Genomic DNA, 56813 nt, shown 5'->3' on the forward strand with positions numbered 1-56813 from the left:
GGGTCCTTCGCGCCGCACAGCTCGCGGGCGCTGTGCATGGAGAGGATGGCCACGCCGATGTCGACCGTCCGGATGCCGTGCCGGGCCGCGGTGATCGGGCCGATCGTGGTGCCGCACGGCATGGAGTTGTTGGAGACGAACGACTGGAAGGGCACGCCCGCCTTCTCGCAGGCGGCGGCGAACACCGCGCGGCCCGAACCGTCCGTGGCGTAGCGGTTGTTGACGTTGACCTTGAGGATCGGGCCGCCGTCGACGCGCGGGTGGTGCGTCGGGTCGTGCCGTTCCGCGTAGTTGGGGTGGACGGCGTGGCCGGTGTCCGACGACAGGCACACCGTGCCGGCGAAGGCGCGCGCCCGGTCCTCGTACGACCCGCCGCGCGCGAAGACGGAACGCTCCAGCACGCCGCCGAGCAGCGGGCCGTCGGCGCCGGTGTCCGACTGGGAGCCGTTCTCCTCGTGGTCGAAGGCGGCCAGCACCGGGATGTACGGCAGCTCGGCGGCGCCGGGCCCGGTCGCCACCGCGGCGAGCGCCGCCGCGCCCGCATGCACCGACAGCAGGTTGTCCATGCGCGGGCCGGCCACCAGCTCCTGGTCGCGGCCCAGGTACGCCGGTGCCTCCACGGAGTGGGTCATCAGGTCCCAGCCGGTCACCTCGCCCGCGGACAGCCCCGCGACCTCCTCCAGGAAGGAGATCAGATCGCCATCGCGGACGTCGTCGCCGAGGCCCCAGACGGGCTGCATGTGGCGCTGCTTGTCGAGCTTCAGGCCCTCGGCGGAGACCGAGCGGTCCAGGTGGATCGCCAGCTGGGGGACGCGCAGCAGCGGGCGGTCGACGTTGACCAGGCGGGTCGTGCCGTCCCGCAGGGTGAGCCGGCCGGCCAGGCCCAGGTCGCGGTCGAGCCAGGAGTTCATCAGCGGGCCGCCGTAGATCTCGACCGCGACCTGGCGCCAGCCGTGCGCGCCGGTGTCGGGCAGCGGCTTGACGCGCAGGTTGGGGGAGTCGGTGTGCGCGCCGACGATCCGGAACGGCGTGTGCGGCGCGGCGTTCTCGGGGACGTACCAGGCCACGATCGCGCCGCCGCGCAGCACGTACTTGCCGCCGTTCGTCCCGTCCCAGGCGTCCGTCTCCGCGACCTGCCGGAAGCCTGCCTTCTCCAGCCGCTCGGCGGTGTTCGCCACTGCGTGGTAGGGCGACGGGCTGGCCGCCAGGAAGGACATCAGGTCGTCGGTGTGGCCGCGGTCGAAGCGGGAGGGTTCGCTCATGCAGCCACGATAAGGGGCCGTGGCGGGAGGTCCCCAGGGTTGCCGGGGATGTCCCGTGGTGGGGAGGTGTGGGGTACGTGCGAGGACGTCGGCACACATGGCGGCGGCCCGCCCCTCCGGTGAGGAAGGGCGGGCCGCCGCCGCGTGGAACGGTCGGATCAGAACGCGGCCTCGTCCAGCTCCATCAGCTCCAGATCCACGGTCTCGGACACCTTGCGGGCCAGCGTGACGCCCGGCAGGACGTTGGCCGCGAAGAACTTCGCCGCCGCGATCTTGCCCTCGTAGAAGGCCTTGTCCTTGGCGGAGGCCGACTCCAGCTTCTCGGCGGCGATCGCGGCGCCCTTGAGGAGCAGGTAGCCGACGATGACGTCGCCGGAGGCCATGAGCAGGCGGGTGGTGTTCAGACCCACCTTGTAGATGTTCTTGACGTCCTGCTCGGTGGCCGCGAGGTCGGTCAGCATCAGGCCGACGATCGCCTCCAGCTCGACGGCGGCCTTGGCCAGGTGCTCACGGGCGCCGGCCAGCGCCTCGCCGCCCGTGCCGAGGGCGAGGAACTTCTTGATGTCCTCGGCGAGCGAGTTCAGCGCGGCGCCCTGGTTGCGGACGATCTTCCGGAAGAAGAAGTCCTGGCCCTGGATGGCCGTGGTGCCCTCGTAGAGGGTGTCGATCTTGGAGTCCCGGATGTACTGCTCGATCGGGTACTCCTGCAGGAAGCCGGAGCCGCCGAAGGTCTGCAGCGACTGGGCGAGCTGCTCGTAGCCCTTCTCGGAGCCGTAGCCCTTCACGATCGGCAGGAGCAGGTCGTTCAGCGCGTGCTCGGCGGAGGCGTCCTCGCCGGCGGCCTCCTTGACCTGGATCGCGTCCTGGATCGAGGCGGTGTAGAGGACGAGGGCGCGCATGCCCTCGGCGTACGCCTTCTGCGTGATCAGCGAGCGGCGGACGTCCGGGTGGTGCGTGATGGTGACCTTGGGCGCGGTCTTGTCCATGAAGTTCGCCAGGTCCGGACCCTGGACGCGCTCCTTGGCGTACTCGAGGGCGTTCAGGTAGCCCGTCGACAGGGTCGAGATCGCCTTCGTGCCGACCATCATGCGGGCGAACTCGATGATGCGGAACATCTGGCGGATGCCGTCGTGCTTGTCGCCGATCAGCCAGCCCTTGGCCGGGTGACGGTCGCCGAAGGTCATCTCGCAGGTGTTGGAGGCCTTCAGGCCCATCTTGTGCTCGACGTTGGTGGCGTAGACGCCGTTGCGCTCGCCCAGCTCGCCGGTCTCGAAGTCGAAGAGGTACTTCGGGACGAGGAAGAGGGACAGGCCCTTGGTGCCGGGACCGGCGCCCTCGGGACGGGCCAGCACGTAGTGGAGGATGTTCTCCGACATGTCGTGCTCACCGGACGTGATGAACCGCTTCACGCCCTCGATGTGCCAGGAGCCGTCCTCCTGCTGCACGGCCTTGGTGCGCCCGGCGCCGACGTCCGAACCCGCGTCGGGCTCGGTGAGGACCATCGTCGAGCCCCACTGCTTCTCGACGGCGATCTGGGCGATCTTCTTCTGGACCTCGTTGCCCTCGTCGTAGAGGATCCCGGCGAAGGCCGGGCCGGAGGAGTACATCCACACGGCCGGGTTCGCGCCGAGGATCAGCTCCGCGTACGCCCAGATCAGCGAGGGCGGGGCGGTGGTGCCGCCGATGGGCTCGGGCAGGCCGAGGCGCCAGTACTCGGAGTCCATGAAGGCCTGGTAGCTCTTCTTGAAGGACGCCGGGACCGGCGCGGTGTTCGTCTCCGGGTCGAAGACCGGCGGGTTGCGGTCGGCGTCCGTGAAGGACTCGGCCAGCTCGTTCTCGGCGAGCCGCGTCAGCTCCTCGAGGACGCTTTTCGCGGTGTCCGTGTCCATCTCCTCGAACGGGCCGGTGCCGTACAGCTTGTCGCGCCCGAGTACCTCGAAGAGGTTGAACTCGATGTCGCGGAGATTCGACTTGTAGTGCCCCATGGCGACGGCTCCGTAGAGAGATCGGCGAGGCACTGACTCCTCGCGCCTATTTCACGTACCAACAAGTAGCTACGATGATGCTACCCGCCAGTAATAAGACGCAACCCCGATCCGGCGATCTGTGACAGGTCACACCGCAACCGTGAGTGTCGCCGTGTAGCCCTGCTCGACGCTGCCCGTCATCGTGGCCAGCTGCCGCGCGTATCCGTCGCTGAAGATGCCGTCCGTCTCCGGGGAGAGGCTGCTCAGGTTGCGCACGCTGTCCTCGTAGCCGTCGGTGGCGTACACCGTCTCGCAGACGTCCTTCGGGAACGCGAGCTGCGAGGTGTTCGTGATCGAGGTGGCGGCCGTGGCGTCGGCGAGGCTGCCGTAGACCTCGAAGTGGATGTGCGGCCAGCGGCCGGCGTAGCAGCCGGGGAAGACGCTCGTGAAGGTGACCCGGCCCTGGTCGTCGGTCTCCTGGACGCCGCGCAGGTAGTTCTCGTCGGTGACGCCCTCGGAGTAGAGGGAGTAGTTGCCCTCCCGGTCGCAGTGCCAGAGGTAGACGGCGGCGCCCTTCTTCGGCGTGACGCACCCGGAGGCGGCGTCGACGACCGTCAGCGTGACCGTCAGGGGCACGCCCTCGGCGGTGCCGCCCGCGGAGTCGCCGAAGCTCTTGGTGATGTCGCCGCGGACGACACCGCTCTCCTTCAGGATGTTCACCCCGTTCGAGCCGTCGCCTGGGAAGGGGCCGGCGGTCTCCTCGGGGATGGGGGCGCACTCGGCGGTTGAGGTGCCTCCGGTCGAGGCGGCAGGGGAGGGACTCTCCGAGGGGCTCTCCTGCTCCGAGGTGCAGCCCACCAGCGGAATGAGGCCCGCCCCTGCCATCAGCCGGATCATGCGGCGGCGGGCGAGGACGGGAAGGTCGTGGGAGAGGCCCTTGTCGTGCTCATGGACCTCATCGGCGTGGTGTCGGTGCATGACTGTCCCCTCACTGGTGCGGTGCCGTGCCGGTGCGCAACCGACGCTAGGGCCGGCGGCTGTCGGGAACCCCGGGCCTCGGCTGTCGAGTTGCTGTCGGTTCGCCGGGATGCCCGTACCGGTCCGCCGTCCCGGCCGCGCTCGGTACGCTTGCGCTCATGTACGGCTACGACCAGAGCGCCGGAGCGCAGCAGCAGTACGCCCCGCCGCAGCAGCAGATGCCCGGCGCCGGGGGCTACGGGCAGCAGCCGCCGCTGTACCCGGAGCCGTCCCCGCCCTCCCTCGCCGACGCGGTCCGCTCCTTCACCACCGGGCAGCTCACCGCCGAGGACTTCCAGCAGATCTTCGCCACGTCCAAGGTCTACTGCCCCCGCGGCGACACCCCCGGCTTCCTCGCCCTGCACAACACCCAGCAGCCGGTGATCCCGATGTTCACCTCGCTGAAGGAACTGCGCCGCTACGCGGGCAAGGAGTCCAAGTACTTCGTCATCACCGGCGCGGAGGTCATCGACCTCCTCCCCACCGGCTACGGCTTCGTCCTCGACATGGAGGGCGAACACCGGATCGTCTTCGACGCGAAGGCGGTGGAGGAGATGGTGGACTTCGCGATGCGGCGGATGTACGGGGGCTGAGCGGGGCAAACAGGGGGCCTGACCGGTTCCGGCCGCTTGCAGAATCGTTGCTCTCGTCCCCCAACGGGTGAACATCCTTGCTGTCGACGCACACCCTCTTGCCTCCTCCCTAGCTTCCGGGGCGGAGGTGATGCTCGATGTACGAGCAGAACGAGACGCCGTCGGACGGGTCGACGGCACGCAAGCGGGACGCGATCGACATCAACGACTTCGTGTTCGCGGCCACGGGGGCGCGGGTGCGGAGGCTGACCATGCCGGACGGGACGCACTGGTTCCCAGTGGTGGACGTGTGCAAGAACCTGGGGTACGCCAACTCGCGAAAGGCATTGTCCGACCATGTCCCAGAAGAGAACCGAGACATTCTCGAGACAGTAACTGGAGGTTACGCTCTCAGCATTCCCGCAGGTCGGGAGTGGCGACGAGACTTGACTCTCGTCAATCTCCAAGGTCTGATCCGCTTGGTCAACGGCTGCACCAAGCCAGAGTGTGAGCCCTTCAAAGTCTGGGTCTCCGAGGTCATCGCCACCATCCAGCGCGACGGCTCCTACGCCCTCGACCGGGCCGCCGTGCAACCCGCCCCCACCGGCGGCACCGCCTACGTCATGCCCCAGCAGGTCGCCGACGCGATCGTGCGGCTGGAAGAGCGGAACATCCGGGCGGACGAGATGCTGGCGGAGTTCCAGAAGGAGCGGACCGATCTGCTGCGGCAGATGAGCCGCAACCAGACGCTGATCGTCGAGGCGCTTCAGGACATCGCCCAAGCCCTCACGCGCCACCGCCCGGAACCGGAGCTGACGCCCCAGCAGCTCCTGGCCGACTGGAAAGCGAAGAACCTCGTCTTCACCGAGGACATCCACGCGGTGGCGGCGTACCTGGCGCCCGCGCTCGTTCAGGGCGAGGCCAGCTACCGGATGGAAGAGATCGCCACTCGCACCGGGCTCTCCTTCGCCCGCGTCCACGACTGCCTGCGCACGCTGATCAAGCGCGGCTGTATCCGGCAGACGGGCTGCGCCGCAGACGGAGCGCCCATCTACGTGCTGCCGTAGCCCCGTAAGGGCACAACGGGCCCGAAGTCGCACCCCAAACTTGCGGCTTCGGGCCCTGTCGTACCGTAGCGGCTTTTTCAGACCTGCGGGCCCTCCGCCGTCATCCCGTGTACTGCCGGGATCGTCCCCAGCCGCCCCTTCTGGAAGTCCTCGAACGCCTGCATGAGCTCGTCCTTGGTGTTCATGACGAAGGGGCCGTAGTGGGCCATGGGCTCGCGGATGGGGCGGCCGCCCAGCAGCACGACCTCCATGTCCGGCGTGTGGGAGTCCTGCTTCTCGTCCGCGCGGACGGTCAGCGAGGAGCCGGTGCCGAAGACCGCCGTCTGGCCCAGGTGGATGGGGCGGCGTTCGGCGCCGACCGAGCCGCGGCCCGCCAGGACGTACGCGAGGCCGTTGAAGTCCTCGCGCCAGGGGAGGGTGATCTCCGCGCCGGGCGCCAGCGTCGCGTGGATCATCGTGATCGGGGTGTGGGTGATGCCGGGGCCCTCGTGGCCGTCCAGCTCGCCCGCGATGACGCGGAGCAGTGCGCCGCCGTCCGGGGACGTCAGCAGCTGGACGTTGCCGGCGCGGATGTCCTGGTAGCGCGGGGCCATCATCTTGTCCTTGGCGGGGAGGTTCACCCACAGCTGGAGGCCGTGGAAGAGGCCGCCGGACATGACCAGCTGCTCCGGCGGCGCCTCGATGTGGAGCAGGCCGGAACCCGCCGTCATCCACTGAGTGTCGCCGTTGGTGATGGTTCCGCCGCCGCCGTGGCTGTCCTGGTGGTCGAAGACGCCGTCGATGATGTAGGTGACGGTCTCGAAGCCGCGGTGGGGGTGCCAGGGGGTGCCCTTGGGCTCGCCCGGCGCGTACTCCACCTCGCCCATCTGATCCATCATGATGAAAGGGTCGAGGTGGCGGTAGTTGATCCCCGCGAACGCCCGGCGCACGGGGAAGCCCTCGCCCTCGAAACCGCTCGGCGCGGTCGTGACGGCGAGCACGGGACGTGCCACGGCGTCGGCGGGGGCGGTCACGCGGGGCAGCGTCAACGGGTTCTCGACGGTCACGGCGGGCATGGCGATACCTCCTGGGGCGGCGTGTGTCCCACTTTAGTTGAGCGTTGAACTTTCTGCCACCCTCAACCGACGAAGCCCGGAAGGCATTCCCTCCGGGCTCCGGTATCGGCCATGACCGGCCACGGGCACTCGTCAGCCGGCGTCCGCCGTCACCTGCCGTCCGTCGCCGCCCCACAGCTCGGGGAAGAACCGCTCAGCCGCCCGCGCCCGCAGATACGCCGCCCCCGCACTGCCCGCCGTACCGGCCGCCGCGCCGATCTGCCGCTCCACCGCCCGCACATGCCCGGCCCGCCACAGCGCCCACCCCCGGTCGTGCTCGCGCAGCGCCGCCACCAGCTCCGCGCCCGTCCCGCCCGCCCGGACCAGCCGGGCGTAGGCCAGCACCCGCTCCTCCCGGCTGCCGCACGGATGCCCCGCCGCCGTCAGCGCCGCGAGGAACCCGTCCCACAGGGTCGGCTCCAGCAGCCGCCGGTCCAGCCGGGCCCGCTCCTCGGTGGTCAGCCAGGGCATCCGGCCGCCGCGGGGCCGCCGGCCGGAGATCGTCTCGATCTCGTGGAACTGCGCGGACTGCGCCCCGCTGGCCGTCCCCAGCGCGGCCCGGAAGGCGTGGAAGTCCTCGGGGTCCATGGTGTCCAGCAGGTCCAGGGCGTGCAGCAGCGCGGACTCGATCCGCCGGGCGCGCCGCAATCGCCGTACCGCGAGCGGCAGTTCGCCCGTCAGCAGGCGGTCCCGGGCATCGGTCAGCTCGGTGAGCAGCTGTTTGAACCACAGCTCGTGCACCTGGTGCACGGTGATGAACAGCCGCTCGTCGTGGGCCGGGGCGGCGGCCCGCGGCACCTGCTGGGCGAGCAGCGCAGGCAGGCGCAGATAGGCGCCGTAGGTGAGGGACGCGGTGGTCGTCGGGTTCATCCGGGCTCCCGCACGTCGTCGTGGCCGTCGCCGAGTCCGTACGTCGCGAAGTGCTCACGGACCCCGGGCAGGTCGAAGACGCCCGCCGCGGCGCACAGGCGCAGGGTCGAGCGGGCGGTCTCGTTCAGGCGGCGGGCGCCCGGCGTGCCGTCGTGGACGTCCGCGACGACCCGGCGGGCGGTGTCCGCGTCGAGGCCAGCCAGCCGCAGGGAGGCGTGCACGGGGCCGAGGTCCCAGGTCAGGGCGGCCTGGATCAGGGCGGGCAGGGCGTACGCCGCCCGCCGCCGGTCCGCCGGGGTCAGTGCCGTCCACAGCTCGCGGAAGAGCAGGGCGAAGAAGCGGTGGTGGCGGCCCTCGTCGCGGGCGTGGTCGCGGAGCAGGTCCCGGACCGTGCCGACGACGCTCTCGTCGCCGGGCACCTCGTTCAGCACCGCCGTGATCAGCGTCTCGAACACCACCGCCTGCAACAGCTCCGCCAGCGCGGGCGCGTCCGGCAGCAGCTCGCGCCCGGTGTGCCGGAGCCGGGTGACGAAGCCGCCGTAGTCCCAGTCGGGCACCGGGATGCCGGTGACGGCGGCGATCTGGTCGGCGAGGTCGAGGCTGTAGAGGGCGTGGTAGCCCTCGTCGCAGTAGACCTTGAAGGCGTCCAGCCGGCGGGCGGCGGGCAGGTGGAGGCCCGCGCGGCCGGTGGCGACGGCCTCGGCGGCCGGGTTGACGACCCGGGTCTCCAGATGGGTGGTGGAGAGCAGGAACTGGTAGAGGTGACGGACGGTCAGTTCGCGGATCCGCTCCGGCGGGAGCCCTCGTACGGCCTCGTGGCCGGCGTACGGGACGAGCGCCGCCGGGAAGAAGACCCTGCCCGCCTCGGCCTCCTCGTGGAACATCCGGCGCACTCCCGTGCGCACCCCGGCCTGCTCATACCAGCGGTCGAGCGGGCCGGGCGGCGCGTCGCGCTCCATCGCCCCCTCCTTCCGGGGTGGGATCCGTGCCGAGCAGCCGGGCGATCCGGGCCAGGGCCTCCTCCACGATCGTCGCGTCGACGGCGTGGCACAGGCGGAACCAGCCCGGCCGTGGGGCGCGGAAGGCCTCGCCGGGCAGCACGCTGACCCGGGCCCGGTCGAGCACGGCCCGCCACAGCGCCCGCTCCCCGGAGAAGTCCGGCCGGGGCAGCCAGGCGGCCAGGTCGGCCCAGACCGAGCAGCCCGCCTGCGCGGGGACGTACGGGATGCCGTACCGGTCCAGCAGCGCGGCCGCACGGGCGTACGAGGCGCCCAGGCGGCGGCGGTTCTCGGCGAGGAGGGCGGCCACCTCGCCGGGGTCGGCGAGCAGGGCGGCCAGCTCGGCCTGGGTGTGGGTGGACACCGGTGCGAAGTAGGCGAGGGCGCGGGCCGCCGCGCGGATCTCCGGGTCGCGGGTGTGCAGGACGCCCGTCTTGAACCCGGGCAGGCCGAAGTCCTTCGCGAAGCCCCACACGGTGTGGACGCGGGGCGCGCCTGCCCTGCCGAGCAGGCTGGTGAAGGGCGTGGCGCCGAACACCGAGCCCGCGTAGATCTCGTCGGCGATCAGGTCCACGCCGTGGAAGGCGGCCACCTCCGCCAGCTCGCGCAGCTCGGCGGGCGGATGGACGCGGCCGGTGGGGTTGGCGGGCGAGGCCAGGGCCACGGCCCGTACGTCGACGCCGTCCCGGCGGGCCTCGGCGAGCACCCGGTCCACCGCCCGCGCCGAGAGCCCGTGGCCGTCCCCGGCGGGCGGCGCGGGCAGCAGCCGGGCGCCGGAGCGGCCCGCGAGGTCGGTGTCGAAGGCGCCGTAGCAGGGGGTCGGCACCACGATCGCGTCACCGGGGTCGCACAGCACGGTCGCGATCACGTCCAGCGCGGCGGTCGCCCCGGCCACCACGACCAGCTCCTCCGCGTCCACCGGCCGCCCGGTCAGCCCGGTGAGATGCCGGGCGATCAGCGCCCGCAGCTCCGGGGTGCCGTGCAGCGGCGCGTACCGGGTCTCGCGCTCCCCCGGACGCCGGGGCGTGCGGCGCGCGTGCAGGTCCTGGAGCAGGCGGTTCTCCGCCGTGCCGAGGTTGAGGTAGCCGTCGGGGCGGGTGCGCGGGTCGTACGGCAGGGCCTCGGCGCGGAAGTGGGCGTCCGCGATGGCGGGGGACGCGGTGAGCAGCCGGGCGGCCTGCCGGGAGACGGCGGCGGGGGTCACCGGGGGGCTCCCGGGCGCACCGGCCGCGGCGGCAGCGGCGGTTGCGACGACACGGACACGTCGTCACCCCGGTCCTTCTGTACGTCGGGTACGTCTCGATGTACGTCTCGATGTACGTCTCGCAGGTCTCGTACGTCCGTACCGCCCACCGCCCCGGTCAGCACCCCCGGATGGACCCCCAGCCCCATCGACGCGTCGATCACCGCCCCGTGCAGCACCCCGGACTCCGCCCCTGCCAGCCACCACACCAGCTCGGCGATCTCCTCGGGGCGGATCAGCCGGCCGCCGGGCAGGGCGGCTTCCAGGGCGGCCCGGCGGTCGGGCGGGAGCGGGGCGAGAGTGCTGGCCTCGAACATGGCGGTGGCCACCGCGCCGGGGCAGACGGCGACGACGTCCACCGGCTCGTGCACCAGCTCGGCGGCCAGATGCCGGGTGAGGTAGGCGAGCGCCGCCTTGCTCATGCCGTCGGCGGCGCGGAAGCCGGGGAACGGGGCGATGCCGCCGCCGACGCTGGAGACGTTGACGACCTTGCCGCGGCCGCGCGCCAGCATGCCGGGCAGCACCTGCTGGACCAGCCACAGCGGGCCCACGGCGTTGATCCGCAGCAGCGCCGCGTCCCGGACGTGGTCGGGGCCGGGGACGTAGGACTCGACGGTCTTGGAGCCGACCGCCGCGTTGTTGACGAGCACGTCGACCGGGCCGGGCAGTTCGGCGAGCAGCCGCTGGTGGTCGTCCCACTCGCCCTGCCGGAACTCGAAGGCCTTCGCCGGGTGGCGGCCGTCGCGCGCCAGGTCCGCCACCAGGCGGGCGGCCCGCTCGCGGCCCGAGTGGTAGGTGAACCAGACGTGGTCCCCGGCACGGGCGAACCGCTCCACGCAGGCCCGCCCGATGCCCGCGGAGCCACCGGTGATCAGAACATTCCGCGCCGCCGCCATCCGGGCCCCCCGCCGTCGGTCGCCGTCCTCGGTCACCGGAACTGTAGGGGCGGGCCGGGGCGGCGGACCGGGCGTGCGGGGGCGGGGCGGGTACTTCCTGAAGTCGGGCTCGCGAAGGCGGCGCGCGGAACCACGGGATCCGCCACGGCGGCCCTCCTCTGACGCCGCGTCACCCGAGCGGCCTCGCCACCCAGGACAGCGGGCCCGGCACGTGATCCGCTGGATCCGTGCAGCTCCCCGAGCCCCTCCAGCCTCTGCTCCCGGCCCCCGTCCGCAGGCTCGCCGCCTGGTGTGCCGTCCTGCTGCTCGTCGCGGGCGTGGTGTACGTCGGCATCCGGCTGTGCGTGGAGTTCCGTACGGCCGTCGTGCCGGTGCTGCTCGCGCTGCTCGGGACCGCGCTGCTGGGCCCGTTGCACCGGCGGCTGGTCAAGGCGCGGGTCAACCGGTCCGTGGCCGCCGGGCTCACCTGTGTCGCCGTCGTCGCCGTGGTGGGCGGCGCCGTGTACATCATCGTGGCCGCGCTCATCGACAGCGGGGACCAGATCGTCACCTCGCTCCGACGGGCCGCGCTGGACCTGTCCCGGCACTTCGGCGCCGCCGGGACCTCACTGGACGACCTCGCCGCCAACGCCCGGGAGCTGCTGACCAAGTTCGGCGGGACGGCCGCCTCCGGGGTGATCAGCGGGGTGAGCGTGGTGGGCGAGACCATCGCGATGGCCGTGCTCGCGCTGCTGCTGGTCTTCTTCTTCCTGCGCGACTCCCACCGCGCCGCCGGCACCCTGCGCGCCCTCTCCCCACGTACCTCCGCCGACACCGTGGTGGCCATGGCCCGGCGCGCCTACCAGGCCGTCGAGGGGTTCATGCGCGGCACCACCTTCATCGCGCTGATCGACGCGATCCTCATCTCCGTGGGCCTCCTCGTCCTCGACGTCCCCGGCGCGGTCGGGCTCGGCGCGCTGGTCTTCGTCGGCGCCTACATCCCCTACCTCGGCGCCTTCATCTCCGGCGCGGTGGCGGTGCTGGTCGCGCTCGCCGACCGCGGGTTCGTGATCGCGCTGTGGGCGCTGGGCGTCGTGCTCGCCGTGCAGGTGCTGGAGGGCCATGTGCTCCAGCCGGTGATCCAGAGCCGTACGGTGCAGATGCATCCGGCGGTGGTGATGCTCACGATCACCGCCGGGGCCTCCGTCGCGGGGATCCTCGGGATGCTGCTCGCCGTACCGCTCACCGCCGCCGCGTTCGGCATCGTCCACGAGCTGCGGGCGCGTTACGCCGCGCCGGCACCGGCCCCGTCGTCCTCGGGCTCGTCGTCGGACTCGTAGAGCTCGAACCAGGTGCTCTTGCCCTCGCCGCGCGGGTCGACGCCCCAGCTGTGCGCCAGCAGCTCGATCAGCATCAGCCCGCGCCCGGACGACGCCAGCTCCCCCGGCCGGCGCTTGTGCGGCAGGTCGTCGCTGGCGTCGGTGACCTCCACCCGCATCCGCCGGTCCCCGTTCGTCCCGCTGACCTCGGCGACCAGCAGCGCGTCGGTGTCGGTGTGCACGAGCACGTTGGTCAGCATCTCGGACAGCAGCAGCACGGCCGAGTCCACCTGGTCCGCCGACGCCCAGTCGTGCAGCAGCTCGCGCAGCTGCTGGCGGGCGACCGCGATCCGCTCCGGCTCGGCCTGCGCGACCGTCAGCACGGTGCGCCGCACCGGCGGGCGCGCGGCGGCCGTGCCGTGCCCGTAGGCGGAGCCGTGGCCCTCGACCCGCCGGCTCAGCAGCAGTACGGCGATGTCGTCCTCGCGGCGGTCGGCGAACGGGCCGGTCGTGTGGTGCGAGGAGGGGCCGTGCACCGCCTGGACCAGGGCGTCGGCCAGTTCCTCCAGGTCGCCGTCGTGCTGCTCCAGGATGGCGCGAATGCGCTTCCAGCCGGTCTCCAGGTCGTGGCCGCCGGTCTCGATCAGGCCGTCGGTGCAGATCAGCATGGTCTCGCCGGGCTCCAGCGCGAACCGGGTGGTGGGGTAGTCGGCGTCCGGGTCGATGCCGAGGGGCAGTCCGCCGGCCGTGGGCCGGGCGAGCACCGTGCCGTCGGCCATCCGGATCGCCGGGTCCGGGTGTCCGGCGCGGGCGATGTCCAGCACTCCGGACAGCGGGTCCACCTCGGCGTAGAGGCAGGTCGCGAAGCGCAGCTCGCCGGGGTCGTCGGCGCCCGAGCACATGCCGTGCAGAAAGCGGGAGGCCCGGGAGAGGACGGCGTCGGGGCGGTGGCCCTCGGAGGCGTAGGCGCGCAGCGCTATCCGCAGCTGGCCCATCAGCCCGGCCGCCCGCACGTCATGCCCCTGGACATCCCCGATGACCAGGGCGACCCGTCCGGACGGCAGCGGGATCATGTCGTACCAGTCGCCGCCGACCTGGAGTCCGCCGCCGGTCGGCACATAGCGGGCGGCCACGCTCATGCCGGGGATCTCCGGGCCCAGCATCGGCATCATCGAGCGCTGGAGTCCGTCGGTCAGCTCCCGCTGGGTCTCGGCCGCGCCGGCCCGGGACAGCGCCTGGGCGAGCATCCGGGCCACGGTGGTCAGCACCGACCGCTCGTCGGGGGTGAACCGCACCGGATAGGCGAAGCCCGCCATCCAGGCGCCCATCGTGCGCCCGGCGACGGTCAGCGGCAGGAACGCCCACGAGCGGCGGCCGAACTGCTGGGCCAGCGGCCAGGTGAGCGGATAGCGCTCCTTGTACTGCTCGGGGGACGACAGATACACGGCGCGGCCGGTGCGCGCGACCTCCGCCGCCGGGTAGTCGGTGTCCAGCGCCATGTGCGAGAAGGGGTTCTCGTCACCGGGCTGGTGCCCGTGATGGCCGATGATCGTCAACCGGTCGCCCTCCACGCCGAAGACGGCCAGCCCGTCCGGCGAGAACCCCGGCATCGCCAGCCCGGCCGCGACCCGCAGCACCTCCGCCGTGGACCGCGCCTCGGCCAGCGCCCGGCCCGCGTCCAGCAGGAACGCCTCCCGCGAGCGCCGCCAGTCGCCGGTGACCGCGTTGCGCCCGGCGGGGGTGCCCGGCGACGGCTCGGTGACTTCCTGGAGGGTGCCGATCAGCTCGTAGGCCCGCCGCACCGGGTCGAAGGAGGGTTTCATCCGGCTGCGGGTCATCCGGACGACCCGCCCCCGCTCGTCCATGATCCGCACCCGCACCTCGGCGAGGGTGCCCTCGGCGGTGGCCAGGCCGACGACGCTGACGATCTCGTTCCAGTCGACCGGGTGCAGCCGGGAGCGCACCTGGGCCTCCGTGAGGGTGGCCGGTTCCGGGGGCAGCCCGAGCAGCCGAGCGGCCTCGGCGTCCACCGTGACCAGGCTCGTGTCCGTGTCCCACTGCCACAGGCCGGTCGCGAGGGCGGCGAGGACATCCCCCACGGCGGGCAGGGGCTCGCCAGTGCGCATTGCCCTACTTTAAGAAAAGGTGATCGAACGATGCCACTGATGAGGTACGTCAGTAATGGGGCTGGGCGATCTTGGAGTGGCCGGTACCCTGGGAAAGTCCGGGCACCGGGCCCCGGAGATTCCCGATCCGCGAAGACTGGATGAACGACGATGCATCGGTACAGGTCCCACACCTGCGGCGAGCTCCGCGCCTCTGACGTCGGCACCGACGTCCGGCTGAGTGGCTGGCTGCACAATCGGCGCGACCTGGGCGGCATCCTCTTCATCGATCTGCGCGACCACTACGGCATCACGCAGCTGGTCGCCCGTCCCGGCACGCCCGCGTACGAGGCGCTGGACAAGGTCTCCAAGGAGTCCACGGTCCGGGTCGACGGCACGGTTGTTTCACGTGGAACCGAGAACGTGAACCCGGACCTGCCCACCGGTGAGATCGAGGTCGAGGTCGGCGAGGTCGAACTGCTCGGCGCCGCCGCCCCGCTGCCCTTCACCATCAACACCGAGGACGGCGTCAACGAGGAGCGCCGCCTGGAGTACCGCTTCCTCGACCTGCGCCGCGAGCGCATGCACCGCAACATCATGCTGCGTACGGCGGTCATCTCCGCCATCCGGCACAAGATGACGGCGCTGGGCTTCAACGAGATGGCGACGCCGATCCTGTCCGCGACCTCCCCCGAGGGCGCCCGCGACTTCGTCGTCCCGTCCCGTCTGCACCCGGGCAAGTTCTACGCCCTGCCGCAGGCCCCGCAGCAGTTCAAGCAGCTGCTGATGATCTCCGGCTTCGACCGCTACTTCCAGATCGCGCCCTGCTTCCGCGACGAGGACGCCCGCGCCGACCGCTCGCCGGGCGAGTTCTACCAGCTCGACGTCGAGATGAGCTTCGTCGAGCAGGAGGACGTCTTCCAGCCGATCGAGCAGCTGATGACCGAGCTGTTCGAGGAGTTCGGCAACGGCCGCCACGTCACCTCCCCGTTCCCGCGGATCCCGTTCCGCGAGGCGATGCTGAAGTACGGCTCCGACAAGCCGGACCTGCGCGCCAAGCTGGAGCTCGTCGACCTCACCGATGTCTTCGAGGCCTCCGAGTTCAAGGCGTTCGCCGGCAAGCACGTGCGCGCGCTGCCCGTCCCGGCCGTCCAGGACCAGCCCCGCAAGTTCTTCGACCAGCTCGGCGAGTTCGCGATCTCCCTCGGCGCCAAGGGCCTGGCCTGGGTGCGCGTCGGCGAGGACGGCCAGCTCTCCGGCCCGATCGCCAAGTTCCTCACCGAGGAGAACGTCAAGGTCCTCACCGAGCGCCTCGGCCTGGAGGCCGGCCACGCCGTGTTCTTCGGCGCGGGCGAGTTCGACGAGGTCTCGAAGATCATGGGCGCGGTGCGGGTGGAAGCCGCGAAGCGCGCCGGCCACTTCGAGGAGGGCGTCTTCCGCTTCTGCTGGATCGTCGACTTCCCGATGTACGAGAAGGACGAGGAGACCGGCGCGATCGACTTCTCGCACAACCCGTTCTCCATGCCGCAGGGCGGTCTGGAGGCCCTGCAGACCCAGGACCCGCTGGACATCCTGGGCTGGCAGTACGACATCGTCTGCAACGGTGTCGAGCTGTCCTCCGGCGCGATCCGGAACCACGACCCGGAGATCATGCTCAAGGCCTTCGAGATCGCGGGCTACGACCGGGAGACGGTCGAGGAGAAGTTCGCCGGCATGCTGCGCGCCTTCCGCTTCGGCGCCCCGCCGCACGGCGGCATCGCGCCGGGTGTCGACCGCATCGTCATGCTCCTCGCGGACGAGCCCAACATCCGCGAGACCATCGCCTTCCCGCTCAACGGCAACGCCCAGGACCTGATGATGGGCGCGCCGACCGAGCTGGAGGAGGCGCGGCTGAAGGAGCTGCACCTGTCGGTGCGCAAGCCGCAGCCGAAGTAAGCGGTACGTGCGCGAAGGGCGCCCGGGGTTTCCCCGGGCGCCCTTTGTCATACGGAGCCATCCGGCGCCATACGGCGTCATCCGGCTGGGAAAGCGTCAGGACAGAGCCTTGTAGCCGCTCCAGCCGGTCGCGATCGTCACCCGGCCGCCGAACGACCCCTTGCCGTCGCCGCTGTTGCGGTACAGGTTTCCGCTGGTGTCGCGGGAGACGAGGTCGGGCTTGCCGTCGTCGGTGATGTCACCGACGCCGACGACCGCGTTGTAGGAGCCGCCCCAGTTCGAGAACAGCTTCACGCGGGCCGCGAAGGTGCCGTCGCCCTTGCCGTTGTAGCGGTAGAGGGTGTTGGCCGTGTCCTGGGCGAGGAGATCGCCGATGCCGTCGCCGGTGATGTCACCGACGCCCACGATCTTCTTGTAGCCCTTCCAGTTGTCGTAGAGCTTCACGCGCGCGGAGAGCTTGCCGGTGCTCGTGCCCTTGTACAGGTAGACGGTCCCGGTTGAGGCGTTGCGGACGACGAGGTCCGGCCGGCCGTCGCCGCTGACGTCACCGGGCGAGGTGAGCTGGTCGTACTGGGTCCAGCCGCTGGTGGCGAGGGTGGTGTAGGACGTGGACGGCTTGACCGCCGAGTTGCAGCTCGGCTTGTACAGGCGCAGGGCGCCGCTGCTGTAGCGGACGAGGACGTCGTTGCAGCGGTCGCCGTTCAGGTCGCCGAAGGGGATGAACCGCGCGGTGGTCGGCCAGCCGGTGCCGGTCCGCTTGTCGCCGAACTTGCCGGTGCCGGTGCCCGAGTGGAACGTCAGGCCGCCGGAGGAGTTGAGGGTGAGCAGGTCGCCGCGCCCGTCGGTGCCGTCGGGGCTGACGAAGTCGCGCCGGACCGCCGCGCCCCCCTGGAGGAAGCCCTCGCCGGTGGTCACCGTGTCCACCGTGGAGGTGCCGAGGCCGGTCGCCTTCAGGGTCCAGCTGAAGTGGCCGTTGGGGAAGTAACTCCCGCTCGACGTCTTGCCGTTCCAGGTGGCCGTCACCTGGTCCCGGCTCGCGCCGCCGGTGATCGTGCGCGTGGCCTTGCCGCCCGCGCCGCTCTGCACCGAGGTGAAGGTCACCGACCAGGAGGTGACCGGGCGGGACAGCACCCAGTGGCCCTCGAAGGGCGTCCCCGGGTACACGGAGCTGCCGGCCGACGTCTCGAAGGCGGTCACGGCGGACGGGGCGATGCCGGTGGTGGTGACGTGCGTGCGCTCGTAGTCGTCGAACCAGGCGACCAGGCCGGTGTACTCGTCGACCGTCCAGCGGTAGCGGCGGTCCGCGGCCGTGCCCTTGCCGGGCAGGTCGTCGGCGATCACCCGGGTGGTGCCGGTGGCCGCCTCGGTGAGGACCAGGGTGCCCGCGGTGTGGTCGTGGCGGACGGTGAAGCCGTCGCCGAGCAGCACGTCACCGGGGGTGACGGCGGTCGACGTCCGGGCCTTGGTGTCGTACACGCCCGCCGACGCGGTGCCGCAGGCCCAGTACACCCAGCGGCCCGCCGCCTGGAGCTCGCTCGGCACACAGGTCAGGCCGGGGACGGTCACCGTGGCGAGGGTCTTCGCCAGCGGAATGCTGTACGAGGAGAGTGTGCCGGCGGTGGTGGTGGCGCTCCACAGGGTGGACCCGTTCAGCGCGGCGGCACGCACCGACCGCTTCAGCTTCTGGCCCTGGCCGAACTCGCCGACGTACTGCGCCGGGGTGGTGCCGCCGGAGTTGTAGACGGCGTAGTCGTCGGAGACGTCGACGATCGCGCCGCCCTGGCCGCCGAAGTCCAGGTCGTGGCCGCCGATGGCGCGGAGCCGGTCGTCGCCGAGGCTCTCGCCCTCGTCGGTGCCGCCGCCGGCGTCGAGGTAGACGTCCTCGGCGAAGAGGTTCCCCCACAGCGCCGAGCAGGTGATGCCCTCGTACGGGCACAGGGCGCCGTACATCGAGCCGCTCTCCGTGGCGGCGGACGCCGTCAGCGCGGTGGAGCCGTCGGTGGTGAGGGTGCGCACCGACGTGGTGTCCGTGGTGGTGCTGCTCGGGTCGTCCTCCGCGACGCGCAGGCTGCCGCGGCTGAGCGCGATGCCCGTCTTGGCGTTCTCCAGCGCGGGGGCCTCCTGGACCTTCTCCAGCTTGAGCGTGCCGTCCTCGGCCTGGCTCACCCGCTGCGTCCACCAGTCGGTGGCGCCGGTGCCGCCGGTGACGAACGCGCCGCCGTCCCCGGTCGAGAGCGTGTACTCGCCCGCGCTCGCCAGCAGGGTCTGCTGCACCGAGGGGTCGGTGACGGAGACCGCGAGCAGCTTGGAGCCGAGCGAGCCGGAGGACAGCGGCAGCAGCAGCCAGTCGCCGACCAGCACCGGGTCGCCGTCGAGCGCGCCGGGGTGCGCGGGCAGCGTGACGAGCTGCTCCGGGGCGGAGAGGTCGGTACGGGACTTCAGGTGCAGCTCGGCCGTGCCTTCCTGGTACCAGCCGACGCGGTCCTCGCTCATCACGTGGTGCGAGGCGTAGGTGGCGTCGGTGAACACGTTGGTGTTCACGGCCGACGCGACGTCGATGTAGGCGACGGTGCCGGTGTCGACCGACCAGAGCACGCCGGAGGAGTCCGCGGCGAGGACGTCCGCGCTCGACACGCTCGTCGGGTCACCGGTCACCTTGCGGGTGCGCCACGCCCCGTCGACCTGGTCGATCAGGGAGTAGGTGGTGACGATCGTGTCGCCGGCGAGGGCCCGGTAGTACCCGTGGCCGTACTGGATGTCGCCGTTCCAGCTCACCTTCCTGGACGTGGCCGTCGCCGGGTCCCAGAGGGTGGCGTACGCGTCGGAGGTCGTCGTCGGCAGGGCGACCAGGTCGCTGTCCGAGCCGTACCAGGCCGTACGGCACTCGGAGCTGAGGTAGGTGCAGCCGGTGCCGGGCTTGTAGACGCCGTTCGCGTTCTCGACGGTGACGGTGTCGCCGGTCGCGTAGTCCGTCCACAGCAGTCCGTCCTTGCCGGTCTGCCGGTGCAGGAAGCCGCTGTCGCCGACGACGTACGGGCGGTCGGTGCGCGGCGTGCCGGAGCTGGGGTCGAGCAGTGTGATCTCGGTGGTGGCCGCGGCCTCGGCCGCCTCCGCGGTGCCGCCGCCCTCCGACAGGACGACGACGGACGTGGCCGCGACGGCGACCACGAGCGAGGAGACGGCGGCGGCCAGGCCGCCCCGTCTCAGGGCGTGTCTGCCCACGTGAGGTTCCCTCCCCGCGAGGGTCTCCCGCCCTCGCACAAGTGGCCGGATGTTATCGCGGGGAGGTCACCTGGTGTACACGCGTATCAGCGGGCCACGAACTGGGTGAGGATGGCCTGCACCTCGTAGATGTCCACACCCTTGGTGAAGGTCTTCTCGACCGGCAGCTGGCTGCCCGAGATCCAGATCTTCAGCTCGGCGTCGAGGTCGAAGGTGCCGGCCGTCTCCACCGCGAAGTGGGTGATGCTGCGGTACGGGATGGAGTGGTACTCCACCTTCTTGCCGGTGATGCCCTGCTTGTCGATCATGATCAGCCGGCGGTCGGTGAACAGGATGGTGTCGCGGATCAGCAGGTAGGCGGCGTGCACCTGCTCACCCTGCCCCAGCAGCCGGGCGTAGTCCTGCGCGGCCTGGGCCGGGTCGATGGCGTGCGCGTTGCCGAAAAGAGCCATGAGAAGTGGACCCCCCACTCGGATGTCACATGAAGGGCTTCATGTGATCTTGGCCAGATATACCGGCTGAGTGAGGGGTCCGAGAAGAGCTGTTACGCGGCTGTTTCCCCGCCGAAGCGCTCCTTGTACGCGGCCAGGTCCTCGTCCGTCAGCTTGGCGAACAGCACCGGCGGGACGGTGAAGGGCGTGCCGGCCGGGACGGCGGACAGGGACTTCGCCTCGTCCTGGGTGATCCAGGTCGCGGTGTCGTCGGTGAGGGAGAAGGCCTGCCGCATGGCCGCCGACGTGGCCGGGATGAACGGCTCGGAGACCACCGCGTAGAGGTGGATGAGGTTCATCGCCGTGCGCAGGGTGAGGGCGGCGCCGTCCTTGTCGGTCTTGATCTCCAGCCAGGGGGCCTTCTCCTCCAGGTAGGAGTTGCCCGCGGACCACAGGGCGCGCAGCGCCGCGGCGGCCTTGCGGAACTGGAGGGCCTCCATCTGCTGCTCGTACTCGGCGAGCAGCCGGGCGATCTCCTCGCCGAGGCGGGCCTCCGCCTCGGCGGGCTGGCCGCCCGCGGGGACCTCCTCGCCGAAGCGCTTCTTGGAGAAGGACAGGACGCGGTTGACGAAGTTGCCGAGGGTGTCGGCGAGGTCCTTGTTCACCGTGGCGGTGAAGTGCTCCCAGGTGAAGGACGAGTCGTCGGACTCCGGGGCGTTGGCGATCAGGAAGTAGCGCCAGTAGTCGGCGGGCAGGATCTCCAGCGCCTGGTCGGTGAAGACGCCGCGCTTCTGGGAGGTGGAGAACTTGCCGCCGTAGTACGTCAGCCAGTTGAAGGCCTTGACGTAGTCGACCTTCTTCCACGGCTCGCGCACGCCCAGCTCGGTGGCCGGGAACATCACCGTGTGGAAGGGGACGTTGTCCTTGGCCATGAACTCGGTGTAGCGGACGGTGTCGTCCGCCTCGTACCACCAGGACTTCCAGTCCCGCGTCTCACCGTCGGGAGCGGCGTCCGCCCACTCCTTCGTCGCGCCGATGTACTCGATCGGGGCGTCGAACCAGACGTAGAAGACCTTGCCCTCGGCCGCCAGCTCCGGCCAGGTGTCGGCCGGGACCGGGACGCCCCAGTCCAGGTCGCGGGTGATGGCGCGGTCGTGCAGGCCCTCGTTCAGCCACTTGCGGGCGATGGACGAGGCGAGCTGCGGCCAGTCCTCCTCGTGGCGGGCGACCCAGGCCTCGACCTCGTGCTGGAGCTTGGACTGGAGGAGGAAGAGGTGCTTGGTCTCGCGGACCTCGAGGTCCGTGCTGCCCGAGATCGCCGAGCGCGGGTTGATCAGGTCCGTCGGGTCGAGGACGCGGGTGCAGTTCTCGCACTGGTCGCCGCGGGCCTTGTCGTAGCCGCAGTGGGGGCAGGTGCCCTCGACGTAGCGGTCCGGGAGGAAGCGGCCGTCGGCGGGGGAGTACACCTGCCGGATGGCGCGCTCCTCGATGAAGCCGTTCTCGTTCAGCTTGCGGGCGAAGTGCTGGGTGATCTCGACGTTCTGGGGGCTGGAGCTGCGGCCGAAGTAGTCGAACGCGAGTGCGAAGCCGTCGTAGACCGCCTTCTGGGCGTCGTGGGCCTGGGCGCAGAAGTCCGCCACCGGCAGGCCCTGCTCCTTCGCCGCCAGCTCGGCCGGGGTGCCGTGCTCGTCCGTCGCGCAGATGTAGAGGACGTCGTGACCGCGCTGGCGGAGGTACCGGGAGTACACGTCCGCCGGGAGCATGGACCCCACCATGTTGCCCAGGTGCTTGATCCCGTTGATGTACGGAAGGGCGCTGGTGATGAGGTGTCGAGCCATGGCTTGGCTGCTCCCAGGTCGGTTGTTTACGAACCTTGAAATCGTAGCCGAGATGGGTGGGCCGCCCGCTTCCCGTTTTGAGGGGTGGGAAGGGGGCGGCCGGGGTGGTCTTTGTACGGGTCTTCTCGCGGGTGATCCTTACGGGCGCCAGTTCGCCAGTACGCCCTGGTACAGCTCGGTGTCCGTCAGCTCGCGCGGGGTCGGGCCCGCGTGGAAGAAGGACGTGTTGTCCGACTTCAGTTTGCGGAGGTAGTCGAAGGCCTTGTTGTCGTGCTCACCGAAGGCGACGAAGGCGAAGTGGACGTGGGGGTGGGTCTGCGCGGCGGCGGTGAGGGCCTGGGTGGCGGGGGTTTTCGCGTCGGGCGCGCCGTCCGTCTGGAAGATCACCAGGGCCGGGGTGTCCGGGGTCGGGGCCGTCTTGTCGTGGTGTGCGAGGACTTCCTCTACGGCCACGTGGTAGCTGGTACGGCCCATGCGGCCCAGGGCGGCGTGCAGCTCGTCGATCTTGTTCTCGTGGTCGGTGAGGGTCAGCTCGCCGGTGCCGTCGAGTTCCGTGGAGAAGAAGGTGACGTGGACGGTCGCTTCGGGGTCGAGGTGGGCGGCGAGGGCGAGGGTCTGCTCCGCGAGGGCCTGGGCGGAGCCGTCCTTGTAGTACGGGCGCATGCTCGCGGAGCGGTCGAGGACGAGGTAGAGCTTCGCTCGGGTGCCGGTGAGGTTGGTTTTTTTGAGGGTGGTGGTCGCGGCCTTGTAGGCGGTGGTGAGGCTGGGGGCGCGGGACTTCACTCGGGTGAGGGGGAGGGCGGGGGTGGGCTTGGGGGCGGCCTCGGCTTCGCCTTCGGCCGTTGTGTTCCCACCCGCACCACCCGTGCGGGATTCGTTGTCGGGTGCGGGTGGCCCCTGCGGGGTGTCCTCGCCGCCGGCGGCTGCGGGTTCCGGGGTGGCGATCGCCTGCGGCTCCGCCTCGGTCCCTGCCTGCGGCTCCGCCTCGGCCGCGGCCTCCGGCTCGGCCTGGGCCACAGGCTCGGCCTCGGCCTCCGGCTGGCCCTCGGGCTCGGGCGCTGCCTCAGCCTCCGGCTCGGCCTGGGGCTCCGGCTGGCCCTCGGGCTCTGGCTCGGCGTCGGCCTCAGGCTCCGCCTCGGCCTCCGGCGATTCCTCCGCCGTGGGTTCCGTCTTCTCCGTGGGTGCGGCTTCCGGCTCCGGGGCCGGCTCCGTCGTCGCCGTCGGTTCCGGTGCCGTTTCGGCCGCCGTTTCGGCCGCCGTTTCGGGCTCGGACTGCGGCTCCGGCTCCAGCACCTGCTCCGGCTCGGACTGCGGCTCCGGCTCGGGGCTCTGCTCCTGCACCTGCTCCGGCTCGGGCTCCCGCTCCGCCGTCGGCTCCAGCGCGGCCTTCGGCTCCTCCAGGGCCTTCGGCTCTTCCTCGGCCGTCAGCGTCTCCTCCGCCTTCGGCTCATCCTCCGCCGCCGTCAGCGTCTCCTCCGCCGTCAGCGTCTCCGCCGCCCTCAGCGTCTCCTCCGCCCTCGGCTTTTCCTGCGCCTCGGTCGGTGGCTCCGCGTGGGTCTCGTTCTCGTTCGCTCGGGTCGGCCTCGGGACCGTCACCTTGTCGAAGGCTGCGGCGACGAGGTCGTGTTCCTCGGCGGCGGGGCGGGGGTCGGGGACCGTGGGTTCCGCGGTCTGCTGGGTGGGGGCATCCTCCCGTTCGGCCTGGCGTGGCTTGCGGGATCGGCCGAATGCGTTCCGCAGGAGAGTGAGAATGCCCATGTGCGCAACCCTTCGCGTGAGTTGTAGCCCGTCAATCCCTGGCCAGGACGGACACGTAAGGTTAGCGGGCCCGGAAGGCGATCCTACGAAGGTGTCAAGGGCTCTTCGGGGCATAAGCGGCGACCTCAGGACAGCTACCTCAGGTTCATTCCCCGTTCACACGCTGGCCCCGCTCCCGCACAAACGTGCTCCTAGCGTCCCTGACGCTGACAACATGGGGAAGCCAGGGAGAAGAATCAACGTGCGTCGCATCACGCTGCCCATCATCAGAAGCTCGTCCGACTCGCACCCGGGTGGCCGGTCCGCGCTGACCTGCCGTTTCCGCTGCGGTGACGCCTGCTTCCACGAGGTGCCGAACACCACCGCCAACCCGTACGTCGGCGACGTCATCGCCACCGCCCTCAGCCGCCGCACCGTGATGCGCGCCGCCGCCGTCGTGACCGCGACCGCCGCCGTCGGCGCCTCCGGTGCCGCCGCCTCCCCGCAGGCGAGCGCGGCCCCCGCCGCCAAGCCCTCCGCCGGGTCCAAGGGGGCCCGTGGGCTGCGGTTCAAGCCCGTCGCGCCCAACACCGACGACACCGTGACCGTGCCCGAGGGCTACGGCCAGAACGTCGTCATCCGCTGGGGTGAGCCGATTCTGCGCGGTGCGCCCGCCTTCGACGCGGAGAAGCAGACGGCGAAGGCGCAGGCCGGGCAGTTCGGCTACAACAACGACTTCCTCGCGCTGCTGCCCCTTCCGGGCGAGCGTGGGCGGCAGCTGCTCGTCGCCAATCACGAGTACACCGACGAGGTGCTGATGTTCCGGGGGTACGACCCCGAGAACCCCACCCGCGAGCAGGTCGAGATCGCCTGGGCCGCTCACGGGCTCTCCGCCGTCGTCGTCGAGGGCGAGCGGAAGACCGGAAAGCTCGTCGCCGTTCCCCGGCATCCGCTGAACCGGCGTGTCACCGCCACCACCGAGTTCCGGCTGACCGGCCCCGCCGCCGGGTCCGACCTGCTCAAGACCTCCGCCGACCCGTCCGGCACGAAGGTCCTCGGCACGCTCAACAACTGCTCCGGCGGCACCACCCCGTGGGGCACCACGCTGCACGGCGAGGAGAACTTCAACCAGTACTTCGCCAACGCCACCCGCGCCACCGACAAGCGCTACGGCCTCGGGACGGGGGCGTCCGAGCGCAAGTGGGAACGGTTCGACAAGCGGTTCGACGTCGCGCAGGAGCCCAACGAGCCGCACCGCTTCGGATACGTCGTCGAGCTCGACCCGTACGACCCGACCTCCACGCCCCGCAAGCACACCGCCCTCGGCCGGTTCAAGCACGAGGGCGCGACCGTGCGGCTGACCGAGGACGGCCGGCCCGTCGTCTACTCCGGTGACGACGAGCGGTTCGACTACTTCTACAAGTTCGTCGGCAGCAAGCGGATGAAGAAGGGGACCTCGCGGGCCGTTCGCGAGCACAACCTCTCCCTCCTCGACGAGGGCACGCTGTACGTCGCCAAGCTCACCGGCGACTCGCCCTCGATCGAGATCGACGGCACCGGCAAGCTCCCGGCCGACGGCCAGTTCGACGGCAGCGGTGAGTGGATCCCGCTGGCCACCGCCACCGCCGACGGCGCCGTCTCGCACGTCGAGGGCATGACCGCCGAGGAGGTCTTCGTCTTCACGCGGCTCGCCGGTGACAAGGTCGGCGCGACGAAGATGGACCGGCCCGAGGACATCGAGCCCAACCCGCACACCGGCAAGGTGTACGTCGCCCTCACCAACAACACCAACCGCGGCAAGACCGGGTACGCCGGCGCCGACGAGGCCAACCCGCGCAACCTCAACAAGCACGGGCAGGTGCTGGAGCTGACCGAGCGCTGGAACCGGGCCGACAGCAAGAAGTTCGCCTGGTCGCTGTTCCTCGTCGCCGGTGACCCGAACGACCCGGCCACCTACTTCGCCGGCTTCCCGAAGGACCAGGTCAGCCCGATCTCCTGCCCGGACAACGTGGCCTTCGACTCGTACGGCAACCTGTGGATCTCCACGGACGGCAACCAGCTCGGCTCGCACGACGGGCTCTTCGGTGTGGCCACGCGGGGTGACCGGCGCGGTGAGCTGAAGCAGTTCGCGACGATGCCGAAGGGTGCGGAGACCTGTGGGCCGGTGATTCAGGAGCGGCGGGTGCTTGTCGCCGTGCAGCATCCCGGTGAGATCGATGGCGCGAGCGTGGAGAAGCCCGCGTCCGCCTGGCCCGACGGGCCCGGGAAGATCGTTCGCCCGGCCGTCGTGGCTGTCTGGCGTGAGGACGGCGCCGGCATCGGCGTCTGATCAGCAGTGCCCGGAGCCGGGGTGGCCCGGGGGTGGGCGCGGCTACGCATGTGGCGATGCGATGGCCCTCGCCGCCGCCAGCTCCTGTCTCAGTGGCTCCAGCACGCTCCCCGGCGGGCCCGTGAGGTCCGTTCGTACGGCGATGAGGGTGTCCGCCTCGCGGACGCCCTCCGCCAGTTCTCGCAGTTGCCGGACCACCTGGGAGACCTCGGCCGACGACGGCGGGGCCGCGCCCTGCTTCACGCGGACCCTCGCCGCCGTCGTCGCGTCGACGATGCGTTCCACCGCCACCACCAGCGGCCACCACGCCGCCGCCCGCCGGCCCGTCGGCGGCGGTTCGGTCAGGGCGCGCTGGAACTCGGTGCGGATGGCGGAGAGGTCGCGGTAGAGGCGGCGGCGCATCCGGGCGCGGGCCGCGGGGTCCGTGGCCTCCGCCCCGCCGCCGAAGGCGCATTCCACATAGCGTGCCGTGTCCGCGACCGCGTCCGCGAGACGGTCGCCGACCCGGGTGCGCCAGCTCTCCGGCCAGAGGAGATAACCCACGACCAGGGCGATCGCGCAGCCGATGAGGGAGTCGACCAGGCGGGGGAGCAGCAGGGCCGTGCCCTGGCGGTTGAGGACGTCGGAGAGGAGCAGGATCACCGGCGTGATGGCGGCGGTCTGGTAGCCGTAGCCCCGGGGGGTGAGGGCGGGGATCAGCGGGGCGAGGAGGAGCAGGACCGGTACGTCCCACCAGCCGCGCGGCACTTCCGCCAGGACCGCCGCCGCCACGACCAGGCCCGCGACCGTGCCGAGGGCGCGCAGCAGGGCGCGGGAGAACACCGAGCCGAAGTCCGGTTTGAGGACGAAGGTGATGGTGAGGGCGACCCAGTAGGAGCGGGGGACCGGGACGATCGACACCAGGACCTGGGCCAGGCCGATGCACAAGGCCAGGCGCAGGCCGTAGCGCCAGGACGCGGCGGACAGCAGGACGGTGCGGGTGGCCAGGGCGGCGCGGGTCCGTAGTGCCGCCGGGCGGCCCAGGCCGTCGGGGATGCCCGTCGGGTCGATGTCGGGGGTGGTGACCACGTCGGCGGCGTGCCGTAGGGCCTGGTCGACGGCGCGGCCCGTCTCCGTCAGCGGCAGGGGGAGGCGGAGCCCTATGGGGCCGGTGTAGCCGGTCTCGACGGCTTCCGCCAGGTGCCGGGCGGCCTGGGGGATCTCCGGGGGGAGCGGTTTGCCCGCGAGGTGGGCGGCGGGGGCGGCTTCGATGACCGGGGTGACCGCGTTGAGCTGGGCGAGCAGCCGGGTGAGGTCGCGGCTGCGGCTGTGGTAGCGGGAGCGGCGGGCGAGGACGACGTCGTAGGACTGGTTGAGGGCCTGGGTGGCGGCGTGCCGGGCCTCCTCGTATGTCTCGGTGTCCGCGCCGCACGCGGCGAGCAGGTCGGCGGCGGTGCGGTAGGCGCCCGCGACCGCGGAGCGTTCGGGGACTCCGGAGCGCAGCGGCCAGGACAGCAGGGCGAGGAGGAGGACGAGGAGTCCGCCGCCGGTCATCAGCAGCGGGGCCGCCCACCAGGCGCCGGGCATCGGCAGGCCCGCGCCGACGACGGCGTTCAGGAGCAGGAGCAGGCCGGAGACGGAGGAGACCGCGCCGATCGTCGAGATCATGCCGGAGAGCAGGGCGATGCCGGTGAGGACGGCGACCGCGGTCCAGCCGTGGCCGAAGGCCAGGGAGCCGAGGGTGACGCCGACCGCGCCGAACAGTTGCGGGACGGCGATGTTGAGGATGCGCAGGCGGTAGGCGTCGGCGGTGTCGCCGATGACGCCGGAGAGGGCGCCCATCGCGGCGAGGGCACCGTAGGCGGGGCGGTCGGCCGCGAGTCCGACGGCCAGCGGGAGGGCCATCGCGACGGCGGCGCGGGCCACGGCGGGCCGGTTGACGGGGGCCGCCTGCTGGGGTTGGAGGTTCCGGACCAGCCAGTCGGGAGGGGTGAGGCCGATGGGGAACTCGCGGGACATGCGCCCATTATGGGCGGCTTGCGCAGGAGGCCGGCCGGTCGTGTGCGGGGTGAGGCCCGCGAGGGCGGCCCGGAGACCGGGCCGCCGCGGTCCTCAGTGGAACTCCCGTACGACCTCGATACGGCCGACGATGTGCGCGTTGAACTCCTCCAGCTCCTCGGCCGGGACCCAGAGTTCGAGGATGGTCTCGCCGCCGGCCTGGCGGACCGGGTAGCGCTCCAGGAAGGCGGAGTCGACCTCGAAGCGGGTGACGTATCCGGCGCCCGAGGCCGGGACGTTCCAGTCGCGGGCGATGCGCACGGCGTAGTCCTCGTTCAGGACGGGGTAGAAGATCGGCTGCTCGGGCAGCCGCGGAGGCCAGGCCGTCCAGCCGGAGGCCTCGACGAGGGCCAGCTCCTCGGGGCCCGTGGGGCGCCACAGGGTCGTCGTCTCGCGCATGGACGGTGACGGTAGCCGGGTGGGCGCGGCCGTCACCAGCCGATTACGGGCGGATCGGGGGGCGAGGCGGTCACGGGCGATCAGGGGTCGACGCGGCCCGCGCGGTCGCGTCGATACGGGTCAGGAATCCGGCCAGTGCCGCGTTGAACTCCTCCGGGCGCTCCAGGTTCGGCATGTGGGCCGCGCGCTTGACGACGTGCAGGGTGGAGTCGGGGAGGAGGGTGTGCAGGGTCTCGGCGACCGGGACCGGGGTGTACTCGTCGTCCTCGCCGACGACGACCAGGGCCGGGGCCGGGAGGCGGGAGAGGAGGGGGCGGTAGTCGGGGCGTTCGGCGCGGCCGCGGAGGGCCGCGGCGGCGCCCTCCGGCGCGGTGGCCGTCATCATGCGGTGGACGTGCCGCTTCACGGCCGGGTCGGCGTAGGGAGCGACCATCTTCTCCAGGACCTCGTCGGCGTAGCCCCGCATGCCCTCGCGCAGCAGCCGGTCGGCCATGGCGTTGCGGGTGCGCTTTCCCTCCGGGGTCTCGGGCTCGGCGAAGGTGTCGGCGAGGACCAGGCCGCGGACGCGGTCGCCGAAGCGGGCGCAGCACTCCATGGCGATCTGGCCGCCCATGGAGAGGCCGGCGAGGACGACGGAGTCCAGGTGCAGTGCGTCGAGCAGGGCCTCGATGTCCGCCGCGAAGGCGGAGAGCGGGGTGACGCCGGGGACGACCGGGGAGGCGCCGTAGCCGCGCAGGTCGGGGGCGATGACCCGGCGGTGCGGGGCGAACGCCTCGATCTGCGGGGTCCACATGGTGCGGTCGAAGGGGTGGCCGTGGATGAGGAGCAGCGGCGGCACGGAGGCGGTATGGGTGCCTTCGTCCTCGTATGCGAGGGGGACGGTCATGGCCTCGACCGTACGGTGCCCCAACTCCTCGGTGCAATAAGATCTTTGCCCTCGGTGCAATGTGCTCCGCCGACGAGAGGCCCGCCGTGGACGATTACCTCCGCTTCGCCGACCGCATCGCCGCCGACATCGCCTCCGGTCGGCTGAAACCGGGCCAACGTCTGCCGCCGCAGCGGGCGTTCGCACGGCGGTGCGGCATCGCGGCCTCCACGGCCGGGCGGGTCTACGGCGAACTCGTCCGGCGCGGACTGGTCGTCGGCGAGGTCGGTCGCGGCACCTTCGTCCGGGCCACTCCGCCCACGACCGGCGACGGCCGCGCCCTCACCGAGCCGGCGGCGGCCCCGGAAGCCCCCGTGAACCTGGAGCTCAACTACCCGTCCGCCCCCGCCCAGTCCGAACTCCTCGCCCCCGCCCTCACCTCCCTCCTCGACCCCGCCGCCCTCGCCGACGCCCTCCGCCCGGCCCCCGCCACCGGCACCGCCGAGGCCCGCGCGGCGGCCGCCGGACTGCTCACCGCCCCCGGCTGGCGCCCCGCGCCCGGTCGGCTGCTCTTCGCCGGCAACGCCCGCCAGGCCATCGCCGCCGCCCTGGCCTCCCTGGTCAGGCCCGGCGGCCGGGTCGGGGTCGAGCCGCTGACGTACCCCCTGGTGAAGGAGATCGCCGCCCGCCTCGGCATCACCCTCGTCCCGCTCGCCGCCGACGAGGAGGGCCTGCTCCCCGAGTCCGTCGCCGCCGCCCACCGCACGGCCCCGCTCTCCGCCCTCTACCTCCAGCCGACCCTGCACAACCCGACCTCGCTCACCACCCCCGAGCCGCGCCGGCGGGCCATCGCACGGACCGTCACCGACCTCGGCCTCCCGGTCGTCGAGGACCGCATCTGGTCGTTCCTGCGCCCCGAACCCCCGTTCGCCGCCCTCGCCCCCGGCCTCACCCACGTCGTCGACGGCCTGTCCAAGCGGGTCGCGCCGGGCCTGACCGTGGGCTTCCTCGTCGTACCGCCGGAGCGGGTGCCCGCCGTGGCCGCCGCGATCCGCTCCGGCGGCTGGAGCGCGGGCCGGTTCGCCCTGGAGGCCGCCGTACGGTGGATCGCGGACGGCACGGTGACCCGGCTGGTGGCCGCGAAGCGCACGGACGCGGCCCGCAGACAGCGACTCCTGGCCACCCGCCTGCGCGGCTTCTCCGTACGCTCCGACCCGCACGCCTATTTCGCCTGGTGGGAACTGCCGCCCCCGTGGCGCGCCGACACCTTCACCGCAGCGGCCAGGGCCCACGGCATCGCGGTCACCCCGGGCCCGTCCTTCGCCGTGGACCCGGCGCGCACGCCGGATGCGGTGCGGCTCGGGTTGGCGTCGGTTGCGGAGACGGAGCTGGAGCGCGCGTTGCGGACATTGGGGGAGGTGGCTCGGCGGGGTGGCTGAGGCCGGTGGTCGGGGCTCGGTCTGGTCCGGCTGGGGGTGGGAGGGGGTGGGGACGCGCGCCGACACCTTCACCGCGGCCGCTGCGGCCCGCGGCATCGCGGTCACTCCGGGCCCGTCCTTCGCCGTGGACCCGGCGCGCACGCCGGATGCGGTGCGGCTCGGGTTGGCGTCGGTTGCGGAGGTGGAGCTGGAGTGGGCGTTGCGGATGTTGGGGGAGGTGGCTCGGCGGGGTGGTTGAGGCCGGTGGTCGGGGCTTGGCCTGGTCCGGCTGGGGTGGTGGCTCGGCGGGGTGGTTGAGACGGGGTGGGGGTCAGGGTTGGGGGCGGGGTGGGTGAGGGGGGTCCGGGGAGGAGGGGCGGCGGCGGGCGGACGGGCCGTAGCGGGTGGTCAGCCAGGTGGCTGTGGCGACCGTCAGGCCGAGGGTGAGGAGGAGCCAGGATGTTGTGCGGAGGGTGGCGGTGAGGGCGTCGTAGACCGCGCCGGCGGCCGGGCGGTGGGGTTCGGCGGGGAGGCCGGCGAGGGTCAGGTGGCGGCCCACGGCGATCGCCAGGCCGAGCAGGGCGCCGCCGAGCGCGGTGCCGAGGGCGGTCGCGGTGACCGCGCGGCGGCGGCACGTGGCGACCGTGATCCCGGCGACGCCGAGCAGGAACGCCGCCAACGGCAGCCAGAACGCGGCCACTTCGAGGACGTCGTATCCCTTGCGCAGGCGGTCCGCCTCCGCCGCCGGCAGGACCGCGACCTCCGTGTGCGGGACCGGGATGCGGTCCGCCAACGGGACGTTCTCGGCGGTCAGCTGACGTTTCACCTCGGCCGCCACCGGCGCGATGTCGACGGTCACCGGACGCCCCGCGTCGCCCTGCCGGACGGCGTGCAGCAGCGCGGTGTGCGTGACCCGGTTCGCGGTGTCCCAGCCCGCGCGGAAGGCGTTGGTCCGGGTGAACGAGCGGGCCGCGTCCTGCGCGAACGGGCCCATCATGCCGCTCAGGGACGGCCCCAACTCGTGCATCAGCTCCGCCCCCACGGTGTCCGCGACAGCGTCCCGCACGGCCGGATCGGCGGCGAGTGGCGCCATGGTGCGCACATACCGCCCGGTGTCCGTCAGCCCGTACGCCGCCCAGGCCGCCAGCGCGCCGAACGGCAGCAGAAGGCAGGCCAGGGCGATCAGCGCGGCCGACAGACCGTCACGCACACGGCACGGAACAGAACGGCACGGAACAGACACGCCTCCAGGCAACGGCGTCCGCGCGGACCGCGCGAGCACGGTACGGCCGTATGGGCGCGGGTCCCCGCACCCCAAGCTCCGTACGACGGGCCCCGCACACCCCCGGAACTGCGGTTTCCCCGCTCCGGTGGAGGCTTCACCCGAACGGGTGTTTCCTGGATCTGGGGAGAAGGTTCGGGCTCCTTGCCGAGCCGGCTGGTTTCCGGATCCTCGTCCGGCGACCGGGACTTGCCGCCCGTCGCCCGACGAGTGGAGGGATGAGGGAGACGCGCGGGCCCCGGCCACAAACCGGGACCCGCGCGCCCTCGTGTGGGAGCCCGTAGGACGGACATCGGCCCATACGACCGTGTCAGCCCGTACGACCGTGTCAGCCCGTACGCCGGCCCTCCGCGTCCTCGTGCGTGTAGTAGCGGTAGAACAGCACCGCGAACACGGTCGCCGCGATCGCCAGCGCCATGCCGATGGAGCGCAGCACGGTGCCGCCGATGGTCTGCGCGTAGGCGAAGCCGAAGGCGGAGCCCGCGAACGCCGCCCACAGCAGCGCGTGCTGCTCCCGCTTCAGCCGCGAGGCCATGGCGCGTATGCCGACGTAGAGCAGGATGAAGGCGAGCGCCGCCACGAACCCGAACAGCAGGTTCCAGCCGGTGATGGGACCGCCGTCGCGCCGGTTGGCCGCCGCCCAGTAGCCGTAGACCAGCCCGAGGCCGACGGGCCAGACCCAGCTCGCGATCCGATGGGTGCGCGCCGAGAAGATGTCGGGCGGGCGGGTGTCGCGGGTGCCGCCGCGGTCCCTGCGGGGCACCGGTGCCGCGTGAGCCATGGGAGAACTCCTCTCTCCTCGCCCCCGCCTTCCAGGGCACACCTGGCCGGGGACACTGGCAAGTCGGCAGGTCACGCACCGTGTCCGGGTGGGTCCGCGGTCGCCCGGACCGGATGCGGGGCGGTCGGCCCCGTGTTTCGCTGGGGGCCATGGAGCCCGTGAGCGCGCGCGACGGCCGAGGCGGCGGCCAGCGCCTGCGCGACCGGTATCCCCGCGCCGCGCTGCCCGACGGCGACGCCCACCGGCAGCAACTGCTGCGCGTGCGCGGGCGCAGCGTCGCCTGGGTGCCTCCGCTCCTGCTGCTGGTGGCCATCGCGCTGGCCGACGTGAACACCGGCGAGGACTTCCGGATCGTCTCCTGGATCGTGCTGGTGCCCGGTATCGCCTCCGCGATCTGCGGGGTGTGGGGGACGGCGGTGTACGCGGTGCTGTCCGTCGTCACGTACGGCGTCGTGGACGGTCTGTGGCCGGACGCGTACCAGGCCGGGCTGCCCGACTTCATCCTGGTCGCCCTGGGCGGCATCCTCGCCACGCTGGCCTGCGTGGTGCGGTTGCGCGGCCAGGAGCGGATGCTGCGCATGCAGACCATCGCCGAGACCATCCGCCGCACCGTGCTGCGCCCGCTGCCCCCGGTGTGGGGCGGCCTGGAGCACGCGGCGGTCTATCTCCCCGCCGATGTCGAGGCCCGCGTCGGGGGCGACTTCTACGACATCCAGCCCGGCCCGCACGGCACCCGCGTCCTCGTCGGCGACGTGCAGGGCAAGGGCCTCGGCGCGGTGGAGATGGCGGCGGCCCTGCTCGGCACGTTCCGCGAGGCCGGGTACCACGAGCGGGACCTGGCGACCGTCGCCGAGTGCCTGGAGACCCGGGTGCGCCGGCACCGGGGGCACATGGCCGATCTGGGCCGCGGCGGCGAGGACACGGAGCGGTTCGCCACCGCCCTCCTCCTCGGCTTCCCCGCGGACGCCTCCGACGCCGTCGAGGTGGTGAACTTCGGTCACGAGCCGCCGCTGGTCGCGGGCGCCGACGGCGTGCGCACCCTGCCGCCCGGCGACAGCCTCCCCCTCGGCCTCGGCGAACTCGCCGCCGACCCCGCCGCCCCACCCGCCGTCCGCCGCTTCCCGCTCGCTCCCGGCGAGACCCTGCTGCTCACCACCGACGGCGTGACCGAGGCCCGGGACGGCGGCGGGGCGTTCTACCCGCTCGCCGACGCCGTGACCCGCGCGCTCGCCGCCGACGCCCGCACGGCCGGGCCCCGGCGGCTGGTGGCGCTGGTCCGGGACGGGGTGCTGCGGCACAGCGGCGGGCGGCTGGAGGACGACGCGACGGTGTTCGCGGTACGGCGCGTCGCGGGCACCGGGGTTTGAAGGCGGCCCCCACGGCGCCCCGGCCACCGGTTACGGTGCTTTGCGTACGTGATCGACGACGTACGTGACCGAAGGGGAGGGACCGATGCCCGGAACCGTGCTGCTGCTCGCCGCCTCGCCCGTGGGCAGGGGCCGGCTGGTGGACGCCGCGGCCGTACTCCCGGTGCTCGCGGCCGTCGACCCCGCCGTGCTGGCCGGCACCGACACCGCGAACGTCGTCGAACTCGCCGACCCCCTGGAGCCCCAGGCCGTCCTCACCCGCCTGCGCGCCGCCGCCTCCGCCCCCGGCCCGCTCACCGTCTACCTCGCCGGCCAGCTCCAGCTGGACAGACGCCAGCGCCTGCCCCACCTGGCCCTGGCCCGCACCACCCCGGCCACCGTCCGCTACACGGCCTTCCCCTGGCACTGGTTCCGCGAGGAACTCCGCCTGCGCGCCCCGGGCACGACGACCCTCTTCCTGGACCTGCACGCCGACGCGGAGACCTGGGACCTGCTGCGCACGACGCCCCTGGACACGGGTCGCGCCACCGCCGTCTACGGCCGTATCGCGCCCCCGCCGAGCCGTCGCGGCACGCCGGCGGCCCCGTCCTACATGAAGGCGCTCGCGACCATACTGCGCAGCGGCCACCGCCCCCCGCTGGGCCAGTTGCACGAGCTGACCCTGGCCCGTACCGAGGGCACAGGGCACCTGGTCCTGGCGGCGGCACCCCCGCCGACGACCAACGACCCGCACGCCGCGATCACCGCCGCCGTCCAGGCGGGCCGCCACACCCACGCGGACGCCCTGGCCGCGCAGTGGGAACAGGCCGCCGTACGGGCCCACGGGCCGGGCTCCGAGGAGGCGCTGCACTGGGCGGAGGTACGCGCCGACCTCGCGATGTTCGCCGGGGACCCGGCGCGCAGCTGCCGGACGTGGCTCGCGGTGGCGGCGGCCCGCCTGGCCGCCGGGCAGCCCGTGGACGCGCCCGCCGTCGAGGCGGCCGTCGACCGGGCCCACCACCAGTGGAGCGAGATCGCCGAACCGGCCCGCGCCCGCGAACTGGGCGCCGCCCTCGCCGACCTGCGCGCCCGGGTGCCGGGCCGCCGAGCGGGGGCGCTGGAGCACGTCCGGCGGCAGCTGCGGCGCCTGGAACCGCAGACGGCACAGACGGCGCGGGGCTGAGGGCGGGCGTCACCCGGATGGCGGTGCCGGAGCGGCCGTAGGGGGCCAGGTGTGGCCTGTCCACGAAGGAGGGGGCCGGCACAACCGAAGGAAGACGGCATCGTCGCCCTGGGCGTGATCGCCGCTCTCAGCCAGGCGGGCATCGCCACGGCCGTCACCCAGCCCCTCCTCTACGCGGCCCTCGGCACCGCCGCGGGCATCCTCATCGTCGGTGTCGGCGGCGGCATGATCATGCCGATGCGGCAGCGCTGGGAGCGCTGGCTGACCACCGCGGAGAGGTGAGCCTCAGTCCGCGAGCAGGCCGTGCCGTTCACCAGCCAGACGATGGCGGTGAGGCGGCACACCGCGTAGTCGTGGGCCCACGGGCTCGCGCCAGTCCAGCTCCTTCAGCGCGTCCAGGAAGCCGAGCGCGTAGTCGGCGAGGTCCTCGCGGTGCGGGGGGGGGGGATCAGCCCCGGGTGGTTGGCCGCCTCCTAGAGCGGGGGCTGAGCCGGTGCCGGGCCCAGGGTTGTCGTACCGGGGGCCGTGCGGTGGCCCAGGCCCGTGCGGTACGCGTCCAGGGCCGCCTCGATGCGGCCCGTGCGGCGGAGCAGGTCGCCGAGGAGGCGGCACAGGTCGGCCAAGTCGCCCGCCGCGCCCGCGCGTTCCAGGAGGCTGAGGGCGCGGACGTAGTGCTCCTCGGCGGCTTCCGTGTCGCGGGCGGACTCGGCGATGCGGCCCAGGAGGCGGTGGGCGGCGGCCGCGTGGACGGCGCCGCGTTCGGAGGAGAGGTCGCCGAGGACGTCCTGGAGGAGCGCGGCGGCCTCGTCCGACTTGCCGCGGCGGTGCAGGACGTCGGCGAGTTCGACGGCGACCTGGCTGCTGTACAGGGCGGCGCGTTTGGCGGAGAGCATGGTCTGGGCGGAGCGCAGCTCGGACTCGGCGCGCTCCAGGTCGCCGTTCTGGGCGTAGACGTATCCCCGCATCCAGTGGCAGTTGGCCAGTTCCGTGCGGATCTGGAGCTGGCGGTACATCTCGGCGGCCTTGGCGAGGGAGGCGTCCGCCTCGGCGATACGCCCCTCGGCGAGCAGGGTGCGGGCGACGGAGCGGTGCATCCGGGCGACCAGGGCGGGGTCGGCGGCCTGCGGGGCGAGGGCGAGGGCGAACTCGGCGGCCTGGGCGGCGCGGGCGTGGGCGCCCATGTCCATGTAGGGGCCGATGACGCTGGCGTAGAGGAGCAGGAGCGCGTCGGGGTCGTGCAGGCCGCCGCGGTTGAGATCGTCGAGGGTGGTCTCCAGGAGATAGACGGCGTAGCGGAGTTCCCCGGCGAGGTAGTGGGCCACGGCGCGGCCGCGCAGCGCGGGGACGCGGGCGGGCAGCGGGGCGTCGGCGAGGGTCTGTTCGGCGCGTTCGAAGTACTGGCGGGCGGCGGTGAGGTCGCCGGTGTCGAGGCCGCACTCGCCGAGGCCGAGCAGGGCGGTGTACCGGGCGTCGGCGAGGCCGTGGGTCTCCGCTTCGGCGAGCAGGGCGGCGTACTGGCGGGCGGCCTCCTCGGCCTCGCCGGTGGCGAGGGTGCGCTGGGCCTCGGTGAGGCGGAGGCGCAGGTCGGTGGCGAGGTGGGCGGGGCGGCCGGTGGCCAGCTCGTCGAAGGCGACGCCGAGGCGGTCGGCGAGGTGGCGCAGGGCGTCGTCGGAGGGGCGGACGCGGCCGGACTCCAGGGTGGAGATGTAGGCGGGGGTGTAGACGGGTTCCGCCAGCTGCCGTTGGGTGAGGCCGCGTTCGCGTCGCAGCTGCTGCACCCTGCGCCCGATGGTCTCCGGGTCGTCGCGCTTCGCCATGCGTTCATGATGCCAGCGTCAACTGGCGGTTACGGTCTTCCCGTTGAACTCCGCACCCCCTAGGTTGGAGAAAGATAACCTCGGAAGTTAAACGCGCTTAATCCCCTGCTGTCGCCGTGCCTTCTCTGTCACCGCCCCTGCCTGTTGCGAGGTTGCCGTGCCCGGACGCCCCTCCGCCCACCCCGGCCACCCCTCCACCCGCTACGCCAGAGCCTTCGCCGCCGCCGTCCTCGCCGTCACCGCCCTGATCGCGGCGGCGAACGCGGGCCCGGCGAAGGCGACGGAGCCGGGGTGCGGGGCGCAGGTGGAGCGAACCGCGCAGAAGCCGTGAGAACGGCACCGGTGGACGGCACCGTTGGGCGGCCCGTACCCCGCTGACCACACGGAACAGCCGAGACGGTCGTTTCGGGGCACCCCGGCCGGGTAGTCGGGCCTCGTTTCCGGGGGGAGACCGGTCGAGGAGGGAGTGACCGTGCGGCCCAGGAACGAGCGGGACGGGGCGTGGGCCGCCGACGTGATCGCGGAGTCGGTGCGGGGCGTCGGCGCGGGGGATCTGCCGCGCCGGCTGTGCCAGGTCACGACCCGGCTGCTGCCGGTGGCCAGCGCGAGCGTCTCGCTGTCCGGCGAGGGGATGCCCGTGCCGTTGAGCGCCGGGGACGACCGTGCCGCGGAGCTGATGGAGATCCAGGCCACGCTGGGCGAGGGCCCCTGCCTGGAGGCCGCCCGCACCGGCGCGCCCGTCCTCGTCGCCGACCTGACGGCCGCGGCGGACGCGGGGCGCTGGCCGGTCTTCGTCCAGCAGGCGACCGCGCTGGGCATCCGGGCGGTGTACGCGCTGCCGCTGGGCGACGACGCCGGATGCGTCGGCACGCTGGACCTGTACCGGGACACCCCCGGCGTCCTCACCGCCCGCGAGCTGCACATCGCCCACCTCATGGCCAAGGTCATGACCCTCGCGCTGATCTACCTCCCGTGCGACGACGAGTACGGCGACCGCCCGGACGGCACCTGGCTCACCGAGCTGGCCGACGGGCACGACCGGGTCTTCCAGGCGGTCGGCATGATCATGGCCCGGCTCGGCATCGGCTCCGACGAGGCACTGGCCCGGCTGCGTGCCCGCGCCTTCGCGCACGGCCGTACGGTGCTGGACCTGGCCCACGACGTGGTCGCCCAGCGGGAGCCGTTCGACCCCGACTAGGCCGACAGAGCCTTAGCCGGCCGCGCGCCCGTCTCGTACGGCCGGTGGTGCGCGCGTCGCTCACACCTCCACCCGGCCCTGTTTGCGGACCGCCGCCAGCCGCTCGGCCCCCAGCTGGGTCGCCGCGGTCGTGACCTCCGCGTACACGTCGCCCAGTCCGCCGTTGGTCAGCGTGAACGAGTCCTCGCCCACGCGGACGGCGACCACGTCGATGGTGAGCGCGACCTCCTCGCCCTCGTACTCGATGGTCGCCGTGACCCGCAGGCCCTGGCGGGCGTCCCCGACCTCGGGCAGCTCGGCCTCGTCCACCTCCACCTGCTCCACGGTGCCGGAGACCATGGTGGCGTCGAACGACTCGCACTTGCCGGGCAGCGTCCGCAGCCAGGCCAGCGTGCGGTCGACCTCCGCCGGGCGCTGCGTGGAGACCTGATAGCGCAGCTGGGCCCCGTCGTACGTGTCGTCCAGGCCGACGACCGCCCGCGCGGGCGCGCCGAGCAGCTCGTCGGCGTACAGCAGGTCCAGCAGCCGCTGGCAGTCGGATGCCGTGCCCTCCGCCGTCCGCGCCTTGAGAAAGGCGTCCCGCCAGGTGGCCGCGCCCTGCGTCGGCGCCCAGGGCTCGCCGAGGTCCGTCCAGCTGATGAGGGCGTCCCGGGCCTGGGCCTCGGTGAGGGCGGGGGTGGTGGCCGGGGCCGGCGACCTGCCGGCCGCGGCGGGCGAGGAGGCCGCGGAGGACCCCGAGGAGGTGGGCCCGGCCGGGTCCAGCTTGATGGCGGAGCAGGCGCCGGCGCCGAGCAGGGTGGCGGCGGCGAGGGCGGACGCGGCGAGGCGGATGCGGGTCGTCAAGGGTGGCTCCAGAGAGGCTTACCGACCGTGGTACGTCCACGGCACCACCGCACCCGTCCGCCCACCAGCGCTCCGGGCCGTCCGGGTGATCAACTCGCCGGGAGTCCCCGGAAAGCCGGTCACACACGTCGCGGAAAACCTTTCGCGCGGCCACCCCGCCACCCGCTACCGTGCCTCCCATGCAGCGCGCCAACCCGTCTCTCACGACGACGCCGGAGAGTGTCCCGGCGCGCTGACAGCTGAGCAGATGTCCGAAGCCCCGGGGCGAGCGCCCCGGGGCTTCGTCGTACGGCGCGCTCGCCTCCGAACCGGAGGAGACCGGCATGAACACCTCGTACGACCGCCACGACCACCGACGCCTCGGCCGCGAGCTGGGCATCTTCGACACCGATCCGCTGATGGGCGCCGGGCTGCCGTACTGGCTGCCCGACGGGGCCGTCGTCCGGCACGCCCTGGAGGAGTACATCCGGGACACCGAGCGGGCCGCCGGATACCGGCACGTGTACTCGCCGGTGCTCGGCAAGCGGGAGCTGTACGAGATCTCCGGGCACTGGGACCACTACAGCGAGGACATGTTCCCGCCGATGAAACTGGGCTCGGAGGAGGTCGTGCTGCGGCCCAGCCTGTGCCCGCACCACGCGCTCATCTACCGCTCCCGGTCCCACAGCTACCGCGAACTCCCGCTCCGTATCGCGGAGTTGGGCGGCATGTACCGCTCCGAGCCGTCCGGCGTGCTGGGCGGCCTGACCCGCGTACGGTCCATCCAGCTCAACGACGCCCACATCTTCTGCACACTGGAGCAGGCCGTGGAGGAGGCCCGCGCCGCCCTCGGCCTCATCCGCCGCGCCTACGCCGACCTCGGCATCCGCGCCGCCCGGTACCGGCTCTCGCTGCCCGGCGAGGGCGGCAAGTACGTCGCCGGCCCCGAGCTGTGGCGGCGGGCGACCGGGCTGCTGCGGGAGGTGCTGGACGTGGCCGGTGTGGCGTATGAGGAGGCGGAGGGCGAGGCCGCCTTCTACGGCCCCAAGATCGACGTCCAGGTCGTCGACGGCGCCGGACGCGAGTCCACCCTCTCCACCGTCCAGATCGACTTCCACCAGCCCGAACGCTTCGACCTGCACTACATCGGCCCCGACGGCGGCAAGCACCGCCCGGTCATGGTGCACCGCAGCATCATCGGCAGCGTCGAACGGGCCGTGGCCCACCTCATGGAGGAGCACGGCGGCGCCTTCCCGGCCTGGCTCGCACCCGTCCAGCTGGTCGTCCTGCCGGTGGCGGAGGCCCAGGAGGAACGCGCGCGGGAGATGGTGGAACAGGCCCTGCGCCTGGGCCTGCGGGCCGAGCTGAGCGGGCCGTGGGACGGCAGCCTCGGCGCACGGATCCGGGCGGCGCGGCTCGTGCCGTACCAGGCGGTGATCGGCGAGCGCGAGGCCGACGCTGGCCTGGCCGCCGTACGCCTGCGGGACGGCCGCCGCCCCGGGGCCGTACCCGTCGACGACCTGCTGCGGCGCATCGAGGCGCGGGTCGCCGCGCGCGGTGCCGGCCTGTGGGATGCGGCATAAGGTCGACGCAGACGGAAGGAGCGCCCCCGTGACCGGTCAGCCCATGCCCGTGATCATCGACTGCGACACCGGCGTCGACGACGCGCTGGCCCTGCTGTTCGCCGTACGGCACCCGGGACTCGACCTGCGCGCGGTCACCTGCGTCGCCGGGAACACCGACGTGGACGGCGTCGTACGCAACACCCTCACCGTGCTGGAACAGGCCGGCGCGCCGGACATTCCGGTCGCCCGGGGCGCCGAACGGCCCCTGATCGAGCCGCCGCGCTCGGCCCGCCACGTGCACGGCGAGGACGGGATGGGCGACCTCGGCCTCCCCGCCCCCGCCCGCACCCCGGTCGACGTGGACGCGGTGACCCTGCTCCGCCGCGAGATCCTCGCCTCCCCGCGCCCGGTGACCCTGATCCCCACCGCGCCCCTCACCAACATCGCCCTGCTCCTGCGCACCCACCCCGAGGTCATCCGCAACATCGAGCGGATCGTGTTCATGGGCGGCGCGGTGGCCTGCGGAAACGCCACGCCGGTCGCCGAGTTCAACGTCTGGCACGACCCGGAGGCGGCCGCGGTCCTGCTCACCGCCGGAGTGCCGACCACCATGTACGGCCTCGACGTGTTCCGCCAGGTGGTCGTCCCAGGCGCCGACGTCCGGCGGCTGCGCGCGAGCACCGAACCCGGCGCCCGCCTGGCGGGCGACCTCCTCGCCCACCGCCCCGCCACCCCCGAGGAGGACGGCGACGACCCGGGCGGCGGCGTCGGCGACGCGGGCGCGGTCTGCGCGGTCGCGGACCCGGCCGGTATCGCCACCCGCCTCCTCCCGGTCGAGGTCTCCCTCGCCCCCGGCCCCACCCGAGGCCAGACCATCGTCGACCGCCGCCCCCGCCCCGGCGAATCCGAGGTACACGGCGAGGGCCGCGCCCCGGCCCTGGTGGACGTGGCGCTGGAGGTGGACGTGGAGCGGTACGTGAAGCTGTGGCTGACGACGGTGGAAGGGGTCTGACCGTCCCGGTCCGTACGCCGATGAGGCCGCCCGCAGTAAGCACTGCGAGCGGCCTCAAGAAAGTTGACGCTCGGTCAGGAACGGGACGCCCGGCGGCGGCGCGTCACCACCACGATGCCCCCGCCGACGACCAGCAGGGCCGCGGCGCCGATGGCGATCGGGGTGGTCGCGCTGCTCGCGCCGGTCTCCGCGAGGTCCTCCTCGCCGCTGCCGCCGTTCGGGGCCGGGGCGGACGGGCTCGACGAGTCGGCCGGGGCGGTGGTCTCCGGGGACTCCTCGGCCGGAGCGGACGGGGACGGCTGCTCGGCCGGGGCCGAGGTCGACGGGGCCGGGGCGGAGTCCGACGGGGCCGGGGCGGAGGTGGACGGGGCGGGCTCCGAGGGGGACGGGGACGGCGTGGTCGTGCAGTCCTTCGTGCCGCCGTTCCACGCCGCGATCAGCTTGTCCTTGATGACCGGGCGGTCCGGGCCCTTGGGCAGCTCGCCGTGCTCGAAGCCGTCGTTCGCGTCGAGCTTGCCGTCGTACTTCACCGCGCCGCGGTAGAGGTCGATCTGGGCGAAGCAGCCCGCGTCCGGGACGGCGATGTCGAGCGTGTCGGTGGCGCCCCGCTCGACCGTCACCGTGTCGAAGTCGACGAAGACCTGCTCGCCGGAGGTGGCGAAGGTCGGGCCGTGGGCGAGGTAGGAGGCGAGCGAGGCGGTGCAGGTGGTCGCGTCGGCGGCGGGGCGGACCGTGATGTGCACCTTGCCGTCGGCGGTCGGCTTCAGGTTCTGGTCGTCGACCTTGACCGAGTCGTGGAAGTTCGTCCCGTCGAGGGAGAACTGGCAGCGGTCGGTGGCGGTCTCGGTGCCGGCACCCGTGCCGGGCTGGTACTGGCCGCCGTGCTTCCAGCCGTCGCCGCCGGGCGTCCCGTGCGCCCAGGCCCCCGAGGCGCAGGTGAAGGAGACGGCGGTGAGGGCGAGGGCCGCGGCGCCCGTCCCCAGCAGGCGTCGCGCGGTGACACGTCTCGCTATGGACATGTGTTTCCCATCTGGGTGTGCATGGGTGCGGGAGGCCGCGAAGGCGCCCCCCGAGTGGTCGTGGAAACGCTGTGCTCATTGGTCACATGCGGCACAACGTGAGCACATGTTCGAGCTCGTCGAACGGACTGTCAATGGGCTGTCAATTCCCCTGACGCATCGCTGACCGGCCCTGACGTGGCGTTACTTCCGCTGCGGCGCAAGGAATGTTCGCTTTTCCGGCGATGTGGACAGTCATTTCCCTGACACCCGCAACACCCGCAATGCCGTGAAGGAGGCCGTGTGCCGGACATCTCCTCCAGGAACCCGGACTGGTGGCGCCAGGCCGTCATCTACCAGGTCTACCCCCGCAGCTTCGCCGACGCCGACGGCGACGGACTCGGCGACCTCAAGGGCATCACGCAGCGGCTCACCCACCTCGCCGCGCTCGGCGTCGACGCCCTGTGGCTCAGCCCCTTCTACCCCTCCGAACTCGCTGACGGCGGCTACGACGTCGCCGACTACCGGGACGTCGACCCCCGCCTCGGCACCCTCGACGACTTCGACGCGATGGCCGCCGAGGCCCACCGGCTGGGCCTGAAGGTCATCGTGGACGTCGTGCCGAACCACACGTCCCATCAGCACGTGTGGTTCCAGGAGGCGTTGCGCGCCGGTCCCGGGTCGGCCGCCCGCGACCGGTACGTGTTCCGGGACGGGCGCGGCCCGGGCGGTGAACTGCCGCCCACCGACTGGCAGTCCGTGTTCGGTGGCAGCGCCTGGCGGCGGGTCCCCGACGGACAGTGGTACCTGCACCTCTTCGCCCCCGAACAGCCCGACCTCAACTGGGAGAACGAGGAGGTTCGCGCCGACTTCCGCACCACCCTGCGGTTCTGGTCCGACCGGGGCGTCGACGGGTTCCGTGTTGACGTCGCGCACGCCCTCGCCAAGGACCTGAGCGAGCCGCTGCGCGACCTCGGCGCGCCCGAGCTGAGCGACGAGGAGTCGCTGAGCGAGTTCCCGCCCGGCACCCACCCGTTCTTCGACCGCGACGAGGTCCACGAGATCTACCGCGACTGGCGCAAGATCCTCGACGCCTACTCCCCGCCCCGCATGGCCGTCGCCGAGGCCTGGGTGCCGGGCGCCCGCCGGGTGCTGTACGCCCGTCCGGACGAACTCGGCCAGGCCTTCAACTTCGAGTATCTGAAGACCCGCTGGGACGCCGAGGAACTGCGCCGCGTCATCACCGCCTCGCTCGCCGACGCCCGCGCCGCCGGCGCCTCCGCCACCTGGGTGCTGTCCAACCACGACGTCGTACGGCACGCCTCCCGGCTGATCCTGCCGCCCGGCACCGACCTCGACGCCTGGCTGCTGTCCGGCGGCCACGCCCCGGCCATCGACCCCGCCGCCGGGCTGCGCCGGGCCCGCGCCGCCACCCTGCTGATGCTGGCGCTGCCCGGCTCGTCGTACCTCTACCAGGGCGAGGAACTGGGCCTGCCCGAGGTCGCCGACCTGCCCACCGCCGTCCTCCAGGACCCGATCTGGGAGCAGACCGGCCATGTCCGCAAGGGCCGCGACGGCTGCCGGGTGCCGCTGCCGTGGACGACGACAGGGCCGTCGTACGGCTTCGGCGCGGGCGGTGCCTGGCTGCCGCAGCCGCAGTCCTTCGCGCGGTACGCCGTCGAGGCGCAGGACGGGGTCGAGGGCTCGACCCTGGAGCTGTACCGCAGCGCCCTGAAGCTGCGCCGCAAGCTGCTGAACGGTGAGGAGCTGACCTGGCTGGAGGACACCCCGGAGGGAGTGCTGGCGTTCGCCCGGACGGACGGCTGGCGGTGCGTGGCCAACCTGTCCGGCGTCCCCGTGCCGCTGCCGCCCGGCGAGCCGCTGATCGCCAGCGCGCCGCTGAAGGAGCGCGGGGTGCTGGAGCCGGACACGACCGTCTGGCTGGGATAGCCGGCAGGCCTTGACAGGGCCGCCGGTGGAGGCCTACTCAGGGCGTGTAGGCGAGTGCACTGGGCAGGCCGAGATGGAGCACAGCCGGTCACAGGGATGGGAGCGCCTGGTCGCCGAGGTGGCGGAGCGGACCGCCGACCTCCAGCGGGTGCAGTCCGAGTACGCCCACTACCGCGAGCGGGTACGGCGCGACCGGCTCGCGGTGCGGCAGATCGCCGTCGCCAACGTGCTGCGCGGGCTGCTGCCGGTCCTGGACGCCGTCGACGCGGCCCGCGCGCAGGAGCCGGACACACCGGGGCTCGCGGAGATCGCCGGGCTGCTGTACACCCAGGTGGGCGGGCTGGGCCTGGTGGCGTTCGGCGAGGTGGGCGAGCCGTTCGACCCGGCCCGGCACGAGGCGCTGCTCCACCATGTCTCCCCGGCCGCCGAGCGCCCGGTCTGCACGGCGGTGCTGCGCCCCGGCTACCGGGTCGGCGACGTCCTTCTGCGTCCGGCCAGCGTGGAGGTCACCGGCCCGGAGTAGCCGACGCGGCGGCTCAGGTCACCACGGCCAGTTCGTGCGGGGTCGTGTTCAGGCGGCGGGCACCGTCCTCCGCGCAGGTCACGATGTCCTCTATGCGGACGCCGAAGCGGTCCGGCAGGTAGATGCCGGGCTCGATGGAGAAGCACATGCCGGGCGTCAGCGGGCACTGCTCGCCCTCGACGAGGTACGGCGGCTCGTGCGTGGTGACGCCGATGCCGTGGCCGGTGCGGTGCACGAAGTACGCGCCGTACCCGGCGTCGGCGATGACCTTGCGGGCCGCCCGGTCGATCTCCTGGCACGGCACACCGGGCCGTACCGCCTCGAACGCGGCCTGCTGGGCGGCCCGCACGATGTCGTGCACCGCGCGCTCCTCCGGGGTCGGCTCGCCGACGTGCACGGTCCGCGTGACGTCGGAGCCGTAGCCGTCCTTCAGCCCGCCGAAGTCGAGGACCACCATGTCGCCGTCCTCGATGCGCCGGTCGCCCGCCTCGTGGTGCGGGTCGGCGCCGTTGGGCCCGGAGCCGACCAGGGTGAAGTCCACCCGGGCGTGCCCGTGCTCGCGCAGCAGCCGGGCCAGGTCGTCGGCCACGTCCCGCTCCCGCCGCCCGGCGAACCGTACGCCCAGGATGTCGGCGTACGCCGCGTCCGCCGCCGCCCCGGCCGCCGCGAGGCGGGCCAGCTCGTGCTCGTCCTTCACCGCGCGCAGCATCGGCAGGGCGGTGCTCATGGCCCGGTAGGTGGCGAGCGGCAGCGCCTCCTGGAGGCCCAGCAGATGCACCGCCCAGGTCCCGTCGGAGACGCCGTAGCGGCCGTGGGAACGCAGCAGGCCGGCCGCCGCCGCGTACGGGTCCTGGCCGTCCTGCCACTCGGTGATCCGGACGGCGCCCGCGCCGGGGCCGGCCTCCGCGTCCGCGCGTTCCAGCGTGGGGACCAGCAGATAGGGCTCGGAGTCCGGGGCGAGCACCAGCAGGGTGAGCCGTTCGGTGAGCGCCGGGGGCCGGTAGCCGCACATCCACACCAGGTCGGGGCCCGACGTGATGAGCAGCCCGGACAGGCCGACGGCCGCCGCCTCACGGGCGGCGCGGTGCATCCGGGCGGCGTAGTCCTGCTCGGTGAAGGGCGCCGGGAGTGTCTCGGTCATGGTGTCGCCGGGAGGTCGGGAGTCGTGTCGTACGGGGCAGGGGGGCTGTCGCACGGGGGACGGGGCTGTCGTACGGGGCACGGGCAAGGCGCCGTGCGGGGGCCGCCGCGGTTCAGAACCGCACGGCGCGGTCCACCACGGCCTTCACGTCGCCGCTCAGGTCGCGGTTGCTGCGGGCGGTCGCGGAGCGCTCCTCCCCGGCCGGGACGTCCTCCAGGGTGGTCACGACGGTGTCGAGGAAGTTGCCGTCCTCGTCGTTGAAGGTGACCTGGACGACGAAGGATCTGGTCTCGTTGTCGGTGTTGCGGACGGTGACCTCGACGCTGATGCGCCCGTCGCTGTCGGTGGCGGGCCTGCCCAGCCGTACGTCGTCCTTGACGTCGAGGCCGCCGGTGATCTCGTCGAACCGCTGGCCCACCTCCGCGGTCGCCGACGCCAGCACGTCCCCCGCGCGCGACGCGGCCGACTCGGCCTGCGAGGCCGCCTCGCTGACCGCGCCCTCGGGGGTGTCCTCGTCGGCGCAGCCCGTGAGGGCGATAGCCACGGCCGCGGCCGTCGCGGTCAGTGCGGCCCGGATCCTGCGGTGACCGGCCATGCTGCCTCCCAGGGTGCGGGTCTCCTTCCAGTGAAGGCCGCTCCGGACCGAGCCGCATGCCGGATCACTCGAACGGAGTATTCGGCCTGATGGGAGAGGTTGACCCGGCGGACTGGCGAGACGGGGCCGGGTCGCGTGACGAAGCCGCTTGGATCACATGACCGCGCGTGTGAGGATCGGCTGCGTGCGCCCACCGGGATGGCGGCTGCACCCGGGATCGTCCGTAGGTGGGATCGTCCGTAGCGGCAAGGGGGATGGAAATGTTCGCTGGGGGAACAGCGCGGCTGGTGCTCGGCAACGGCGGTGAGGCGTCGCTTGAGCTGACCGTGGAGCCCTGGGCGGAACCCCACCAGATCCCGCCGAAGCAGACCTGCGTCGTTGTCACTCACTCGCCCACGGGAGACGGTTCCTGGTCCGGGACGCTCCATGAGAACGCGCCGTTCCAGGTCGACCATCGGCCCGATTCGGTCACGGTGTGGGTCACCACCTCAGTGACGCGGACGGCAACGCGATCGACGCGATCGACTGGCACTGCCCTGCCCAGGACCGGCCCACCGCCTGATCGGGGACGTCCTCGACACGCTGCTCGGCTGGTCAGAGCGGGTAGGCCCTGATTCCGGTCGGTTGCCGCTTGCGATACTCCCGCTGTGACCACCGACAACGCCCCCTCGGCCATACGGCAGCAGCCGCCCGCCCCCCGCCCCGTGCGCTCCTGGCAGGACGCTGAGCGCAATGCCGCCGCGTGGATGCGTCACTGGGGGTACCGGGACGCGACCGCGCGGCCGGGTGGGCCGGACGGTGGGGTGGATGTGCGGTCGGCGCGGGCGCTGGGGCAGGTGAAGTTCCAGGCGCAGGCGGTCGGGCGGCCGGAGCTTCAGCGGCTGTTCGGGGCGCGGGGGCGGGACATGGACCGGCAGCTGCTGTTCTTCACCGGGAGCGACTACACCGGGACGGCGGTCGAGTACGCCGCCGAGCACGACATCGCGCTGTTCGTGTACGCCCTGGACGGATCGATGACGGCGGTGAACGCCGCCGCTCGGCGGATCAGCGCCGTACGCGTACCGACGCCGGAACCCAAAGCGACCTCGGACCCCGCCGCCAAACCCGCGAAGGAGCACCGGCCCGGCTCGGCGCGGTTCGCGCTCGGGTTCATCCTCGCGATCGTGGCGCTCGCGCTGCCCGGCGCCGACAGCTTCGAGGGCCGCCCCAGCCGGGGCGTGGCGACGGCGGCGATGCTCGTCGTCCCGGCCGTGCTGATGGTGTGGGGCGTCGTCGAGAAGAGCCGCCGCCGGTTCGGGCACATCGCCCTCGGGCTGTTCCTGCTCCAGCTCTCGGTGGGGTGGCTGTGCAACGCCCGGCTGTGGCGGGACGGGGTGCTGCCGACCGGCGCGGTCGCCCTCGCGGCCACCGTCGCGGGGCTTCTGTTGATCCGCCACGGTGCCCGGGTACGCGCGGCGGACGCCGGGGACTGAAGCGGCGCGTGGTGCGCCCCACGCGAAAACCCCCTCCTCAATTGTCACTGTCATGCCATACGCTGCCCCTGGCAGCCGCGCCCCGCGATCAGCAGACGACATCCGGGCGACGCGCGGCGTCTCTCATCTCCCCGGCTCCCCGCCGGGTTTCCTTGTGGGGGTTAATCACCTGTGCGTACGCGCAGCATCTCGACCGCGACGGCGTTCGCGGTCCTCGTCGGCTCGGCGGCCCTGAGCGTCGCCGTGGCCACTCCGGCGTCGGCGGCCACGGCCACCGTCGCGGCCCCGGGCGGCATCGTCGCGGACGGTGTCAGCCAGCGGGTCTTCATCGGTGACAGCGGCAACGGCCGGGTCGTCGCCGCCACCTACACCGGCACCGTCGTGGACTCGGTGTCCGGACTCGGCCCGGTCTCCGACCTCGCCCTGTCGGCGGACGGCGGCACGCTCTACGCCGCCATCCCGGGCACCCACGAGATCGTCGCCCTCGACGCGGCGACCCTGGACGTCAAGGCCCGCTACGCGGTGCCCACCGACACCGGTCCGCGCCACCTCGGCTTCGCCGGCGGCAAGGTCTGGTTCACCTACGGCGACCAGTGGGACGGCGACCTCGGCTCGCTCGACCCGGCGGTCGACCCGGCGAGCGGCACCGACCCGGTGACGATGGGCCAGTTCTCGGGCAAGGTGTGGGGCCAGTCGCTGCTGGACACCGACCCGTCGGCGCCCAACCTGCTGGGCCTCGGCGAGAGCGGCATCTCCACCGGCTCGGTGGCGGTGTTCGACGTCTCCGGCGGTACGGCCCAGCCGGTCGCCTGGCACGACGGCGACTACACCCTGACCTACGGGGTCGGCGACGTCGACCTGGTGCCCAACGCCCCGCAGCTGCTGGTCAACGGCACCGACCGGCTGGCTCACGCGAACGGCACGTTCAGCAAGGCCGGCTCCTACCCGGCCGGTCACCACGCGGACATCTCCGCCACCGGCCTGGTCGCCCAGGCGTACGGCGGCAAGGTGGCGATCTACCGGCCGAACGCCACCAAGCCGCTGCGCAGCTACGACGTCGGCACGGGCGGCGCGGCCGAGCTGGCCTGGGCGCCGGACTCCTCCCGGGTCTTCGCCCTGGTCGGCACGTCGGGCGGCTACACCCTCAAGGCCCTCACCGACCCGACGAAGAACGTTCCGACGCTCACCGTCAACGCCCCGTCGACCGCCACCCGCGCCAAGCCGCTCACCGTGACCGGCAAGATCTCGGCGACGGTGCCGCTGCCGGCCGGCGTCCAGCTGAAGGTCACCCGCGTCGACCTGGAGAGCCCGAGCGGCAAGGCGCTGCCCGCGGTCACCGTGAAGGCCGACGGCACGTACTCCTTCTCCGACACCCCGCCGGCCGGCGGCACCGTCACCTACAAGGTGACGTACGCGGGCGACGCCGAGCACACGGCGGTGACCGCGTCGGACAAGGTGGAGGTCTCCCGCGCCTCGACCACGCTGACGCTGAACAACAACGGCAAGGTCTACAGCTACGGCAAGGACGTCACCTTCACCGCCCACCTGGGGACGACGTACAAGAACCGTACGGTCGAGATCTGGGCGAACCCGTTCGGCGGCGACAAGCCGAACAAGCTGATCAAGACCGCCGTCGTCAACTCCAGCGGCAACATCTCCGCGGTCGTCGACATGAAGCGGGACACCGTCGTCACCGCCGTCTTCAAGGGCGACGCCCGCTACAAGCCGAAGACGACCAAGGTCACCGCGTACGCCAAGGTGCGGGTCTCCACGGCCGTCTCCCGGCACTACAAGACGGCCAAGATCGGCTCGACCACGTACTACTGGTTCCGCAAGAGCACCGACCCGCTGTTCACCACGACCATGACGTACTACCCGGGCCGCGCCCAGCGCTTCGACCTGCAGGTGTACTACGACGGCAGGTGGTACGACGCCGGCTCCGAGTACTTTGCGCTCGGCTCCGACGGCAAGTCCGCGGTGTCCCTGGAGGCCCCCGGCGAGGCGGGCATCAAGGCCCGGATGCGTTCCGTGTACGTCAACGGCTCCTCCGGTGACAACGTGAACTCGACGACGTACGGCTCCTGGAAGTACATGTACTTCACCAACTGAGCCACCGACTCCACGGGTTGACCGCCGCACTTGGACGATCCGCCCTGCCGGTCGGCAGGGCGGGTCCGTTCCGTGCCCGGCAGTACAAGGCTCTTGTGGGATAACCGCATGGCCCCGTTCGGGGGAGCCCGGCTCATCCGATGTGGGCCATGCGGGACGGTGGGCGCACCACCGGCGTAGGGGAACGCGTTGCCCTGGCATGGCACGACCCGCACCCTGCCGTCATCGTCCCCATCACCGTCGACCTCGCTGTCACCGCCGTCGCCGGACCAGCGCGCCGCCGTTCGCCGCGGCCGTGGGGGTGGTGCGGCCGCCGCCGTGGGCGCCGCAACTCGGGCAGCGGCCGCGGGCCTCGGCCATCGCCGTGAGCGTGCCGAGGGCCTGCTGGAGGGCGAGTTCGACGGCGGCCGGCACGAAGAGGGCGCCGGTGCCGTCGGGCGGGACCAGCCAGCGCAGGCGTCCCGCGGCGCGGTGCGGTGCGGGGACGGCGATCCAGGAGCCGCGGCCCGCGTACCGGATGTCGGGGCCGACCCAGCGGCCGTGCGGATCGGGCGGCAGGAAGAAGCCGACCCGGCGGGTCCCGGTGTCGGCGAGCGCGGGGCCGGGGACCTGCGGGATGCAGAGCAGCGCGTCCAGGGCGAGGACGCCCAGGTCCTCCGGCACGGTCAGCACATCCCATAACCGTCCGCAGGCCAGCATGGATATCCCGCTCTCCCCGGCCCACTGGCGCTTGCAGACCCGCGGGTCCGTCGCCGCCGCGGCCAGCCATTCCTCGGCCCGTCTCTGGGCGCCTCGCATCGTGCACCTCCGGGATCCGCAAAAGGGGTGCTCATGCTGGTAGATATTTCTATTGTGCGGAAGGGGTGGCGAACCATGGCGAATTGGTACAGCCGGCGCCCGCGCGCCCTGCGACGCTTCGCGCGCCCCTGCCGACAGGACCCGCTGGACTCACTGGTGGAGACGGCCCGCCGACTGGACTACGGGGCGGCGCACTGCCCGTCCGCCGAGCCCGACGGTCACAGCGACGCGGGCACTGATGCCGGCCCCACGGCGACGCCGATGGCGGCCACTGACCGCTGACCGCTGCCCCCGGAACCGATGCCCGGTGGGCGAGGACCGAGCCGCTGCTGCGGGACCGGACGCCTCGGTGGGCCGCTAACCACCCACCTCGGCGGTGCCGGGCGGCGCGGGCCGGGCAAGACCCGGCGGAGACGGCCTCACGGGCTGAAGACGAGCCCCACGACCGCGAGCGCACCCGTCACGAGCGAGCCCAGCGTGATCCACTGTGCATGCCGCACGTAGCGCGCGCGAGCCCTCCGCTCCTTGCGGACGGCCTTCGCCGTTCCCATGTGCAGCCGCTTCGGGAACTGCGGATGGTGCACGAACGCATACGTCTCGCCCACCACGTGCGCAGGCCCGACCGTCGCACCCTTCTCGTGCCGTACGGGCGACCCGTCGGGCCCTTCGAACTCGTACAGGGCGTGCGCGTACTGCCCCTTGCCGAACGGCACCAGACTCACCAGACGCGCCTGCACCTCGATGCCGGTCTCGTCCAGCTCCGTCATCTTCTTCAGCTCTCCCCGCTCGCCCTGCCTCCAACCCAGGCCGAAGAGGAAGGCCGGCACGGACGCGACCGCGAAGCATATGAGCACTACGTTCACCAAGTTCACACGGCGGACCGTACGGCACACCCGACCCCGCCGAAAGCCCCGAACCCTCTTCACCGTTCCGCCGACGGGCCCTTACGATCACGCACATGTCGATCACATCGCCCATACCCATCCTCCGGGGCAACAGGGGAACCGAACTCCGCTCCGTGGGCGAAGAACTGGTGCTGCGCCGCCCCGACGCCGAGCTGCGCATCCCGTTCGCGGCGATCGCCCGGGTGCACGCCGAACGGCGCGATGTGACCGTCGAGTTGACCGCTCTGGGCGGCGCCGAGCCGACCACCTACCGGATCGAGGACGTGAGTGCGGCCGCCGCGACCGCCTTCGCCGAGGCCGTGAACGACGTACTGCCCGAACGCCCCGCCGGCGAAGAGCCGGTCGACGGCTCCACCCTCGTCACCACCCGCAGCCTCCGCGCCACAGCGGACGACGGCGAGGACGAGGCGCCGGACGAAGGGTGGCCCCTCGCCAGGCGGACCGCCCTGGTCTCCGGCGTCGCCCTGGTGGCCCTCTCCGTGACCGTCTGGCTCGCGGGCGACCACGTGGGCCGCGCCATCGCGACGCTGCTCCTCGGTTCCCTCGGAGCCTTGCTCACCTTCTTGGCCTGCGGGGCGTTCCGGGTGGCGTGGGAAGGCTGGTACCTGCCCCGCTACGGCATCACCGTGGAAGCCAGGCAGGTCTTCCTCGAAGGCGAGGCCACCTTCGCCTTCACGGACAGCGGCGGAGTGATGCACCCCGTCAAGGGCGGCATGCACAAGGGCGGCAGGGGCCAAGCGGCCTACCACCCGCGCGACCCGAAGCGCTCCGTCTCCTGCCGGGGCTGGGGCGGAATCGCAGGCGACCTCACCCTCGCCCTGTTCGTGGCCGCCCTCGCCACCGTCGCCGACTACGGGACGCTCGCCCTCGTCCTCCCCGCCTTCGACGGTTAGACCGCCAGCACCAGCGCAAGGCCGATCAGCGCGGGCACGGTCTGCACGAAGAGGATCTCGCTGTCGTCGTACACGCGGAGCAATGTCGCCCCAACAAGCAACCCACACCACTGATTTACCGGTCTCACAGGTTGCTCACAGATTCGGCCGGGGCGCTTGGGGAGCGTCCGCAGGAGGGCCGGGTCGTGGGCTGTCCAGTCCGATGCCGCTCGACCGCGGCACTCGCAGACGAGGAACCGATGACCAGTCAGAAACGCAGCACACGCCTGAAGCGGGGCGCGCTCGCGACGGGAGCCGCGCTCACCGTCGTGGTCGCCGCGGCCGCGGCCGCACCCGGCGCCGGGGACGACAAGGCGAGCACCGCGGGCAAGCCGAAGCTCAGACTGATCGCCGCGTCGAACGCCGTGACGCTCGACCGCTGGGAGGGGGAGCCGGGGGTCTATCTGGACCTGGGCACGTACGTCACCGTCGACGACGCGCCGCTGGAGTTCCGGGTGACCAGGAAGTCGTACAAGGATCCCGTCGTCGCCAAGCAGGTGCTGCGCACCGGCAGCGGTACGACGACGAAGACGCTGCCCGCCGGTCTGGTGAAGGACTTCTCGGGGCTGCCCGGGTTCCTTGAGGTGTCGATCACCGACGCGGCCGGCGCCGAGGTGGCGAAGAGCAAGGGCACCTTCTGCCCGAACAACGCCTCCGGCCGCCTCCGCCCGGACGCCCCGGCCACCTCGCACTATCCGGAGAGCTGCCCCACGAACCCGTTCACCCTGGGCTCGGTGTGGGGTGTGGAGAAGGGGTGGGCGTCGAACTCCAGCACCGTCGACTACGACAAGCCGGTGGACCTGCCGGCCGGTGAGTACACGGCGAAGGTGCGGGTCGCGAAGAAGTACCGGGATCTGTTCTCGATTCCCGACGACCGGCCGACCATCAAGGTGACCGTGCGGGAGACCGGGGGCGGTGGTCAGGGCGCGGCCGCGAAGAAGGCCGCCGGGCACCACGGCGCCGGTCACGGGTCCGGTCAGGCCGCCGGGCACTCCGCGCACCACTACGGCCCCCGCGGCGCCGACGCCCCCACCCCGCCCGCCCTCTCCCACGCCCTGGAGGACCGCGGCCTCGCCCACCACCTCGGCGACGGCCCCGGCCACACCGACGGGTCCCGGATCGCCCCGGCGCTGAAGCCGAACGCCAAGCGGCCCACCGGCCGCGCGGGTGTGCCCGCCGACGTGCCCAAGCCCGACCTGCGGTCGCTGCCGGCCTGGGACATCGCCATCACCGACGGCGAGGACGGCGACGTACCGGGCAAGGACTACCTCGCCTTCAGCGCCAACGTCTGGAACGCGGGCCCCGCCCCGCTGGTGGTCGACGGCTTCCGCAGCCCGGGCAAGGACCTGATGGACGCCTACCAGTACTTCTACGACGCGAACGGCAAGCAGGTCGGCTACACCCCCACCGGCACCATGGAGTGGGACCCGCGCATCGGCCACGAGCACTGGCACTTCACCGACTTCGCCAGCTACCGGCTGCTGAGCGCCGACCAGACCAAGGAGGTGCGCAGCGGCAAGGAGGCGTTCTGCCTGGCCAACACCGACGCGATCGACTACACGGTGAAGAACGCCAACTGGCACCCGTACAACACGGATCTGTCCACCGCCTGCGGCCAGCAGAACTCCATATCCGTGCGGGAGGTGCTGGACGTCGGCTCCGGCGACACGTACACCCAGTACCGGCCGGGCCAGTCCTTCGACATCACCGACCTGCCGAACGGCACGTACTACATCCAGGTCATCGCCAACCCGGAGAAGCGCCTGAAGGAGACGAACCTGAACAACAACGTCGCGCTCCGCAAGGTCGTCCTGGGCGGTGAGCCGGGCGCCCGTACGGTGACGGTGCCGCCGCACGAGCTGATCGACGCGAAGTAGGCACGGGCTGGGGCCGCCCACCCGGGCGGCCCTAGCCGCGCACCACCGGCATCCGCTCCCGCGCCGCCGACACCACCAGTTCCCGGATCCGCTCCACGCACAGCCGCAGGTTCTTGTACGCGATGTCGGTGTCCGGGTGGCGGGCGGCGAACTGGAGGCCCTCGTGGAGGCGGGTGACCCACACGCACACCTGGTCGCCGTACGAGACCCGGATCAGCGCGTACGCCTTCTGGTCCCGCCAGTGCTCGGAGCCCGGGGTGCCCCGGGTGTCGACGTACGAGACGATCGAGTACAGGTCGGGCGAGGTGGGGCGGAAGTCGGCGCCGAGCAGGCGCAGCACGCGGGCCAGCGGCATACGGGACAGCTGCCGGTTGCGGCGCAGCGTGGCGCGGGCCAGCGCCAGGGCGCCGTCGAAGTCGGTGGCCGCCGACATCGGGATCTCCACCGGGGCGCCGCCCACGTACCAGCCGACCGAGTCCTGCCAGCGGGAGGCGGCCCGGGTGTGGAACGGCACGACCGTGCGGTACACGTCGAGGCCGCTGATCTCGTGGGCGGCGAGCGCGGTGGCCGCCAGGATGCCGACCAGGCTGCCGCCGTACGGCCGGCAGTACGCCTCGAAGCCCGCCGCGTGCTCGGCGTCGACCAGCGGCTCCCGCAGCAGCTTCTGCGGGGGCAGCGGGCCGTGCGGGTCGAGGCCGAGGTCGACGGGGAAGTTCGGCAGCCGGCCGTCGCAGCGGGCGATGAACTCCCGCCAGCGGGCCACGATCTCGTGGCCGTCGTCGATGCTGTCCGCGTCGGTGCGCTCGGCCGCGCAGAAGTCGATGTAGCTGGCGGCGGGGGTCTCGTCGGCCGCCCGGCCCGCCAGTCCCGCGGCGTACAGCTCGTGGATCTCGGCGGCGATGCGGTGCAGCGAGTACGCGTCGACGTTGCTGTGGTCGAACGCCATGTAGACGCTCGCGCCGTCGTCCCGGACGACCGCCGAGAAGAGGTAGTTGGGCCAGGTCAGCGCGTCGGCCGCGACGTCGAAACGATCCCGCAGATAGCGCGTGAGGGTGTTCGGGTCGGCGAAGTGGCCCACCTCCCGGCGGTCCAGCGCGACCGCCTCCGGGGCGAGCGTGAACCGCCGCACCTCGTCCCCGGCCCAGCGGAAGCCGCTGCGCAGCGTCTCGTGACGCAGCGTCCAGGCGCGCAGCGCCGTCTCCAGCACATCGAGGTCCACCCGCCCCGGCAGATCGAACGCCGTGCCCAGCCAGGTCGGCACGAACAGGCCGTCCCGGCGGACCGAGAGGCAGGTGCGCAGATGGGACTCCTGCACATACGCGGGCGGGCGCGCGTCGTCCGGCAGCGCGCTCGCCGCCGCCACGGCCGCCGGGTGCAGCGCCCATTCCACGAGCCGCCCGGGCCGGATCTCGCAGCGCTGGAGGTCGGTCACACGCATGGGGGGCCTCCGCTCGGTCGACGCATAAGGAGATCAACGAGCGGCGGCGCCGGAGGCAACGCGGACACGCCGGGCCGGGATATAAACGGTGGATGATCCACCATGTCGTCCCCGCCGCGGACTGGGCCGCCGACCCCGGGCGTCCGTACGCCCCCGCCTCCCTCGCCGAGGACGGCTTCGTCCACTGCTCCCCCGACGAACGGGTCACCCTGGCCGTCGTCAACGCCTTCTACCGCACCGCGCCCCGGCCCCTGCTGGTCCTGCACCTCGACGAGACCCGGCTCTCCGCCCCCTGTGTGTGGGAGGAGGCGGCGCCCGCACCGCCGCCGGGAGTCCCCGAGGGCACCCGGTTCCCGCATGTGTACGGGCCCGTCGACCGGGACGCGGTGGTGCGGGTGCGGGAGATCGCCTGGGACGCGGAGGGGCGGGCGACGGGGCTGCGGGACGCCGGCTGACCTTCCGGCCCGGC

At 72.6% G+C, this 56813-nt stretch carries 46 protein-coding genes and 2 pseudogenes (1 of these 48 only partly in view); 22 read left to right on the forward strand and 26 right to left on the reverse strand.

All coding sequences use genetic code 11. The features are described from left to right. From ACZ42A_RS14665 to ACZ42A_RS14675, 3 genes are all read right to left on the reverse strand, one after another. Positions 1–1262: the 5' portion of a M18 family aminopeptidase gene (locus tag ACZ42A_RS14665; RefSeq protein ID WP_468527534.1), read on the reverse strand. Its footprint begins 43 nt before the window's first position; 1262 of the gene's 1305 nt are visible here — the first part of the coding sequence; its start codon is at positions 1260–1262; its stop codon lies beyond the left edge, outside the window. A 158-nt stretch (positions 1263–1420) separates the two neighbouring features. After that, the gene (locus tag ACZ42A_RS14670) at positions 1421–3247 is read right to left on the reverse strand and encodes an acyl-CoA dehydrogenase (RefSeq protein ID WP_468527695.1); all 1827 of its coding nucleotides are present in this window, start codon (positions 3245–3247) and stop codon (positions 1421–1423) included. 129 nt (positions 3248–3376) lie between these two features. Beyond that, positions 3377–4207, reverse strand: a complete 831-nt coding sequence (locus tag ACZ42A_RS14675; RefSeq protein ID WP_468527535.1) for an intradiol ring-cleavage dioxygenase — start codon at positions 4205–4207, stop codon at positions 3377–3379. 158 nt (positions 4208–4365) lie between these two features. Between ACZ42A_RS14675 and ACZ42A_RS14680 the strand changes: the two genes are divergently transcribed. Further along, positions 4366–4839 (forward strand): SseB family protein, encoded by a 474-nt coding sequence (locus ACZ42A_RS14680; RefSeq protein ID WP_043502588.1) that lies wholly within the window; start codon positions 4366–4368, stop codon positions 4837–4839. Positions 4840–4976: 137 nt separating this feature from the next. After that, on the forward strand, positions 4977–5885 hold the full coding sequence (locus tag ACZ42A_RS14685; RefSeq protein WP_468527536.1) for a BRO-N domain-containing protein: 909 nt from the start codon (positions 4977–4979) through the stop codon (positions 5883–5885). Between the two features lie 77 nt (positions 5886–5962). Here ACZ42A_RS14685 and ACZ42A_RS14690 read toward each other — a convergent pair whose 3' ends face one another. The 5 genes from ACZ42A_RS14690 to ACZ42A_RS14710 all read right to left on the reverse strand — a co-directional run bounded on the left by ACZ42A_RS14690 (position 5963) and on the right by ACZ42A_RS14710 (position 11022). Continuing rightward, positions 5963–6940, reverse strand: coding sequence for a pirin family protein (locus ACZ42A_RS14690; RefSeq protein ID WP_468527537.1), 978 nt, complete (start codon positions 6938–6940; stop codon positions 5963–5965). A gap of 132 nt (positions 6941–7072) precedes the next feature. Beyond that, positions 7073–7849 carry a tryptophan 2,3-dioxygenase family protein gene (locus tag ACZ42A_RS14695; RefSeq protein WP_468527538.1) on the reverse strand — a complete coding sequence of 259 codons (777 nt, stop codon included), beginning with the start codon at positions 7847–7849 and terminating at the stop codon, positions 7073–7075. After that, the gene (locus ACZ42A_RS14700) at positions 7846–8808 is read right to left on the reverse strand and encodes a diiron oxygenase (protein ID WP_468527539.1); all 963 of its coding nucleotides are present in this window, start codon (positions 8806–8808) and stop codon (positions 7846–7848) included. Before ACZ42A_RS14700 ends, ACZ42A_RS14695 begins: the two co-directional genes overlap by 4 nt. Next, positions 8765–10051, reverse strand: a complete 1287-nt coding sequence (locus ACZ42A_RS14705) for an aminotransferase class I/II-fold pyridoxal phosphate-dependent enzyme (protein WP_468527540.1) — start codon at positions 10049–10051, stop codon at positions 8765–8767. The genes ACZ42A_RS14700 and ACZ42A_RS14705 overlap by 44 nt, the downstream gene beginning before the upstream one ends. Beyond that, positions 10048–11022 carry an SDR family NAD(P)-dependent oxidoreductase gene (locus tag ACZ42A_RS14710; protein ID WP_468527541.1) on the reverse strand — a complete coding sequence of 325 codons (975 nt, stop codon included), beginning with the start codon at positions 11020–11022 and terminating at the stop codon, positions 10048–10050. The genes ACZ42A_RS14705 and ACZ42A_RS14710 overlap by 4 nt, the downstream gene beginning before the upstream one ends. 191 nt (positions 11023–11213) lie before the next feature. On the opposite strand from ACZ42A_RS14710, the gene ACZ42A_RS14715 reads away from it, so the two are divergent. Continuing rightward, positions 11214–12305 (forward strand): AI-2E family transporter, encoded by a 1092-nt coding sequence (locus ACZ42A_RS14715; protein ID WP_468527542.1) that lies wholly within the window; start codon positions 11214–11216, stop codon positions 12303–12305. On the opposite strand, the gene ACZ42A_RS14720 is transcribed toward ACZ42A_RS14715, so the two are convergent. Beyond that, entirely contained in the window at positions 12251–14410 is a 2160-nt protein-coding gene (locus ACZ42A_RS14720) for a SpoIIE family protein phosphatase (RefSeq protein ID WP_468527543.1), read from the reverse strand. The two genes, ACZ42A_RS14715 and ACZ42A_RS14720, sit on opposite strands and share 55 nt — an antisense overlap. Before the next feature lie 150 nt (positions 14411–14560). On the opposite strand from ACZ42A_RS14720, the gene aspS reads away from it, so the two are divergent. Then, positions 14561–16324: an aspartate--tRNA ligase gene (gene aspS, locus ACZ42A_RS14725; protein WP_468527544.1), complete on the forward strand. Its 1764-nt coding sequence runs from the start codon at positions 14561–14563 to the stop codon at positions 16322–16324. Between the two features lie 96 nt (positions 16325–16420). On the opposite strand, the gene ACZ42A_RS14730 is transcribed toward aspS, so the two are convergent. From ACZ42A_RS14730 to ACZ42A_RS14745, 4 genes are all read right to left on the reverse strand, one after another. After that, positions 16421–19546 carry an FG-GAP repeat domain-containing protein gene (locus ACZ42A_RS14730; RefSeq protein ID WP_468527545.1) on the reverse strand — a complete coding sequence of 1042 codons (3126 nt, stop codon included), beginning with the start codon at positions 19544–19546 and terminating at the stop codon, positions 16421–16423. 86 nt (positions 19547–19632) lie between these two features. After that, positions 19633–19998 carry a PH domain-containing protein gene (locus tag ACZ42A_RS14735; protein WP_468527546.1) on the reverse strand — a complete coding sequence of 122 codons (366 nt, stop codon included), beginning with the start codon at positions 19996–19998 and terminating at the stop codon, positions 19633–19635. Between the two features lie 92 nt (positions 19999–20090). Then, positions 20091–21815 carry a methionine--tRNA ligase gene (gene metG / locus ACZ42A_RS14740; RefSeq protein WP_468527547.1) on the reverse strand — a complete coding sequence of 575 codons (1725 nt, stop codon included), beginning with the start codon at positions 21813–21815 and terminating at the stop codon, positions 20091–20093. A 138-nt stretch (positions 21816–21953) separates the two neighbouring features. Continuing rightward, positions 21954–23573 (reverse strand): VWA domain-containing protein, encoded by a 1620-nt coding sequence (locus ACZ42A_RS14745; protein ID WP_468527548.1) that lies wholly within the window; start codon positions 23571–23573, stop codon positions 21954–21956. A gap of 241 nt (positions 23574–23814) precedes the next feature. Here ACZ42A_RS14745 and ACZ42A_RS14750 point away from each other — a divergent pair, with 241 nt between their 5' ends. After that, positions 23815–25881 carry a PhoX family protein gene (locus tag ACZ42A_RS14750; protein WP_468527549.1) on the forward strand — a complete coding sequence of 689 codons (2067 nt, stop codon included), beginning with the start codon at positions 23815–23817 and terminating at the stop codon, positions 25879–25881. A 42-nt stretch (positions 25882–25923) separates the two neighbouring features. On the opposite strand, the gene ACZ42A_RS14755 is transcribed toward ACZ42A_RS14750, so the two are convergent. From ACZ42A_RS14755 to ACZ42A_RS14765, 3 genes are all read right to left on the reverse strand, one after another. After that, complete coding sequence (locus ACZ42A_RS14755) at positions 25924–27879, reverse strand: FUSC family protein (protein ID WP_468527550.1); 1956 nt, start codon at positions 27877–27879, stop codon at positions 25924–25926. Positions 27880–27972: 93 nt separating this feature from the next. Further along, complete coding sequence (locus tag ACZ42A_RS14760; protein ID WP_468527551.1) at positions 27973–28317, reverse strand: hypothetical protein; 345 nt, start codon at positions 28315–28317, stop codon at positions 27973–27975. Between the two features lie 70 nt (positions 28318–28387). Then, positions 28388–29203: an alpha/beta fold hydrolase gene (locus ACZ42A_RS14765; RefSeq protein ID WP_468527552.1), complete on the reverse strand. Its 816-nt coding sequence runs from the start codon at positions 29201–29203 to the stop codon at positions 28388–28390. An 86-nt stretch (positions 29204–29289) separates the two neighbouring features. Between ACZ42A_RS14765 and ACZ42A_RS14770 the strand changes: the two genes are divergently transcribed. Continuing rightward, positions 29290–30621 carry an aminotransferase-like domain-containing protein gene (locus ACZ42A_RS14770; protein WP_468527553.1) on the forward strand — a complete coding sequence of 444 codons (1332 nt, stop codon included), beginning with the start codon at positions 29290–29292 and terminating at the stop codon, positions 30619–30621. Positions 30622–30676: 55 nt separating this feature from the next. Next, positions 30677–30859 (forward strand): annotated as a pseudogene (locus ACZ42A_RS14775) (PLP-dependent aminotransferase family protein); the annotation flags it as partial. A gap of 72 nt (positions 30860–30931) precedes the next feature. Here ACZ42A_RS14775 and ACZ42A_RS14780 read toward each other — a convergent pair. Together ACZ42A_RS14780 and ACZ42A_RS14785 are read right to left on the reverse strand one after the other, a co-directional pair. Next, on the reverse strand, positions 30932–31810 hold the full coding sequence (locus ACZ42A_RS14780; protein WP_468527554.1) for a hypothetical protein: 879 nt from the start codon (positions 31808–31810) through the stop codon (positions 30932–30934). Positions 31811–32210: 400 nt separating this feature from the next. After that, complete coding sequence (locus tag ACZ42A_RS14785; RefSeq protein WP_468527555.1) at positions 32211–32663, reverse strand: hypothetical protein; 453 nt, start codon at positions 32661–32663, stop codon at positions 32211–32213. 149 nt (positions 32664–32812) lie between these two features. On the opposite strand from ACZ42A_RS14785, the gene ACZ42A_RS14790 reads away from it, so the two are divergent. The 3 genes and pseudogenes from ACZ42A_RS14790 to ACZ42A_RS14800 all read left to right on the forward strand — a co-directional run. After that, positions 32813–34030 (forward strand): PP2C family protein-serine/threonine phosphatase, encoded by a 1218-nt coding sequence (locus ACZ42A_RS14790; protein ID WP_468527556.1) that lies wholly within the window; start codon positions 32813–32815, stop codon positions 34028–34030. 85 nt (positions 34031–34115) lie between these two features. Then, on the forward strand, positions 34116–35192 hold the full coding sequence (locus ACZ42A_RS14795) for a hypothetical protein (RefSeq protein WP_468527557.1): 1077 nt from the start codon (positions 34116–34118) through the stop codon (positions 35190–35192). 99 nt (positions 35193–35291) lie between these two features. After that, positions 35292–35471, forward strand: a pseudogene (locus tag ACZ42A_RS14800) (mechanosensitive ion channel family protein); the annotation flags it as partial. A gap of 194 nt (positions 35472–35665) precedes the next feature. Here the strand turns inward: ACZ42A_RS14800 and ACZ42A_RS14805 are convergent. Then, complete coding sequence (locus tag ACZ42A_RS14805) at positions 35666–37009, reverse strand: helix-turn-helix domain-containing protein (protein ID WP_468527558.1); 1344 nt, start codon at positions 37007–37009, stop codon at positions 35666–35668. A gap of 157 nt (positions 37010–37166) precedes the next feature. On the opposite strand from ACZ42A_RS14805, the gene ACZ42A_RS14810 reads away from it, so the two are divergent. Both ACZ42A_RS14810 and ACZ42A_RS14815 read left to right on the forward strand, forming a co-directional pair. Next, positions 37167–37340: a hypothetical protein gene (locus tag ACZ42A_RS14810; protein ID WP_468527559.1), complete on the forward strand. Its 174-nt coding sequence runs from the start codon at positions 37167–37169 to the stop codon at positions 37338–37340. 141 nt (positions 37341–37481) lie between these two features. Further along, a complete protein-coding gene (locus ACZ42A_RS14815) occupies positions 37482–38207 on the forward strand; it encodes a GAF and ANTAR domain-containing protein (protein WP_468527560.1) in 726 nt (241 codons plus the stop codon). Positions 38208–38267: 60 nt separating this feature from the next. On the opposite strand, the gene ACZ42A_RS14820 is transcribed toward ACZ42A_RS14815, so the two are convergent. After that, positions 38268–39050 (reverse strand): hypothetical protein, encoded by a 783-nt coding sequence (locus ACZ42A_RS14820; RefSeq protein ID WP_468527561.1) that lies wholly within the window; start codon positions 39048–39050, stop codon positions 38268–38270. 323 nt (positions 39051–39373) lie between these two features. Between ACZ42A_RS14820 and thrS the strand changes: the two genes are divergently transcribed. Both thrS and ACZ42A_RS14830 read left to right on the forward strand, forming a co-directional pair. Further along, the gene (thrS, locus tag ACZ42A_RS14825) at positions 39374–40612 is read left to right on the forward strand and encodes a threonine--tRNA ligase (RefSeq protein WP_468527562.1); all 1239 of its coding nucleotides are present in this window, start codon (positions 39374–39376) and stop codon (positions 40610–40612) included. A gap of 28 nt (positions 40613–40640) precedes the next feature. Next, positions 40641–41606: a nucleoside hydrolase gene (locus ACZ42A_RS14830; protein WP_468527563.1), complete on the forward strand. Its 966-nt coding sequence runs from the start codon at positions 40641–40643 to the stop codon at positions 41604–41606. Between the two features lie 74 nt (positions 41607–41680). On the opposite strand, the gene ACZ42A_RS14835 is transcribed toward ACZ42A_RS14830, so the two are convergent. Further along, positions 41681–42625, reverse strand: coding sequence for an LAETG motif-containing sortase-dependent surface protein (locus ACZ42A_RS14835; RefSeq protein WP_468527564.1), 945 nt, complete (start codon positions 42623–42625; stop codon positions 41681–41683). Between the two features lie 282 nt (positions 42626–42907). On the opposite strand from ACZ42A_RS14835, the gene ACZ42A_RS14840 reads away from it, so the two are divergent. Next, complete coding sequence (locus ACZ42A_RS14840; protein WP_468527565.1) at positions 42908–44554, forward strand: glycoside hydrolase family 13 protein; 1647 nt, start codon at positions 42908–42910, stop codon at positions 44552–44554. 73 nt (positions 44555–44627) lie between these two features. Then, complete coding sequence (gene grpE, locus ACZ42A_RS14845) at positions 44628–45077, forward strand: nucleotide exchange factor GrpE (protein WP_468527566.1); 450 nt, start codon at positions 44628–44630, stop codon at positions 45075–45077. Positions 45078–45090: 13 nt separating this feature from the next. Here the strand turns inward: grpE and ACZ42A_RS14850 are convergent, their stop codons facing one another. Next, on the reverse strand, positions 45091–46218 hold the full coding sequence (locus ACZ42A_RS14850; protein WP_468527567.1) for an aminopeptidase P family protein: 1128 nt from the start codon (positions 46216–46218) through the stop codon (positions 45091–45093). A 112-nt stretch (positions 46219–46330) separates the two neighbouring features. Continuing rightward, complete coding sequence (locus tag ACZ42A_RS14855; RefSeq protein ID WP_468527568.1) at positions 46331–46813, reverse strand: FxLYD domain-containing protein; 483 nt, start codon at positions 46811–46813, stop codon at positions 46331–46333. Positions 46814–47460: 647 nt separating this feature from the next. On the opposite strand from ACZ42A_RS14855, the gene ACZ42A_RS14860 reads away from it, so the two are divergent. Together ACZ42A_RS14860 and ACZ42A_RS14865 are read left to right on the forward strand one after the other, a co-directional pair. Next, complete coding sequence (locus ACZ42A_RS14860) at positions 47461–48285, forward strand: restriction endonuclease (protein WP_468527569.1); 825 nt, start codon at positions 47461–47463, stop codon at positions 48283–48285. A 171-nt stretch (positions 48286–48456) separates the two neighbouring features. Beyond that, positions 48457–50394 (forward strand): YncE family protein, encoded by a 1938-nt coding sequence (locus ACZ42A_RS14865; RefSeq protein ID WP_468527570.1) that lies wholly within the window; start codon positions 48457–48459, stop codon positions 50392–50394. Positions 50395–50646: 252 nt separating this feature from the next. On the opposite strand, the gene ACZ42A_RS14870 is transcribed toward ACZ42A_RS14865, so the two are convergent. Next, entirely contained in the window at positions 50647–51192 is a 546-nt protein-coding gene (locus tag ACZ42A_RS14870) for a hypothetical protein (RefSeq protein WP_468527571.1), read from the reverse strand. 75 nt (positions 51193–51267) lie between these two features. Here ACZ42A_RS14870 and ACZ42A_RS14875 point away from each other — a divergent pair, with 75 nt between their 5' ends. Next, positions 51268–51474, forward strand: a complete 207-nt coding sequence (locus ACZ42A_RS14875) for a hypothetical protein (protein WP_468527572.1) — start codon at positions 51268–51270, stop codon at positions 51472–51474. A gap of 137 nt (positions 51475–51611) precedes the next feature. Here ACZ42A_RS14875 and ACZ42A_RS14880 read toward each other — a convergent pair whose 3' ends face one another. Then, positions 51612–52064 carry a hypothetical protein gene (locus ACZ42A_RS14880; protein WP_468527573.1) on the reverse strand — a complete coding sequence of 151 codons (453 nt, stop codon included), beginning with the start codon at positions 52062–52064 and terminating at the stop codon, positions 51612–51614. 86 nt (positions 52065–52150) lie between these two features. Here ACZ42A_RS14880 and ACZ42A_RS14885 point away from each other — a divergent pair, with 86 nt between their 5' ends. After that, the gene (locus ACZ42A_RS14885; protein ID WP_468527574.1) at positions 52151–52990 is read left to right on the forward strand and encodes a hypothetical protein; all 840 of its coding nucleotides are present in this window, start codon (positions 52151–52153) and stop codon (positions 52988–52990) included. A 239-nt stretch (positions 52991–53229) separates the two neighbouring features. After that, positions 53230–54906: a lysyl oxidase family protein gene (locus ACZ42A_RS14890; RefSeq protein WP_468527575.1), complete on the forward strand. Its 1677-nt coding sequence runs from the start codon at positions 53230–53232 to the stop codon at positions 54904–54906. Between the two features lie 31 nt (positions 54907–54937). On the opposite strand, the gene ACZ42A_RS14895 is transcribed toward ACZ42A_RS14890, so the two are convergent. Further along, positions 54938–56344, reverse strand: coding sequence for a condensation domain-containing protein (locus ACZ42A_RS14895; protein ID WP_468527576.1), 1407 nt, complete (start codon positions 56342–56344; stop codon positions 54938–54940). Between the two features lie 92 nt (positions 56345–56436). On the opposite strand from ACZ42A_RS14895, the gene ACZ42A_RS14900 reads away from it, so the two are divergent. Further along, positions 56437–56799, forward strand: a complete 363-nt coding sequence (locus tag ACZ42A_RS14900; RefSeq protein WP_468527577.1) for a DUF952 domain-containing protein — start codon at positions 56437–56439, stop codon at positions 56797–56799. The last annotated feature ends 14 nt before the right edge of the window (positions 56800–56813 follow it).

This window comes from Streptomyces sp. NPDC030838, assembly GCF_055572035.1.

What these genes read in the sequence shown, in the direction of transcription:
- ACZ42A_RS14670 (WP_468527695.1), bottom strand. Translation starts at nt 3,247, where the DNA reads ATGGGGCACTACAAGTCGAATCTCCGCGACATCGAGTTCAACCTCTTC.
- ACZ42A_RS14675 (WP_468527535.1), bottom strand. Translation starts at nt 4,207, where the DNA reads ATGCACCGACACCACGCCGATGAGGTCCATGAGCACGACAAGGGCCTC.
- ACZ42A_RS14680 (WP_043502588.1), top strand. Translation starts at nt 4,366, where the DNA reads ATGTACGGCTACGACCAGAGCGCCGGAGCGCAGCAGCAGTACGCCCCG.
- ACZ42A_RS14685 (WP_468527536.1), top strand. Translation starts at nt 4,977, where the DNA reads ATGTACGAGCAGAACGAGACGCCGTCGGACGGGTCGACGGCACGCAAG.
- ACZ42A_RS14690 (WP_468527537.1), bottom strand. Translation starts at nt 6,940, where the DNA reads ATGCCCGCCGTGACCGTCGAGAACCCGTTGACGCTGCCCCGCGTGACC.
- ACZ42A_RS14695 (WP_468527538.1), bottom strand. Translation starts at nt 7,849, where the DNA reads ATGAACCCGACGACCACCGCGTCCCTCACCTACGGCGCCTATCTGCGC.
- ACZ42A_RS14700 (WP_468527539.1), bottom strand. Translation starts at nt 8,808, where the DNA reads ATGGAGCGCGACGCGCCGCCCGGCCCGCTCGACCGCTGGTATGAGCAG.
- ACZ42A_RS14720 (WP_468527543.1), bottom strand. Translation starts at nt 14,410, where the DNA reads ATGCGCACTGGCGAGCCCCTGCCCGCCGTGGGGGATGTCCTCGCCGCC.
- aspS (WP_468527544.1), top strand. Translation starts at nt 14,561, where the DNA reads ATGCATCGGTACAGGTCCCACACCTGCGGCGAGCTCCGCGCCTCTGAC.
- ACZ42A_RS14735 (WP_468527546.1), bottom strand. Translation starts at nt 19,998, where the DNA reads ATGGCTCTTTTCGGCAACGCGCACGCCATCGACCCGGCCCAGGCCGCG.
- metG (WP_468527547.1), bottom strand. Translation starts at nt 21,815, where the DNA reads ATGGCTCGACACCTCATCACCAGCGCCCTTCCGTACATCAACGGGATC.
- ACZ42A_RS14745 (WP_468527548.1), bottom strand. Translation starts at nt 23,573, where the DNA reads ATGGGCATTCTCACTCTCCTGCGGAACGCATTCGGCCGATCCCGCAAG.
- ACZ42A_RS14755 (WP_468527550.1), bottom strand. Translation starts at nt 27,879, where the DNA reads ATGTCCCGCGAGTTCCCCATCGGCCTCACCCCTCCCGACTGGCTGGTC.
- ACZ42A_RS14760 (WP_468527551.1), bottom strand. Translation starts at nt 28,317, where the DNA reads ATGCGCGAGACGACGACCCTGTGGCGCCCCACGGGCCCCGAGGAGCTG.
- ACZ42A_RS14765 (WP_468527552.1), bottom strand. Translation starts at nt 29,203, where the DNA reads ATGACCGTCCCCCTCGCATACGAGGACGAAGGCACCCATACCGCCTCC.
- ACZ42A_RS14785 (WP_468527555.1), bottom strand. Translation starts at nt 32,663, where the DNA reads ATGGCTCACGCGGCACCGGTGCCCCGCAGGGACCGCGGCGGCACCCGC.
- ACZ42A_RS14790 (WP_468527556.1), top strand. Translation starts at nt 32,813, where the DNA reads ATGGAGCCCGTGAGCGCGCGCGACGGCCGAGGCGGCGGCCAGCGCCTG.
- ACZ42A_RS14795 (WP_468527557.1), top strand. Translation starts at nt 34,116, where the DNA reads ATGCCCGGAACCGTGCTGCTGCTCGCCGCCTCGCCCGTGGGCAGGGGC.
- ACZ42A_RS14805 (WP_468527558.1), bottom strand. Translation starts at nt 37,009, where the DNA reads ATGGCGAAGCGCGACGACCCGGAGACCATCGGGCGCAGGGTGCAGCAG.
- thrS (WP_468527562.1), top strand. Translation starts at nt 39,374, where the DNA reads ATGAACACCTCGTACGACCGCCACGACCACCGACGCCTCGGCCGCGAG.
- ACZ42A_RS14835 (WP_468527564.1), bottom strand. Translation starts at nt 42,625, where the DNA reads ATGTCCATAGCGAGACGTGTCACCGCGCGACGCCTGCTGGGGACGGGC.
- grpE (WP_468527566.1), top strand. Translation starts at nt 44,628, where the DNA reads ATGGAGCACAGCCGGTCACAGGGATGGGAGCGCCTGGTCGCCGAGGTG.
- ACZ42A_RS14850 (WP_468527567.1), bottom strand. Translation starts at nt 46,218, where the DNA reads ATGACCGAGACACTCCCGGCGCCCTTCACCGAGCAGGACTACGCCGCC.
- ACZ42A_RS14855 (WP_468527568.1), bottom strand. Translation starts at nt 46,813, where the DNA reads ATGGCCGGTCACCGCAGGATCCGGGCCGCACTGACCGCGACGGCCGCG.
- ACZ42A_RS14870 (WP_468527571.1), bottom strand. Translation starts at nt 51,192, where the DNA reads ATGCGAGGCGCCCAGAGACGGGCCGAGGAATGGCTGGCCGCGGCGGCG.
- ACZ42A_RS14875 (WP_468527572.1), top strand. Translation starts at nt 51,268, where the DNA reads ATGGCGAATTGGTACAGCCGGCGCCCGCGCGCCCTGCGACGCTTCGCG.
- ACZ42A_RS14885 (WP_468527574.1), top strand. Translation starts at nt 52,151, where the DNA reads ATGTCGATCACATCGCCCATACCCATCCTCCGGGGCAACAGGGGAACC.
- ACZ42A_RS14890 (WP_468527575.1), top strand. Translation starts at nt 53,230, where the DNA reads ATGACCAGTCAGAAACGCAGCACACGCCTGAAGCGGGGCGCGCTCGCG.
- ACZ42A_RS14895 (WP_468527576.1), bottom strand. Translation starts at nt 56,344, where the DNA reads ATGCGTGTGACCGACCTCCAGCGCTGCGAGATCCGGCCCGGGCGGCTC.
- ACZ42A_RS14900 (WP_468527577.1), top strand. Translation starts at nt 56,437, where the DNA reads ATGATCCACCATGTCGTCCCCGCCGCGGACTGGGCCGCCGACCCCGGG.